Source organism: Aquitalea aquatica (assembly GCF_013911085.1).
GTDB classification, from domain to species: domain Bacteria; phylum Pseudomonadota; class Gammaproteobacteria; order Burkholderiales; family Chromobacteriaceae; genus Aquitalea; species Aquitalea aquatica.
Window position 1 is genome coordinate 1 of record NZ_JACERN010000032.1, and the last position, 50,430, is coordinate 50,430.

The window sequence follows — 50,430 nt, forward strand, 5'->3', positions numbered from 1 at the left end:
TGGACAAGCTGGGCTTTGCTGCCGGCTCGATGGGTCCGAAAGTGGAAGCCGCCTGCGAATTTGCCCGCCTGACTGGCAAGCGTGCGGTGATTGGCGCGCTGGAAGACATCGAGCGCATTGTGAAGGGCGAAGCCGGCACCATCATCTCCACCGAGAAGACCGGTATCGAGTGGTACTGAGCTGCTTCGAGCAAGACCTTGTGTAAAACTGGCGCAAGGTAAGTAGCAATGCAACAAGGGCTGCCATGGCAGCCCTTGTTTTATGTTTGTCACGAAATGGTGATCACTAATGAATATATTGTGACAATTATATTTTTCGTAAATTTTCGATATTGAAAATTCAGCGGAAACAACAGGATAAATCGCTTTGCCTGAAGATATTCTCGGCTTGCCTTTGCCTGTTTCTGCAACGATAATCGCCGCATCATGCAGGAGAGAGCGGTCAGCAAGACCGCCGCCGAAGGCGCAAGCGCACCCGCAATCGCTCAGGCAAAAGGACTGCATCATCGGATATCACGTATCTGCTTTACTCTGGAGAGCGCTGCCCATCGAGGTAGCCACCGAAGGGGCTAACGGCGGCTGAAAACGCCCGCCGGAAAATCTCAGGTGTCAGGACAGAGGGGTGTTGTACCAGTACAGGAAAACACCCCCTTTGCAAGGACGCACAGATGACGGCCCCGAAACGTACCCCCCTGTTTGACGCTCATGTCGCCGCTGGCGCCAAGATGGTTGATTTCGCCGGTTGGGAAATGCCCATCCATTACGGCTCCCAGCTGAAGGAACATGAGATCGTGCGCAGCGACGCCGGCATGTTCGATGTGTCCCACATGACCGTGATCGACATCAGCGGCAGCGACGCCAAAGCCTGGCTGCAACAGCTGATCGCCAACGATGTGGCCAAGCTGCCCTTCGAAGGCAAGGCCCTGTACTCCGGCATGCTGACCGAAGACGGCACCGTGGTGGACGACCTGATTGTCTACCTCACTTCCTATGGCTACCGCATGGTGGTGAATGCCGGTACCACCGACAAAGACCTGGCCTGGATGGATAGCCACAAGGCCGGTTTTGATGTCTCCCTCAATGTGCGTCGCGACCTGGCCATGCTGGCCGTGCAAGGCCCCACGGCCATTGCCAAGGTCTGTGCGGTAAAGCCGCAACTGGCCGACGCCATTCAATCACTCAAGGTATTCCAGGGCTTGCCTGCAGGCGACTGGTTCTTTGCCCGTACCGGCTATACCGGGGAAGACGGCCTGGAAATCATGATTCCGGCTGGCGAAGCCATCACCTTCTTCAATGAACTCGTTGCTGCCGGCGTGGCCCCCATTGGCCTGGGCGCGCGCGACACCCTGCGTCTGGAAGCCGGCATGAATCTGTACGGCCACGACATGGACGAAACCGTGTCCCCGCTACAGGCCGGCATGGGCTGGACCATTGCCTGGGAACCGGCCAGCCGTGACTTCATCGGCCGCAAGGCGCTGGAAGCCCAAAAGGCCGCCGGTGTGCCGATGAAGCAGGTGGGCCTGGTGCTGGAAGGCCGTGGCGTGCTGCGTGAGGGCCAGAAAGTGGTAGTGGAAGGCGTGGGTGAGGGCATCATCACCAGCGGCACCTTCTCGCCCACCCTCAAGCATTCTATTGCCATCGCCCGTGTCCCGGCCGCAACCGGCGACAACGCGCAGGTGGATTTGCGTGGTACGCTCACCGCTGTCCGCGTGGTGAAGATGCCGTTCGTGCGCAACGGCAAGAAAGTTTTCAACTGAACACTGGCTCGGGTGGCCAGCGGCTGCCCGCACCGACATCGCATACTTAGTGGAGATAGAGTCAAATGAGCATTCCTGCCGACCTGAAATACGTTGCCAGCCACGAATGGCTGCGTCTGGAAGCTGACGGTTCCGTAACCGTGGGCATTACCGAACACGCACAAGAGCTGCTGGGCGACATCGTGTTTGTCGAGCTGCCGAAAGTGGGCGCGCAGCTGGCTGCCGAAGAGCAAGCTGGCGTAGTGGAATCGGTAAAGGCCGCGTCCGACGTGTACGCTCCGATTGCTGGCGAAATCCTGGAAGTGAATGCCGAACTGGAAGCCGCTCCCGAGCTGGCCAACAGCGAGCCTTATGCCGCTGGCTGGTTCTTCAAGATCAAGCCGGCCAATGCCGCTGATCTGGACAGCCTGCTGGATGCAGCTGGCTACGCCAAGGAAATCGGCGCCTGATTGCACGGTAAAAAAGCCTCGTGATGCATCCCATCGCGGGGCTTTTTCACTTTCAGAACCCGCTCAATATCTGCTGGGCTAGTAGACATGGGGCGATACGACGTTAAAAAGATTTACGGAATGCGCATTTACGCTGTGTAAATTCCGCTTCCCCATTTTTTATCGATCGTTTTCGCCTTGTCTCGCTCTAGCTCGCTAGATCTTGAATGGATTCTCTGGTTCTGCTCTTCATTACCGGACACCCCCATGACACTTGCTTCCCTGTTTAATCGCAACGAATTCATTGCCCGCCATATCGGCCCCTCCGATGCCGAGCGCAGCGACATGCTGGCCGAAATCGGTGCTGCCTCGCTGGACGATCTGGTTGCCCAGACCCTGCCGGCCGACATCCGCCTGAACCGTGCGCTGGACCTGCCGTCCCCGGTGCCGGAAGCCGAAGCCCTGGCTGCTCTCAAGGCCGTGGCCAGCCGCAACATCGTCAACAAATCTTTCATCGGGCTGGGTTACTACCCGGTGCTGACCCCCACCGTCATCCTGCGCAATGTGCTGGAAAACCCGGGCTGGTACACCGCTTACACCCCGTATCAGGCTGAAATTGCCCAGGGTCGTCTGGAAGCGCTGCTGAATTACCAGCAAATGGTGATGGACCTGACCGGCCTGGAAATGGCCAATGCCTCGTTGCTGGACGAAGCCACCGCCGCCGCCGAAGCCATGGCCATGGCGCGCCGCGTGTCCAAGAGCAAGTCCGCGCAGTTCTTTGTCGACAGCCGCGTGCTGCCGCAAACGCTGGACGTGATGAAAACCCGAGCCAAGTACTTCGGTTTCGAGCTGGTTTCCGGCCATCCGGAACAAGCTGGCAATGGCGATTATTTCGGTGCGCTGTTCCAGTATCCAGGCGAAGCCGGTGACCTGTTTGATCTGACGCCCTACATTGCCGCCATCAAGGCCAAGGGTGGTGTGGCCGTGGTGGCCGCCGACATCATGGCGCTGGTGGCACTGAAGTCGCCGGCCGAAATGGGTGCTGACGTAGCCATTGGCAATACCCAGCGCTTTGGCGTGCCGATGGGCTATGGTGGCCCGCACGCGGCCTACTTTGCCTTCAAGGACGAAATGAAGCGCTCGGCTCCGGGCCGCATCATCGGTGTGTCGGTGGATGCCAAGGGCAAGACCGCGCTGCGCATGGCGCTGCAAACCCGCGAGCAGCACATCCGCCGCGAAAAGGCCAACTCCAATATCTGTACCAGCCAGGTACTGCTGGCCAATATCGCCGGCATGTACGCGGTGTACCACGGTGCCGAAGGCGTCAAGCGCATTGCCAGCCGCATCCACCGTCTGGCTGCCATCTTCGCCCATGCGGTGAAGAGCGCCGGTGGCAAGCTGGTATTCGACCGTTTCTACGACACCGTACAGGTGGAAGCGGCCAATGCCGACGCCATCTACGCCGCCGCCCTGGCTGCCGGTTACAACCTGCGTCGCGTGTCCGCCACCGTGCTGGGCGTGGCCTTCCACGAAGCGGCTACCGAAGCTGATCTGGCCGCGCTGATCACGCTGTTCACCGGCAAGGATGCCGACATCGCCGCGCTGGATGCCGCTGCTGCCGATGCCATCCCGGCCGGCCTCAAGCGCGAATCCGCCTTCTTCACGCACCCGGTGTTCAACACCCACCACAGCGAGCACGAGATGCTGCGCTACCTGAAGAAGCTGGAAAACCGCGACCTGGCGATGAATCACTCGATGATTTCGCTGGGCAGCTGCACCATGAAGCTGAATGCCACCAGCGAGATGATTCCCATCACCTGGCCGGAATTCGCCAATATGCACCCGTTTGCCCCGCGCGATCAGGCTGCCGGTTACCTGCAACTGATTGACGATCTGCAAACCCAGCTGAAAGCCATCACTGGTTTTGATGCCATCTCCATGCAGCCCAACTCCGGCGCGCAGGGTGAGTACGCCGGCCTGCTGGCCATCAGCCGTTACCACGAAGCGCGTGGCGAAGCTCAGCGCAATATCTGCCTGATTCCGCAATCCGCCCACGGTACCAATCCGGCTACCGCGCAGATGATGAATATGCAGGTGGTGGTGGTGAAGTGTGACGAGTCCGGCAACGTCGACGTGGCCGACCTCAAGGCCAAGGCCGAGCAGCATTCGGCCAATCTGGCGGCACTGATGATTACCTACCCGTCCACCCACGGCGTGTTCGAACAGCCGATTCGCGAAATCTGCGACATCATCCACAGCCATGGTGGCCAGGTGTATATGGACGGTGCCAACCTGAACGCCCAGGTAGGCCTGTGCCGTCCGGCCGATATCGGTGCCGACGTATCGCACATGAATTTGCACAAGACCTTCTGCATCCCGCACGGCGGCGGCGGCCCGGGCATGGGCCCCATCGGCCTGAAAGCCCATCTGGCCCCGTTCATGGCCAACCACGTGGTGGCCGAAGTGCCGGGTGCGGTTGCCGGTCAGACTGCGGTTTCCGCTGCGCCGTTCGGCTCGGCTTCCATTCTGCCCATCTCCTTCATGTATATCCGCATGATGGGTGCCGAGGGAATGAAAGCCGCCACCGAAAACGCATTGCTGTCGGCCAACTATATGGCCAAGAAGCTGGGCGCACACTTCCCGGTGCTGTACACCGGTGCCAATGGCCGTGTGGCGCATGAGTGCATCATCGACCTGCGTCCGCTCAAGGCCGCCAGTGGCGTGACCGAAGTGGACGTGGCCAAGCGCCTGATGGACTACGGCTTCCACGCGCCGACCATGAGCTTCCCGGTACCGGGCACGCTGATGATCGAGCCGACCGAATCCGAACCCAAGGCTGAGCTGGACCGCTTCATCGCCGCCATGACCGCCATCCGTCAGGAAATCGACCAGGTGCAGAACGGCACATGGCCGGCGGACAACAACCCGCTGCGCAATGCACCGCACAGCAAGGCTGACATCGCTGGTGAATGGGAGCGCCCGTACAGCCGGGAAACCGGCCTGTTCCCGCTGCCGTATGTGCTGGAAAACAAGTTCTGGCCGAGCGTGAACCGTATCGACGACGTGTATGGCGACCGCAACCTGGTGTGCAGCTGCCCCAGTACCGACAGCTATCTGTAAATCAGCCGTCCAGGCGGCTGCCCGCCGCTTCAGCAAAAACCCCGCGCGAGCGGGGTTTTTTTGTGGGCCTGCCGTCAGAGGTGCAAGTCTTTCCATGTTTAACGGGCTGTTTTGTCCTGGAGCAAATGCTCTATGCGGCAAGCCCGCTATTCTGCTTTAGTTGTTTGTCATGGAAAAGCTTCGATGGGAAGCAAATAGATGTTAAAGAAGCGAGATTTATTTTAAGGGCATATCTTAAAAAAAAGCAGTCGCGTGGCGGATGGTTGCTAGAATAGCCGTCCTTCCATTGCCGGGGAGGGTGAAATGAACGCGACGGCAATATTCATGTTGGGACTAGGTTGAAAGTCGCTATGCTGCACGAGCTAATACCGCTTACCGAAGAGACGATGGCACGCTTTGCCTTGCTGGCAAGGCTGCGGCATCCGGTGTGGGTATTCGATATTGACCGGCAGCGGGTGCACTGGGCCAATGCGGCGGCTCTCAAGGTATGGGATGCCGGCAGCCTGGAAGAGCTGTGCGAGCGCGATATGGGCCGCGACATGTCCGAGTCGGTAGCGCGTCGACTGCGCCAGTATCAGAGTGATTTCGAACGTTTCGAGATGGAGTTTTCCGAATCGTGGACACTCTACCCCAATGGCAAGCCGCGCAGCTTGCAAGTGGTGTTCACCGGCCTGCGCCATCAGGGCAGCATGATGATGCTGTGCGAGGCACTGGGCGAATTGCAGGCAGATCCGAACACTCTGCGCAGTGCCGAGGCATTGCTGCACTTGCCGGTGCTGATCACCCTTTATCAGGCGGATGGCCCGGCCTTGTACCGCAACCCGGCTGCGCGCGAGAAGGTGATAGATCCTGCCGAGTGCTGGCAGGAGCATCTGATCCATATTGCGGACCGTGAGCTGCTACAGCTGCAATTACAGCAGCAGGGCAAGGGGCGGCTGGTGGCACAGGTGATGACTCGTCATGGCGAGCGCTGGCACGAAGTGTCGGCACGCCATTGTCGCGATGCGGTGACCGGTGAAAATGCCGTGTTGATCAGTGAGGTGGATGTCAGCGAACTGAAAGACGCCGAAGCCCGTGCCCGTTATCTCGCCATGCACGACAGCCTGACCGGGCTGCCCAACCGCAACTTTGTCTTGCAGTGCTATCCGGCCTTGTTGCAGCAGGCCAAGGGCCAGGGTGAGCAAGCGGCCTTGTTGTGTATCGATCTGGACCGTTTCAAGAATATCAATGACAGCCTGGGCCACACTTTTGGCGACTTGCTGCTGGTGCAGATGGGCGAACGGCTGAAGTCGCTGCTGGCACCCGCGCAGCAACTGGCACGGCAGGGCGGGGATGAATTCCTGGTGCTGTTGTGCGCGCCTCAAGTGCAGGAACAGGCCGCTACGCTGGCCGCCGCCATTGTCGAGGCATTGGCACGGCCACTATGGTTGCGCGGACAGGAAGTCAGGTTGACGGCCTCGGTGGGCATCAGTCTGTGCCAGGACGGAGCCGAAGATATCCAGAGCCATATGCGTCATGCTGATCTGGCAATGTATAGCGCCAAGGATGCCGGCCGCAATGGTATCCAGTTCTACAACAAGGCGATGGACGCCCGGGCGCGGACCCGTCTCGCCCTGGAGTATGAAATCCGCCGTGGCCTGGAAAATGGCGAGTTCGAAGCCTTCTACCAGCCACGCGTGGATTGTTTAACTGGCGAGATCGTCGGTGCCGAGGCACTGGCGCGCTGGCGGCACCCCGAGCGTGGCCTGCTGTTTCCCGACAGTTTCATTCCGGTGTGCGAGGAAAGCGGCGTGATCCGCGAGCTGGACCGCCAGATACTGGCGCAGGTGGCTTCCCAATTGGCCAACTGGGAAGCACAGGGCAGGTTGCTGCAGGTATCGGTCAATCTGTCGGCCAGCCAGTTTGGCGATCCGGCCTTGCCGGATGTCTTGCAGCAGATTTTGCAAGCCAGCAACTGTCGTGCCGCGGCTATCGAACTGGAAATTACTGAATCGCTGCTGCTGGCGCATGATCAGAACACGCTGGATACGCTGGCCAGCTTGCGCACCATGGGTTTTGCCATCGCCATCGATGATTTTGGCACCGGCTATTCCAACCTCGCCTATTTGCAGAACTATCCCCTCAATACCCTGAAAATCGACCGCTCATTTATTTCCGGTCTGCCACAAAGCTCGGCGATTCCGCAGCTCATCACCAGTCTGTGTCGGATTCTCTCGCTGAATATGGTGGCCGAAGGAGTGGAAACCCACGCTCAGCTCGACTGGCTGCGCCAGCAGGGCTGCCAGCAGTATCAAGGCTATCTGTGCAGTCGGCCGGTTTCGCTGGCGCATTTCAACGAGCTGCTGCACTACAGCCCCTGAGCCACCGCGCCACAAGATGAATAAGCTTAGCGGGAATGCATCATTTGATTTTGCCGCATCTTCCCTTAAGCTGATGCCCAAGCGGGGCCCCGCACGCATGGCGGCCTTCCCCCGCATGGAGACCAACATGACTCTGCGAACCCTCGCGCTGGCCCTGACGCTGGCCAGCCCGCTGGCGCTGGCCGCCAAACCGCTTACCGTCTGTACCGATGCCAATCCGGAAGGCTTTGACGTGGTGCAGTACAACTCCCTGGTCACCACCAATGCCTCGGCTGATGTGCTGATGAACCGGCTGGTGGAATACGATGCGGTCAGCCGCAAACTGCAGCCCGGCCTGGCCCTGGCCTGGCAGGTAAGCCCGGACGGCCTCAGCTACACCTTCAAGCTGCGCCCAGGCGTGGCATTCCATAGCACCGATTATTTCAAACCTACGCGCAAGCTCAATGCCGACGACGTGGTGTTCACCTTCCAGCGCATGCTCAACCCCGAGCACCCCTGGTACAAGACCGCCGCCAATGGCTACCCGCATGCCCAGTCCATGCAGCTGCCCAAGCTGATCAAGTCGGTCAGCAAGCTGGACGACAACACGGTGCGCTTCGAGCTGAACTACCCCGAGTCCACCTTCCTGTCCACGCTCAGCATGGGGTTTGCCTCCATCTACTCGGCCGAATATGCCGGCCAGTTGCTGGCGGCAGGCAAGCAGGCCGAGCTGAACAGCAAGCCTGTTGGCACCGGGCCTTTCGTGCTGCGCAGCTTCCAGAAGGACAGCGTGGTGCGCTATCAGCCTAATCCGGCATACTGGGGCACCAAGCCCAAGGTATCGGCACTGGTATATGCCATTACCCCGGATGCCACCGTACGGGTGCAAAAGCTGAAAGCCGGCGAGTGCCAGCTGGCCCTGTCCGCGAAGCCGCAGGATGTGCTGGCGGTGAAGGACGACAGCAAGATACGTGTGCTGGAAACACCGGCCTTCATGACAGCCTTTGTCGCCATCAACAGCCAGCACAAGCCCTTTGACAATGTGCTGGTGCGTCAGGCCATCAACCTGGCTTTTGACAAGACCACCTATCTGAAAACCGTGTTCGATGGCACCGCCACTGCGGCCACTCTGCCTTACCCGCCCAATACCTGGAGCTATAACAAGGCCATCAAGCCTTATCCGCAAGACCTCACCCGCGCCAAGAAGCTACTGGCACAGGCCGGCTTGGCCAATGGTTTTGATACCACCATCTGGGTAAGGCCAAGTGGCAGCACGCTCAACCCCAACCCCAAGGCCGGGGCCGAGCTGTTGCAGGCTGATCTGGCCAAGGTGGGTATCCGGGCGCAGATCAAGGTGATCGAGTGGGGCGAGCTGATCAAGCGTGGCAAGGCTGGCGAGCATGATCTGTTGTTCATGGGCTGGGCCGGGGATAACGGCGACCCGGATAACTTCCTCACGCCGCAGTTCTCTTGCGCCGCAGTGCAGTCCGGCACCAATTTCGCCCGTTACTGCAATCCGAAGCTGGACAAGCTGATTAGCGACGGGAAGAAAACCAGCGACTTTGCCCAGCGCAGCAAGCTCTATCTGCAGGCGCAAAAGCAGATCAGCGATCAGGCGCTGTGGCTGCCACTGGCTCACCCCACCGCCTATGTGCTGGAGCGCAAGGAAGTGGCCGGCTTTGTTGCCAACCCCTTTGGCCGCGTCAATTTCGGTGCGGTAAGCGTGAAGTAGGCGCTGACGCAGACAGAAAAAGGCAGCGTAACGCTGCCTTTTTCTATTGCTAGCGCAGTTGCCTACCGCGAAGCAGGTGCTGGCAGCGGCTGGCTTGCGGTATCATACGCCGGTGTTTGTCGATCACAGACGCAGCGGGTGCCGGGAACAGTCTGTCCCGGGGTTCCGCACATCGGGAAGAACCTGCCATGAGTCGCAAAGAAAGCAAAAGTCCAACCTTTGACCGCATTGTCGAAGCCAGCCTGCAGCTGTTCAACCAGCAGGGCGAGCGTAGCGTCACCACCAATCACATCGCGCGCTATCTGAATATCAGCACCGGCAATTTGTATTACCACTTTGCCTGCAAGGAAGACATCATCAACGAGCTGTATCGCCGTTACTCCAAAGGCATGGCTGATTACCTCAATGCCGCCGGCGAGCTGAGCGTGAATGCTTCGATTGAGGGGCTGGTGTCGCTGCTGGAAAAGGTCTTGCGCCACCTGTGGACCTTCCGTTTCATCCCGCAGAGCATCTCCAGCCTGTTTTCGGTCAATCAGTCGCTGCGGGAAAGCTACAGCAAGATCGAGGCCGGGCTGATCAGCCGTGGCGTGGAAAAGCTGTTTTTCAAGCTGCGCGATCAGGGCATGCTGGAAGGCGACGACGTACAGATCGGTTTTCTGGCGCGCAATTTCCAGCTGTTGCAAACCGGCTGGATTGCCCGGCCCGACATCGCCCGCTGTCCGCAGGAGGCACAGGTAGTGGCCCGCGAGGGCTGTCTGAGCCTGCTGTATTTCCTGGCCCCCTATGTGTCCAGCCGTTTCCGCCAGCCCTTCGAGCGGGTGCTGGCCAGCATGGCACCGCTACAGGCGCTGCCTGCTGTTTAGTTTGTCCCTGTGGTGCGTGTTGCCGGATATGGCCAGTCTCAGACTGGCCATTTGTTTTTCTGGGCCAGAATTTTCATAAGCTTTGCAGGAAATCCGGCTTGGCTTCCATCCCTGCTGCCGGTATGGTTAGGCCGATATGCAACAGGCGCAAAGCCACAGGAGAGAAAAAGATGAAACTGGAAACACTGGCCGTGCACGGCGGCTACAGCCCGGACCCCACCACCAAGGCGGTGGCCGTTCCGCTGTATCAGACCACCAGCTATGCCTTTGACAGCACCCAGCACGGTGCCGACCTGTTCGACCTCAAGGTGCAGGGCAATATCTACACCCGCATCATGAACCCCACTACCGATGTGCTGGAAAAGCGCGTGGCCGCACTGGAAGGCGGTATCGGCGCGCTGGCGGTGGCCTCCGGCATGGCGGCTATCAGCTATGCCATCCAGACCATTGCCGAAGCCGGCGACAACATCATTGCCACCAGCACGCTGTACGGCGGCACTTACAATCTGTTTGCCCACACCTTCCCGCAGCTGGGCATCGAAGTGCGCTTCATCGATTACAAGGATCCGGCCTCCATCAGCAAGCTGGTGGATGACAAGACCAAGGCGGTGTTCTGCGAATCGGTGGGCAATCCGCTGGGCAATGTGGTGGACTTCGCCGCCTTTGCCGAAGAAGCCCACAAGCACGGCCTGCCGCTGATCGTCGACAATACCGTGCCGTCGCCCTATCTGTGCCGTCCCTTCGAGCATGGTGCCGACATCGTGGTACACAGCCTCACCAAATACCTGGGCGGTCATGGCACCAGCATTGGCGGCATCATTGTTGATTCCGGCAAATTCCCCTGGGGGGAGCACAAAGAGCGCTTTGTGCGCCTGAATACGCCGGATGTCAGCTACCACGGTGTGAATTATGTAGAAGTTCTGGGGCCGGCTGCCTATATCGCCCGTGCCCGCGTGGTGCCGCTGCGCAATATGGGTGCAGCGATTTCGCCGTTTAATGCCTTCCTCATCCTGCAGGGCATCGAAACCCTGGCGCTGCGGCTGGACCGCATCTGCGACAACGCGCTCAAGGTGGCCGAGCGCCTGCAAGCCCATCCGGCAGTAGAGTGGGTGGAGTATGGCGCCTTGCCGGGCAGCCCCAGCAAGCCGCTGGTGGATAAATACATGGGTGGCCGTGCGTCGGGCATTCTGTCCTTCGGCATCAAGGGTGGCATCGAGGCCGGTGGCCGCTTTATCGATGCCCTGCAACTGGTGACCCGCCTGGTGAATATCGGCGATGCCAAGAGCCTGGCCTGCCATCCGGCCTCCACCACCCACCGCCAGCTGTCGCCGGAAGAACAGCTCAAGGCCGGGGTGCGTCCCGAGCTGATTCGCCTGTCCATCGGCATCGAACATATCGACGACATCCTGGCTGATGTGGATCAGGCGCTGCAGGCTGCAGCCTTGTAAGCGTGATCTGCCAATAAAAAAGGCTGCCATCCGGCAGCCTTTTTCTTGCGCGCCGGATCAGCGCCGGTGGACCACCTGAGGGTTCTGGCCATTGGGCAGATGATGGTGCCACTTGCCATTGATGAATTCCTGCACAAAGCGTTTGGCGCGTTCGGCATGGTCCAGCTCGCCGTGCGGCGCGATATTGCTCAGGTGCACCGGGTGTCCCAGCTTGCGCGCCAGCTCCTCGGTATCCACGAAGACCAGCGGCTGATTGGGAAAGCTGGGCTGGCTCACCGTTTCGCGCGACAGCAGGGTCAGCTGCAGGTGGTGCTTGTCTTGCTGGATGAAGGCATACAGTTCATCGATGGCTTCCTCTTCGCCTTCCAGCATTTGCAGGAAGTCCTTGTTCATCAGCAGTAGCAGGCTGTTGATGCCCATGTGCTGGTTGCGCGCCCGGTAGCTGGCCAGCAGGCCGTGCAGCTCCTGCACGGCATAGGCAGGGTTGAGGGCGCTGGAATAAATCAGGCGGATCATGCTTGTCTCCCGGCGCTGTGGCGCTCTTGTTGCTGCAGGGTATGCAGGCTGGCTAATGATAGGTGGAATTGTCTTGTCATGCACTCGCCGCGGTGAACGTCTGCGCTCGCCGTGGGCATTGCATGGGCTTCACTAGGCGGACAGGCCGCGGTATAGCCAGGCGATGAAGCTGAGCAGGGCGGCCAGTGCATGCAGCCAGGCACGCAGGCGATAACTGCGCGCCACCTGCCGGGGAGACAGGGTGTTGATCAGGTAGGGCTTGCCGTCATCCGGCTTGCCGATATGCAAGGTAGGAGGCGTGCTGGCCAGTTGCTGGTAGTTTTGCCGCACCTCGCGCTCGGCTGCTGCCCGCACCAGCAGCCATTCCTGCTCGCTGATCTTGCCATCGCCGTCCAGGTCGTGGCGGCGCAGCAGGGCGGGCTGGTCTTGTTTCCATTCGGCCAGCTTGGCGCCGACATCCTGGCGGAAGCTGTGCTGATCCGGCAGGCTGCCCCCGTGGCTTTGCAGCTGGCCCAGGACGTAGAGCGGGTCGCCTTCTGCTATCCATTCTTCTACCAGCGTCTCATTACCTTCCTGCCAGCTTTCACGGTGTGGCGCCATCACCTCTGCCCCTTCGGGATTGATGATGACCTCCTGTTTGCCATCTACCAACAGGAAGGAAAGCTCGGAGTTTTCCGGCAGCGTTGCCAGGCTGCTGCGCTCAAAGGGATCCAGCGTATTGTTGCCATTCAGCCCGCGCCGGTCATTGTGATAGCGCCAGCAGCGATACCAGACGCAGCGGCGGCCGGAATAAGGACTGTAATTGGCCGCCTGTGGGTGATTGCGGGCGACGCCGCATAATTCCACATGACCCAGCGCCGCAGAAACGGCATGGGCAGTTGGCGTGTCGGCAATCAGCCGGTAGCGGCGGTAATTCAGCCACCAGCCAATCAGGCCGCAGGCCAGCATCAAGGGCAGAATGATGTGGGTAAAGCCGTGCAGCCCCAGCTTGAGGCCGATATAGGCCAGCAACAGGTACAGACCGAAGGCGGCCCAGCCGCTACGTGTCCAGTGCGAACTGAGCCACAGCATGGTTTAGTCCCGCTGAAACAGCTGGCGCAGGTCGACATCGCGCTTTTCTGCTGCGGAAAACTGCAGGGCGCGGGCGGTGGGGAAATTGAACAGGCGGGCGATCAGCACATCGGGAAATTGCTCGATGCGCACGTTGTTGAGGTTGACGGCGTCGTTGTACAGTTCGCGCCGGTCGGCAATATGGTCTTCCAGCTGGCTGATGCGCTCGGACAAATGGCTAAACTGCTGGTCGGCCTTGAGTTCGGGGTAGGCTTCCGCCACGGCCAGCACCTGGCCGATCAAGCCGCGCAGCTTGTCTTCCTCGTGGCCCAGCCCTTCCATATTGCGGCTCTGGGCATATTGCGCCACAGCCGAACGGGCTTCCATCACACGGCTGAGGGTTTGCTGCTCGAACTGGGCATACTGCTTGCACACTTCCACCAGCTTGGGCAGTTCGTCGTGGCGTTGTTTGAGCAGTACGTCGATATTGGCCCAGCTACGCGCCACGGCATGCTTGAGATTGACCAGTGCGTTGTACAGGGTGATGAAATAAAACAGGATGACGGCGATGACGCCAAGGAAAATCACCAGTTTCATGATGTGGACTCCCCCGGAAGCGGCTGTGGCGGCGGGTAAAATGCTGTTAAGTAGGATTATTCTAGCGGCATGGTCAGACATGCCGCCAATAGTGTCAAGAAAGAGGATGGGTCATGCAGGGATTGAGCATCGTCGGGACTGGCCGCGTCGGCCGCACTCTGGGCCGGCTGGCGGTGGCCAGTGGCAAGTGGCAGGTGGTGGATTGCCTGGCGGGTCGTCACGCGTCAGCGCTGGAGGCGCTGGCGTTTATTGGTCAGGGACGTGCTGTTGATGAGCTGAAGGATCTGGCTGCGGCGGACCTGTTGCTGCTGTCGGTACCGGACGACGCCATTGCCAGTGTGGCGCAGGCCTTGCTGGACAACGACGTGGTGCGGCCCGGTTGCGTGGTATTCCATGCCAGCGGTGCTGCCGAAGCCGAGGTGCTGGCGCCGCTGCGTGCGGCGGGTGCGCATGTCGCCAGTCTGCACCCGGCTTTTTCCTTTGCCGACCCGGCGCGGGCGGTCGAGCAATTTGCCGGCACCATGTGCGCGCTGGAGGGCGATGCGGCGGCATGTGTGGCGCTGCAGGATTTTGCGGCTGCCATCGGTGCGCGGCCGTTTGCGCTGGCTCCGGGTGGTAAGGCGGCATATCACGCGGCCTTGTCGGTGGCATCCAATTATCTGGTGACGCTGACTGACATGGCCCGCCAGCTGGCGCGGCAAGGCGGCGTGGACGAACAGCTGTTGCCAGCCCTGCTGGGGTCGTTGATGCAGGGTAGTCTGGCCAATGTCTTGAGCATGGGGCCGCAGGCCGCGCTGACCGGGCCGATTGTGCGGGGGGATGTGGCTACCGTGGCGCGACATCTGGCGGTACTGCCGGCAAACTGGCAGCCGGCCTACCGTGCTCTGGGCGAGCGCACCGTGGCACTGGCAGGGGAGCGTCTGAGTGCGGATGCGCAGCAGCGCCTGTTGGCACTGCTGCAAGGCTGAAGCTCAGTCCGGCTGGGCTACTTTGAACACCTGGCGCAGATAGGCGAGGAAGGTCTGGTCGCTGCACATGGTCTTGCCCGGGCTGTCCGACAGCTTGGCCACCGGCTGACCATTGCAGCTCACCAGTTTCAGCACGATCTGCAGCGGCTCCAGCCCCATATCATTAGTAAAGTGGGTGCCGATGCCAAAGCTCACCTGGATGTGCGGGCTGTAGCGGCGGTGCAGCTCCAGTGCCTTGTCCACGCTCAGGCCGTCGCTGAAAGTGAGCATCTTGGTGGCCGGGTCGATGCGCAGCTTGCGGTAGTGGGCAATGGCCTTGTCCGCCCACTCGGTCGGGTCGCCGCTGTCGTGGCGCAGGCCGTCGAACAGCTTGGCGAAGTACAGGTCGAAATCAGCCAGGAAGGCGTCCATGCACACCACATCGGTGAGTGCGATACCCAGGTCGCCGCGGTATTCCTGCACCCAGGCTTCCAGCGCGGCGTTCTGAAAATCGCGCAGCCGCACGCCCAAGGCCTGAAATGCCTGGAAGAATTCGTGTGCCATGGTGCCGATGGGGGTGATGCCCAGCTTCCATGCCAGCCACACATTGCTGGTGCCACGGAATACTTTGGGCAGGGCGGCATTGAGCTGCTCCACCACCTGTTGCTGCCATTCGCGGCTGAAGCGGCGGCGCGTGCCGAAATCCGAAATCAGCAAGGGGAAGCGCTGCTGGGCGCTTTCTTCGGCCTCGAAGCGCAGCAGGGTGGCAATCTTCTCATCCAGCCGGCGCTGGCCTTCCTCGCGCACCTGTGGGGTATCCAGCCGGCGGAAATACAGCTCGTTGACGATGGCCAGTACGAAAATCTCGAAGAACATGGCCTGTACCAGCGGTCCTTCGATATGAATGTTCAGTGCGTCGCCGTCGCATTCCACCCGGATAAAGCGGCGCTGCAGGTGGAACAGTTCCAGGTAGTCGACAAAATCACTCTTGATGAAACGCAAGCTGCGCAGATAGGCCAGTTCCGGCTGGGTAAACTGTAGCTGGCACAGCCAGTCCAGCTGGGCTTCCACTTCCTGGTACAGCTGCGACAGCGGGTAATCCGGCTGGTTGCGGCAGCGGAATGCATATTGCCCGTAAGCTGCCGGAAACTGGTGCAGAATCGCCTGCAGCATGGTGAACTTGTACAGGTCGGTATCCAGCAGCGAATGGATCAGCGGCGGCAGCTTGGGCATGGGATGGCCTTTCAGGCAGCGTGCAGGATGAAAATGGCCGGGCGCTTGTGAAAATCCGGCGCAGCTTGCGGCCAGTCCTTCACCAGGCGGCTGACGATGGTTTCCGTCGGCAGGGTCAGGTCGCAGGCCACTGCCAGCCGGGTGGTGGGGGCCAGTGTCTCGCGCAACTGTTGTAGCAGGGCATTGTTGCGGTAAGGCGTTTCGATGAATACCTGGGTTTCATTGCGCTGGCGCGAGCGTTGCTCCAGCTCCTTTACCAGCTTGGCCTTTTCTGCAGCATCCACCGGCAGATAGCCATGAAAGGCAAAGCACTGGCCATTGGCTCCCGAAGCCATCAGAGCCAGCAGAATGGACGAGGGGCCGATCAGCGGCACCACGCGGATGCCGCGTTCATGCGCCAGTGCTACCAGTTGCGCACCGGGATCGGCCACCGCCGGACAGCCCGCTTCGGAGATCAGGCCCACGTCTTCACCCGCCAGCAGGGGTGTGAGCAGGGCGGCTACATCGCCGGGTTTGGTGTGTTCATTCAGCGTACTCATCGCCAGCTCGCGAATCGGCGTGCTGACGCCCAGCGCTTTCAGGTGCTTGCGGGCAGTCTTCTCTGCCTCTACCACAAAGTGGCGGATATGCAGCACTTTGGCTGCCTCGGCTGCCGGCAGCCAGGCGATGCTTTCATCGCCCAGCGGGGCGGGAATCAGAAACAGGCTTCCACTCATTACAGTATCTCCACGCCTTCGGCATTCAGCATGCTGATCAGGTCGAACAGCGGCACGCCGATCAGGGCATTGGGGTCGTCCGATTCCACTTTTTGCAACAGTGCGCCGCCCAGGCCTTCGCTCTTGGCGCTCCCGGCGCAATGCAGGGCATCCGGTTCGCGCGTCAGATAGTTGCGTATTTGCTGTTCGGTGAGCTGGCGCAAGGTAACGCGGGTAATGCCCACCGTTTCCTGCAGCCGACCATTGGCGCTGTTGTAAAGCGCCAGTGCCGAGTGAAACACCACGGTGCGGCCGCTCATCCATTGCAGCATGGCCACGCCCTTTTCAAAGGAGCCAGGCTTGCCGATCTGCTGGCCGTCGAGCAAGGCTACCTGATCGGAGCCGATGATCAAGGCCGCAGGGTAGCGGGTGGCCAGCGACTGGGCCTTGCTGCGCGCCAGGCGTACCGCGGTGTCCAGTGCGGTTTCGCCAGGCAGGGGCGTTTCGTCACAAATGGGAGCGACTGCCTCAAAGGGGAGGCCCAGCCGGCTGATGATTTCCTGACGATAACGGGAGGTGGAAGCCAGTATGATCTGCATGATGGTATTGCTTGATTATTTTGACAAATCAGGGGGGCAGATTATATCATGCTGGGTTTATGTCTAACCCGATTTTGATCGACCCGCTCAAGTTCGCCCGTGAGGGCCGCGAAATGACCGGCAAAATGCCCGTCAGCGCACTTGACGAGCGTGTGCACAGCGACCTGTCCGATACCTCCGGTACGGTGGAATACACCGTGGAAGGTTTTCGTGATGGTTCGTCCCGTTTGTCCCTTCGCCTCCGGGTGAATGCAGACGTAATGGTAAGCTGCCAGCGTTGTCTGGAAGCCATGCCTTACCAGGTAGCCACCGATGTGGTGGTGACCCTGTTCACCCGGCAGGAAAAGCTGGATGAAGCAGTGGAATTGGACGAAACGCTGGACGCCATTCTCGCCCTGGAAGAGCTTGATGTGGTGGCAATGATCGAAGACGAAATCATCATGGGCTTGCCGCACTCGACGAAACACGACGAATGCGGTTCGGAAGCTCTGACGCGTGCCAAGGCTGACAAGCCCAATCCGTTTGCGGTGCTGGCCACGTTGAAGATCTCCAAGTCTTGAATTATCAATACACGCGATTTTCCTAGGAGTCGAACATGGCTGTTCAACAGAACAAAAAGTCCCCGTCCAAGCGCGGCATGCATCGTGCACACGATTTTCTGACCGCTCCGTCGCTGGCTAGCGAGCCGACGACCGGTGAAACCCACCTGCGTCACCACATCAGCCCGAACGGCTTCTACCGTGGTCGCAAGGTCGTTAAGACCAAAGGCGAATAATTCGTCCTTTTTCACCCAATACTTACCTTCATAAAAACAGGTAGGTTTCACTACCGTAAACGTTGATGACTATCACCGTCGCGGTTGATGCAATGGGCGGTGACGTTGGCCTCAAGGTCACCGTCCCAGCATCGATCCAATTCCTGCAAGACCATCCCAACGCCAATCTGATTCTTGTCGGAGACCAGGCAGCCATCGAGGCTGAATTGTCCCGCCATCAGGGTGTTGCGCGTTCGCGCGTCCATATCCGCCATGCCACGCAAGTGGTCGGCATGGACGAGTCGCCGCAACTGGCCCTGAAAAACAAGAAAGATTCGTCGATGCGGGTGGCGATCAATCTGGTCAAGGAAGGCGAAGCGCAAGCTGCCGTGTCTGCCGGTAATACCGGCGCGCTGATGGCGACCGCACGCTTTGTCCTCAAGACCATCCCGGGCATCGAACGACCGGCCATCGCCAAGATGATGCCGTCAGTCAAGGGCAGCACCTGCATGCTGGACCTGGGCGCCAACGTCGATTGCACCTCAGAACAACTCCTGCAGTTCGGCATCATGGGTTCGGAGCTGGTATCCAGCATTACCGGCAATGCCAACCCGCGTGTCGGGCTGCTCAATATCGGTTCGGAAGACATCAAGGGTAACGACAGCGTCAAGCGCGCCGGCGAATACCTGCGCCAGTCCGAGCTGAACTTCATCGGCAATGTCGAAGGCAACGACGTCTACAAAGGCACGGTAGATGTGGTAGTCTGCGACGGTTTTACCGGCAATGTGGCGCTCAAATCAGCCGAGGGGCTGGCGCACATGATTGCCTACTTCCTGCGGCAGGAATTCACTCGTAACTGGTGGACCCGCCTGTGTGCGCTGGCTGCCATGCCGGTGCTCAAGCATTTCCGCAACCGCGTCGATCCGCGTCGCTACAATGGTGCCAGCCTGCTGGGCCTGCGCGGCATCGTGGTGAAAAGCCATGGCGGAACCGATGCCGTAGGATTCCGTTTCGCGCTGGAACAGGCTTGCGAGGAAGCCGGCTCCGACGTGATTGGTCATATTACCGACCGGGTTGCCCACCAATTAAACAACCTCAAGCAGCCCGAGTCGGAAGCGAACTGATTAATACATGGCCCATTCCCGCATTCTAGGCACTGGCAGTTATCTGCCATCCAATGTGCTCACGAATGCGATGCTGGCCGAGCGCGTGGAAACCAGTGACGAATGGATTGTTTCGCGCACTGGCATTCACGCCCGCCACATCGTGTCCGATGAAGAAACCACCAGTGATCTGGCCCTGAAAGCCGCCGAGGCGGCAATCCAGAGCGCTGGCATCGACAAGGACGAGATCGATCTGATCATCGTCGCCACCACTACGCCTGACATGATTTTCCCCAGCACCGCCTGCTTGTTGCAGGAAAAGCTGGGTATTCACGGTTGTGCTGCCTTCGACGTGCAGGCGGTGTGTGCCGGTTTCATGTTTGCCCTCACTACCGCGCACAACTACATCAAGGGCGGCATGGCCAGCAAAGTGCTGGTGGTCGGTGCCGAAGTGATGTCGCGCGTAATGGACTGGGAAGACCGCCGTACCTGCGTGCTGTTTGGCGACGGTGCGGGCGCGGTCGTGCTGGGCGCGTCGGACGAGCCGGGCATCTTGCATGCCAAGCTGGCTTCCGATGGCCGCTACAAGGACATCCTCAATACCCCGGCGCAGATTTCCGGCGGCAAGATCCAGGGTATTCCCTTCTTGCACATGGACGGCCCGGCGGTATTCAAGTTTGCGGTCAAGGCCTTGTCCGACATCGCTGCCACCACCCTGGCCGAGGCTGGCGTGGACAAGGCGCAAGTCGACTGGCTGGTGCCGCATCAGGCCAATCTGCGCATTATCGAATCCACGGCCAAACACTTGGGCATGTCGATGGAGCGCGTGATCGTGACATTACCGCAACAGGGCAATACCTCGGCTGCCTCCATTCCGCTGGCGCTGGATCACGCTGTGCGTGATGGCCGCATCCAGCGTGGCCAGACCATTCTGCTAGAAGGGATTGGCGGTGGCTTTGCCTGGGGTGCCGTGCTGCTGAAGTACTGATTCTTCGCGACGGAAGGCCGGTCACGGCCATGTGCTACCTCGCATGCGATAACGCCCATTTACATGGGCGTTTGATCTGAGTGCTTGGCAGAATGGTCTGGTTTGTCGCATCCTTCCGTCGATTATTATTCCGTCGTATTTGCGGAGACTGTCTATGGCGTTTGCCTTTCTCTTTCCCGGTCAGGGCTCGCAAAGCCTGAAAATGATGGATGGCTTTGCCGACCTGCCGGTCGTCAAGCACACCTTCGAAGAAGCCTCCACCGCGCTGGGCGTGGACCTGTGGGCCATGTTGCAGGCGGATTCCGCCGAGGCCATCAATGCCACCATCAATACCCAGCCCATCATGCTGGCTGCCGGTGTGGCCACGTATCTGGCCTGGCAGGAAGTAGGCGGCCAGCAACCTGCTGTTGTTGCCGGCCACAGCCTGGGTGAATACACCGCGCTGGTGGCTGCCGGCGCGCTGCCGTTTGCCGAAGCCGTCAAGCTGGTGCGCCTGCGCGCCGAAGCCATGCAGAACGCCGTACCGGCCGGGCAGGGGGCCATGGCGGCCATCCTCAACCTGTCTGATGACGAAGTGCGCGCTGCGTGCGCCGAAGCGGCCAATGGCGAGGTAGTGGAAGCGGTCAATTACAATTCGCCGGGCCAGGTCGTGATTGCCGGCTCCAAGGCGGCCGTCGAGCGCGCCATGGAAGCCTGCAAGGCCCGTGGTGCCAAGCGTGCGCTGCCGCTGCCGGTGTCAGTGCCTTCGCACTGTGCGCTGATGAAGCCGGCTGGCATGCAGTTGGCCGAAGCCCTGCTGCAAGTACACATCAATCCCCCGGCCATTCCGGTGCTGCATAATGCCGACGTAGTCAGCTACAGCGATGCTGCCGACATCCGTGATGCGCTGGTACGCCAGCTGTACAGCCCGGTGCGCTGGACCGAAACCATCCAGAAGCTGGCTGGCGACGGCATCGTCACCATGGCCGAGTGTGGCCCGGGCAAGGTGCTGGCTGGTCTGGCCAAGCGCATTGACGGCAACGTCAAGTGCCTGGCGCTGACCGACGCTGCTGCGCTGGAAACGGCCAAGGCCGAACTGCAATGATATCCGTGGCGGGTCGCCAGCCGGCCCGCCACGTGCTGACGCCCATAACAAGGAGACATCCGAAATGAGTCTGCAAGGCAAAGTAGCCCTGGTAACCGGCGCTTCGCGCGGCATTGGCGCAGCCATTGCCGATGCGCTGCAAGCCGAGGGTGCCATTGTCATTGGTACTGCTACCTCGGAAGCCGGTGCTGCTGCCATCAACGAACGCCTGGCGGCTGCCGGTGGTGCCGGTCGCGTGCTGAACGTGACCGAAGACGGTGCCATCGAAGCGCTGGTGGATGCCATCGACAAGGAATTCGGCGGCGTGGCCATTCTGGTCAACAACGCTGGTATCACCCGCGATGGCCTGTTGATGCGCATGAAGGACGACGACTGGGATGCCATCATGGACACCAACCTCAAATCGGTGTTCAAGGCATCCAAGGCCGTGCTGCGCGGCATGATGAAGGCCCGCTGGGGCCGCATCATCAATATCGCCTCGGTGGTGGGTGCTACCGGCAATGCAGGTCAGACTAACTATGCGGCAGCCAAAGCCGGTATCATGGGCTTCACCAAGTCCATGGCACGCGAAGTTGGCAGCCGTAATATCACGGTCAACTGCGTGGCACCGGGCTTTATCGATACCGACATGACCCGCGCGCTGCCAGAAGCGCAGCGCGAGGCGCTGGTGGGGCAAATTGCCCTGGGCCGTCTGGGCGATGCCAAGGATATTGCCGATGCAACATCCTTCCTGGCATCCGACCGCGCAGCCTATATCACCGGTCAGACACTGCATGTAAATGGTGGCATGTTCATGCCCTGAACTAGCTTGTCGAACAAAAGACAAGATTTAGGTGGGCTGCTCTAATTTTTTTTTGTAGAATACACGGGTTTTGTTATCCCGAATCAGAAAGGTCAAGGGTTTAGACAAATGGAAAACATCGAAGCGCGCGTTAAAAAGATCGTTGCCGAACAACTGGGCGTAAACGAAGCTGAAGTCAAGATCGAATCGTCCTTCGTTGATGATCTGGGCGCTGACTCCCTCGACACCGTTGAGCTGGTAATGGCTCTGGAAGAAGAGTTCGAGTGCGAAATCCCGGACGAAGAAGCTGAAAAGATCACCACTGTTCAGCAAGCCGTGGATTACGTTACCGCCCACCTGAACAAGTAATATTTTCAGGCCTGTACAGGACCTCTGCGCGGTGCGGCCTTGGCTCGCCAGCAGAGGTTCTTTTGTTATAGAGGATTCCAAACGCTCGTTTGATTGTAATAATGATCAAACAGCAGTTGTGGGATCATCGGGAGACTGCCTCCCACCTCTCACGGAGATTCTTCGTGTCCAAACGCAGAGTTGTAGTAACCGGTCTGGGGCATATTTCCCCGGTCGGCAATGATGTCGCCACCGGCTGGGCCAATCTGTTGGCCGGCAAGAGCGGCATCGGCAAAGTAACCCGTTTTGATGCCAGCGAGCTCAACTGCCAGATCGCCGGCGAAGTCAAAGACTTCGATATCAGCGCGTATATCTCGCCCAAGGAAGCCCGTCGCTCCGACCTGTTCATCCACTACGGCATTGCAGCAGCGCTGCAAGCGGTAGCTGATGCGGGCCTGGACGATGTTGCTGATCTGGACAAGACCCGCGTTGGCGTCAACATCGGTTCTGGTATTGGCGGCTTGCCGCTGATCGAGGACACCGGTGTAGCGGTACAGCAGGGCGGTGCCCGCAAGATCGGCCCCTTCTTCATTCCGGGTTCGCTGATCAACCTGATCGCCGGCCACGTATCCATCCTGAAGGGCTATCAAGGCCCGTCGTATGGCATCGTGTCTGCCTGCACTACCGGTGCGCATTGCATCGGTGATGCAGCGCGGATGATCCAGTATGGCGACGCCGACGTGATGGTTGCCGGTGGTGCCGAAGGTGCCATCTCCAAGCTGGGCATGGGCGGCTTTGCTGCCATGAAGGCGCTGTCCACGCGCAATGACGATCCGGAAACCGCGTCCCGTCCGTGGGACAAGGGCCGTGACGGCTTTGTCATGGGCGAAGGTGCTGGCGTGCTGGTGCTGGAAGAGTACGAGCACGCGGTCAAGCGCGGCGCCCGTATTTATGCCGAGCTGATCGGCTTCGGCATGAGCTCCGATGCTCACCACATTACCGCTCCGAGTGCGGAAGGCCCGGCCCGCGGCGTGCAAAATGCACTGCGCGACGCCCGGATCAATCCGGATCAGGTGCAATATGTGAATGCGCACGGTACTTCCACCCCGCTGGGGGATGCCAATGAAACCAATGCGCTGAAGATTGCCTTTGGTGATTACGCCAAAAAGCTGGTGGTGAATTCGACCAAGTCGATGACCGGCCACTTGCTGGGCGGCGCTGGCGGAGTGGAAGCCATTTACTCCATCCTGGCTGTTTACAACCAGGTGTCGCCACCCACCATCAACCTGCACGAGCAGGATGTGGAATCCGGTTGCGATCTGGACTACGTGGCCAATACCGCGCGTGACATGAAGATTGATATCGCCATTTCCAACTCGTTTGGCTTTGGTGGTACCAACGGCACGCTGGTATTCAAACGCATGTAATGCCTGGCGCGCCGTGCCGCATACTGCGGTGCAGCGCGCAAATGGATTGACAGCCCGAACCGCTGCGATACACTCGCGGCGGTTTTCTTATTTGTGCGGCGTCTTCGTGCCGCCTTTCCGGATCTGGCATGTTCACCGAACGACTCGACTTCCTGCCCGACCTGCTGGCCCTGCATGCCGCGCGTCGCGCTGACTTCCCTTACCTCTTGATGTCCTCCGGCGAGCAGGGCTGGGACATGCTGTTTGCCGCCCAGAGCACCACGCTGTACCACGCCGGAGAGGGCGAGGCTTTTGTCGAGGCCCTGCGTCAGTTTCAGCCGCAAGTGGTGGACAATCCGCACCATCTGCCCTTTGTTGGCGGGCATTTCCTCTATCTGGGCTACGACTTGCTGTCGCAGTTTGAAAGCCGGGTAGCGGAGGCGCTGCCGGACAGTTTCCCGCTCGCTGCCATGGCCAGGGTACCGGCAGCCATTCTGATCAACCGTCGTGAACAAAGCGCGTGGATCGTGGCGGAAAGCGCCGACGACTGGCAGCGGCTGAGCGAGCTGGTTCGCAGCATCCCTGCCTTTGTACCGCAAGCGGTCAGCCTGCAGGCGCTGGAGGAAGATCCGCCGCACTGGTATACCGACGCGGTAGTGCGGCTGAAAAACTACATTTACGAAGGCGATGTGTTCCAGGTGAACATCTCGCGTGGCTGGCGCGCCGAGCTGGGGACGGAAGTGCAGGCTCCAGACCTGTTTGCCGCCCTGCGCCGTGCCAACCCGGCACCGTTTTCCGCGCTGGCCGACTTTGGCAGTGCGCAGATTGTCAGCTCCTCGCCGGAGCGGCTGCTGCGGATACGCGATGGCTGGGCCGACACCCGGCCGATCGCCGGCACCCATCCACGCTCGCCCGACCCCGCCGAAGATGCCGCGCTCAAGCAGCGGCTGATTTCCAGCGTCAAGGAACGGGCCGAGCATGTGATGCTGATCGATCTGGAGCGCAACGATCTGGGGCGTATCAGCCAGCCTGGCACGGTGGAAGTGAACGAGCTGATGGCGGTGGAAAGCTATGCCTATGTTCATCACATCGAATCCAATATCCGTGGCTGTCTGCGTGACGATGTTTCGCCACTGGACACCATCCGCGCCCTGTTTCCCGGCGGCACCATCACCGGCTGCCCCAAAGTGCGCACCATGCAGATCATCCGCGAGCTGGAAAACAGCGCACGCCGCGCCTATACCGGCAGCCTGGGCTATCTCAACCGCGATGGCAGCATGGACCTGAACATCCTGATCCGCACCTTCATGCAGGAAGGGCAGCAGCTGCGCTTCCGTGCCGGTGGCGGCATCGTGGCCGACTCCGACCCGCAACGTGAACTGCAGGAAACCCGCCACAAGGCGCGTGGCTTGCTGCGTGCGCTGGGCGTGGAGCAAGCCTGATGGCCATGCTGATCAACGGCCAGCCTGGCGAGCAGATTTCCGCGCTGGATCGTGGCCTGGCTTATGGTGACGGCATCTATCGCACCATCGAAATCCGTCAGGGCAAGCCCCGGCTGTGGGCCTGGCAATATCAGCGGCTGCTGGCCGACGCGGCCCGGCTGAAACTGCCGCTGCTGGATGAAGCCTTGCTGCTGGCGGAAATCGTCCAACTGGCTGCTGGAGTGGAGCAGGGCGTGGCCAAGATCCTGCTCACCCGGGGTGTGGGGGCGCGTGGCTATGCCATGCCGGCAGACAGCCAGCCTACCCGCCTGGTGTCGGTTACGCCGTGGGCCGGCTATCCGCAGGGGCGTGCCCGTGACGGGGTGAATGTGCGCTGGTGCGACACCCGCCTGTCCTGTCAGCCCTTGCTGGCCGGTATCAAGCACCTTAACCGGCTGGAAAACGTGCTGGCCCGTTCCGAATGGAGCGACCCGGACATCCATGAAGGGCTGATGCTGGACCAGCGCGGTTTGCTGATCGAAGCCACCATGAGCAATGTCTATCTGGTGGAAGGGCAGCGCATCGTCACACCCCGACTGGACCAGAACGGCGTACAGGGCATGCTGCGCGACTGGCTGTTTGCCCATGTGCCGCAGCTGGGCTATCAGTTGGACGAGGCGGATATCGCCCCGGCCCGGCTGTGGCAAGCCGAGCAGGTATTTCTTTCCAATAGCCTGATCGGCCTATGGCCGGTGGCCAGGATTGCAGGGCAGGCTTTGCCGGCTGGGCATCCATGCTGCCAGCAACTGCAAGCCTTGCTGGTGCTGCAGGCTTGACACCCACGAGCAGAATCTCCGCTCGGCGCTTTATCTGCTTGCCGTAAACCTTGTACGGTCTGCGAGGTATTGTTGGCAGCGTTCAGCCGGCTGGTGCTGTTTAGATCATTTTTGCATAAAGTCTTCTTATTAAATTATTTCTGGCGCTAAATGGCCGTCGCTATAGTGGCAGCCACGATGAGGGGGAGCCGTTTCCCCTCCAGCAATAATGGCAGTCCACGGACTGTCCAAGGAGAAACAGCATGGTGGCAGCCAGCCTGCTGGAACAGCAAGCCCTTGCCCAGCCTGCGCAACTGGCACCGATTGAGCGTGATCTGGCGCATATCAATCAGTTGTTGAACGCACACCAGTTCGAACAGCAGGCGCTCAGCCTGCAAGCTGGCCGGGTACGTGGCCGTCACGAAGAATGGCGTTTCCGCTCGGTGTATCAGCCGATTTATGCACTGGAAGCCAATGGCGGAACCCGTTTGTGGTCGGTAGAGGCACTGGCGCGGGTGACCGACAGCTTTGGCGGCCAGCTGATTCCTACCGTACTGTTTGCCGCGGAAACGTCGCCACGCCGTTCGGTCTTTCTCGACCGCCAGTTGCGCTGTCTGCACCTGCTCAATTTCCTGCTGCAACACCCACCGGCTGATCTGGTGCTGTCACTGAATGTGAATGCCCAGCATCTGGTCAATGTCAGCGAAACCCATGGCCAGTTTTTTGCCGAGGTGCTGCAATACTTGCAGATTCCGGCCAGCCAGATCTGTCTGGAAGTGGTGGAAGACGCGGTGAGCGATCCCATGCGCTTGTACGAGGCGGTACAGCGTTACCGCAGCCTGGGTTTCAAGATCGCACTGGATGATTTTGGCCAGGGCGCATCCAATCTGGAGCGGGTATGGCTGCTGGAGCCGGATTACGTCAAGCTGGACAAGGTACTGATGCGTCACGCGCTGATGCGCCCGGGGGTGCGCGACAAGCTGGCCCGGCTGGTGGACATCCTGCATCTGCACGGAGCGAAAGTGGTGGGTGAGGGCATCGAAAGCGCCATGCAGCTGGATATCGCCCGCGCTGCCGGCTGTGACTTCGTGCAGGGTTTTCATCTGGCCCGTCCTGCTGAACAGCTCAATTTGCCGGTCTAGCCGCGCTGCCGTCTGTGCTACCTGATCACTCCAGCGGCTGAAAGTATTCCAGGTGCCGTGGCGGCATCTGTTCCGTACCGACAAAACAGTCCAGCGCCTGCTGCATCCTCTGGCGAAACTGCGCCACATCCTCCACTCCCAGATACACCTCCATCCAGGTCTGTAGCGGCACATCAGCCGGCTCATCGGCACGGCGCAGCAAGCTGGCGCGGATGCCATCGACTGCCAGTGCGGCCTGCATCTGGCGCAGCGCCGGCAATAGCTGGCGACCGCTGGCCGGTTCAATCTTGAAATAGACATACACGGTGCAGGACATGGCCGGCTCCTTTGATGGTTTGCGGGCTTGGCGCGGGCGCAAAATCGCTTATCATAGCTCTTTCGCCCGCCGCAGATGAGGCAGGGCCAGATGGTAACAGGGCAGGAAAGGGGAGTCAGGTGCAGCAGGGTATTACCACCTTGGTGGTGGTCGGGGTCGGGCTGATCGGTGGATCATTTGCGCTGTCGCTGAAACGGGCGGGCAAGGTGCAGCATGTGATCGGCGTAGGCCGGACGCTGGACAACCTGACCCGCGCGCTGGAGCTGGGCGTGGTGGATGAAATCAGCCAGGATCTGGCCGCAGTGGCCAGCCGTGCCGACATGGTCTTGCTGGCCTGCCCGGTGGGGCAGATGGGCCGCATGATGCAGGCCATGGCTCCGCATTTGCAGCCGCATGCCATCGTCAGTGATGCCGGCAGTACCAAGGGCGATGTGGCCGAGCTGTTCCGCACCCATTTGCCGGCGCATCTGGCCGGCTGCGTGCCGGCCCATCCCATTGCCGGCTCCGAGCTTTCCGGCGCGGCTGCTGCCCAGTACGGCCTGTATGAAAAACGCAAGGTGGTGCTCACCCCCTTGCCGGAAACCAGCATCGGCGCTTGCGATACGGTGGCCGCGTTGTGGCAGGCCTGTGGTGCGGTGATCCATCGCATGAGTCCGACCGAACACGACAGCGTATTTGCCACGGTCAGCCATCTGCCGCACCTGCTGGCCTTTGCCTATGTCGGCATGGTGGCCGGCAAGCCGGATGCCGAACGCTGCTTCGATTTCGCCGCCACCGGTTTCCGTGATTTCACCCGTATTGCCGGTAGTCACCCGGAAATGTGGAAAGACATTACCCTGGCCAACCGCTCGGCCTTGCTGGACGAGCTGGAACGCTACCGCCTGGCGCTGGCGGCCCTGACCGCGCAGGTCGCCGGCAGCGACGAGGCTGGTCTCGCCAGCACATTCGACACCGCCCGCACCGCCCGCGTGGGCTGGTACCAGCGCTTTCTGCGCGAAGGACAAACCTGACATGAGCCAGACCCTGCTGATTACCGGTGCTTCCCGTGGTATTGGTGCGGCTACCGCCGTGCTAGCGGCCAGTGCCGGCTGGCAGGTGGCGGTGAATTACCGGCAGGATGAGGCGGCCGCGCAGCAAGTGGTGGCGGCCATCCGCGCCCAGGGCGGCGAAGCGCAGGCGTTTCAGGCCGATGTGTCGGACGAGGCGCAGATCATCCAGCTGTTTGCCGCCGTTGCTACCCGCTTTGGCCGCATCGATGGCCTGGTCAACAATGCCGGAGCCACCGCGCCCATGGGGCGGCTGGACAGCTTCAGTGCCGAACGCATCCAGCATATGCTGCAGCTGAACGTGGCGGGGCCGATGCTGTGCTGCCGCGAGGCGGTGCGCCGCATGTCCACCCGTCATGGCGGGCGTGGCGGCATCATTGTCAATGTTTCTTCCGCCGCCTCCCGTTTGGGGAGTGCCGGCGAATATGTCGATTACGCTGCCAGCAAGGGGGCCATCGACACGCTCACGCTGGGCCTGGCACGCGAAGTGGCCAGCGAGGGCATCCGCGTCAATGCCGTGCGCCCCGGCCTGATCGAAACCGGCATCCACGCCCTCAGCGGCGAGCCGGGCCGGGTGGAGCGGCTGGCACCGGCTGTGCCCATGCAGCGTGGTGGCCAGCCGCAGGAAGTGGCCGCGGCCATTGTCTGGCTGCTGTCCGATGCCGCCAGCTTCTGCACCGGCAGCATTCTGGATGTGTCCGGCGGACGTTGAGCCAGTAGCTAAAGCTAAGGAGGTCGCCATGCAAGTCAAACGCAGCCAACTGCAGCAGGCCGTGGAGCAGGGTTTGCTGGAGCCGCAGCAGCTAGAGCCATTGTGGCGCTTTTTATCGGCGCAGAATCAGCATGTTCCGCGCTTTCAGGCTAGCCATGTGTTGTATTACCTGGGGGGCCTGATTGCCCTGGCCGCCATGAGTCTGTTCATTACCCTGGGCTGGGAGCGCTTTGGCGGCTGGGGCCTGGCCGGTATCGCCCTGGCCTATGGCAGCGGCAGCTTGTGGCTTGGACGCCTGCTGTTAGGGCGGCAGCTGGCATTGCCTGCCGGTATTCTGCTGGCACTGGCGGTAAGCTTGACGCCGTTGGCCGTGTACGGTGTACAGCATGCGCTGGGCTGGTGGGCGGGGGATGTCCCGTATCGCGATTACCATCAGTTGATTGACTGGCGCTGGATGATGATGGAGCCAGCCACGCTGGCCTGTGGTGTGGTGTTGCTGTGGCGTTATCGGTTGCCTTTTATCATGCTGCCGGTCGCGGTGACGCTATGGTATATGAGCATGGATCTGGCCCCGTATCTGGCCGGGCTGGAGCATGCCGACTGGACCTTGTCGCGACTGGTGTCGATCTATTTTGGTTTGCTGATGCTTGGGCTGGCCTTCTGGGTAGATGTGCGCAGTGGCCGTCAACCCGATTTTGCTTTCTGGCTGTATCTGTTTGGCGGCCTTGCCTTCTGGGGTGGCCTGTCCTTGCTAGACAGTGACAGCGAGCTGGGCAAGTTTGGCTATCTTTGCGTCAACCTGCTGCTGATTGCCTGCGGCACGGCTCTGGCGCGGCGGGTGCTGGCCGTGCTGGGCGGGCTGGGTGTTGCCATGTATTTGGGGCATCTGGCCTATAGCGTGTTCCGCGACAGCCTGTTGTTTCCACTGGCGCTCAGTTTACTGGGCCTGGCCGTGGTCGCTTGCGGGGTATGGTGGCAGCGCCGCGAAGCAGCTTTGCGCCAGCGTCTGCATGCCTTGCTGCCACCACCCTTGCGTCAGTTACTGACTGATCTGGCCGACTAGCCATCATCCTTGTTCTGGGCACACCACCACACGCGGAGCCGGCATGCCGTTGAAGGCAGTCACCAGATTCTGGGTGTAGACCCCGCTGTGATAGAACCACAGCAAATCCCCTTCCTGCAGCGCATCCGGTAGCGGCATGGCTTCTGTCAGCACATCGCAGCTGTCACAGGTGGGGCCGGCCAGGATGGCCTGGGTGCCGGCGCCGGCTGTGGTGCCATTCAGCTCCAGCGGGTAGTGAAAGCCATCCATCAGCTCGTACAGTCCGCTGAACATGCCGGCATCGGCATATACCCAGCGCTTGCCATGCTTGTGCTGCACATTGATCACTTCGCAGATGAACAGGCCTGCCGGGCCACTCATGTAGCGGCCAGGTTCCACCACGACTTCACAGTCGTCAGGAAGCTGCGCCAGCCGTGGCATGAGTGCCGTGCCAATACTGGCGATGTCCGGCGCTTGCTTGTCATAAGTGATGGGAAAGCCGCCGCCCAGATTCAACAGGCGGGGACGGAAGCCTTGTTCGCCCAGCTGGGTCATCACCGGCCAGACGGTGTCGATGGCGCGCAGCCAGGCTGCCGGGGCGCGACACTGGCTGCCCACGTGAAAGTGCACGCCGCCGATGTCCACACCATGTAGCCGCGCTTGTGCCAGCAGCGCCGGCACTTCGGCAATGGCCAGGCCAAACTTGGTGCCCAGCGGGTAGTCGCTGCTGTTGTTGTCCACTTCCAGGCGCAGGTACTGGGTGGCATCCGGCGCTTCGGCGGCAATTTTCAGGGTTTCTTCCACACTGTCGCTGGCAAACCAGCGCACGCCATGCTGGTAAGCGTAGCGAATGGCACGCCTTGCCTTGATCGGATTGGAATACAGGATGCGTGCGGCATCCACGCCCAGTTGCAACAGGCTGTCCAGCTCCTGCTCCGAGGCAATCTCGAAATCGCTGCCCAGTGCCTGCAGGGTGTGCAGAATGGCCGGGTGCGGATTGGCCTTGACCGCATAGTGGATGCGGGCGCGTGGCAGGGCTTGTTGCAAGGCCAGGTATTGTTGACGTACCAGTGCCGGGTCCAGCAGCCATAGCGGGCCGGTGTACGGTGTGCTGGCCAGTGTCTGGCGGGCGGTGTGCTTCAACAACTGGTAGGCAGCTTGTGAACCGGGGTGGGCGGTCATGGGCAACTCCTGTTGACGGTGGGAAATCCGGTTTGGGTGGAGAGCAAAACTCCTGAGCCAGCGTGGAGCCTCGGTGCCTTATCGCATGTACTGTCGGTTCCGATGTGCCTTGCCCTGGCTTTGCCTGCAGGGTTTCAGTAGCTCAGGCCGGGGATGGCGTAGTCGCGCAGGCGGTAATAGAACATGCCGGCCGCCTGCAGCGGCACGCGCAGCAGCTTGCCGCCGGGAAAGTCGGGGTTGGACAGGCGCATGAACTGCTGCAGCAGGTGGCTATCCCCCAGAATGGCATTGGCCAGTACCCGGCCCGCCGCGCAGGTGGGCACCACGCCGTGGCCGGAAAAACCTTGCGCCCAGTAGACATTGTCGCGGTAGCCGAAATCCGGAGTGCGCGGTACGGTAATGTCGATATGCCCGCCCCAGGTATGGGTGATGCGATAGGGGGCCAGTTGCGGAAAAACCCGTAGCAGGTCGGCACGCATGCTGACGGTGAGATTGGCCGGGGTGCGGCCGGAATAAGTGCATTTGCCACCGAACAGCAGGCTGCGGTCGGCACTCAGGCGGAAATAGTCGAGGATGAACTGGTTGTCGGAAACCGCCATATTGCTGGGCAGCAGCTGGCTTGCCACTTCTTCGGGCAGCGGTTCGGTGGCAATCATGTAGGTGCCTACCGGCATGATCTTGCGCTCCAGTGCCGGGTCCAGCTGGTCGACATAGGCATTGGTGGCCAGTACCAGTTTGCGGCAACGTATCCGGCCCTGTGCCGTTTGCACCACGCAGCCATCGCCCTGGCTGGTGTAGGACAGGGCGCGGGTCTGTTCGAAAATGGCCACGCCTTTTTCTTCGGCGGCACGGGCCAGCCCCAGAATGTATTTGAGCGGATGAAAGTGGCCGCCTTCATGGTCGATCAGCCCGGCCACATAGCGCTCTGAGCCAACATGCTGTGGCAGGTCCTTGCGCGGGACGAACTCCAGTGCCTGGTAGTCGTAATGGCGGGCCGCATGCTCCTGCCACTCGGATAGCAGCCGGATGCGCTGCCACAGGACGGATGTCCATAGATGGCCTGTCGCCAGTTCGCAGTCGATGTGATGCTGCGCAATCTTGTGGCGGATGTCGGCGACTGCGCCGCGCAATAGTTGCCAGATTTCCTGTGCTGCCTCCAGCCCCAAGGCCGCTTCAATGGGCGGCATGTCGCAGGAAAAGCCCAGGATAAGCTGGCCGCCATTGCGTCCGCTTGCCGCCCAGCCAACCCGGCTGGCCTCGATCACCGCCACGTTGACACCGGCATCGGCCAGATTGTGTGCGGTATAGAGGCCGGTATAGCCGGCACCCACCACCAGTACGTCCACGTCCAGATCCTGCTGCAGGGGCGGGCGTTCGATTTGTTCGGCCTGGCTGGTGGCGGCATACCAGGTAGGCGGGTAATGCGCGCTGGATTCAAACATGGCATCTCCTCTGTGGCAGTGCGGTCCGGGGCTTAGTTGCTGACGGTATAAGCCCACATCACCTGGGTTTCGACGGTGCCGGGGTTGCGGTAACGGTGTGGGCGGCTGCTGTGGAAGCTGAAACTGTCGCCGGCTTGCAGCTGATGGCAGTGTTCGTCCACCCATAATTCCAGCTCACCACACAGCACCATGCCGCCCTGATCGCCACCATGAGTCAAGGTCTGCACGCCAGAGCTGGCACCGGGCGCAAACCGGCTCAGCATCAGTTGCAGCTCGCCACCAAAGCCGGGCGACAGCAGGGCATCGCTGACCCCTTCGGCGTAGTGCAGTACCGGACGATGCGCCTGGCGTACCACCAGCCCGCGCTCGTGCTGCGGTGCCTGGCTGAAAAATACGCTGTAGGGGACGGCCAGCGCGCTGGCCAGCTTGTTCAGGTCGGACACGCTGGGCTGGCTTTTGCCGCGTTCCAGCTGTGACAGAAAGCCGATGGAACGGCCGGTGGCGCTGCTTAGCTGTTGCAGCGACAGTTGGCGCAACTTGCGCAGCTGGCGGATTTGCTCGCCCAGCCAGGCGGGATCGGGCTGGCTGCTGGGCGAGAGCGGGTCGGTATGGGCGGATGTCATGCCAGCCAGCATACGGGGAGAAACGATTTTGCCGTGAAAAAATAATACTAAATTTTCACCATTGGAAAATTTGTGTTGTATTTTTTCAATTGTGCGCATGAATGCAGGCGCAGTGCCCGGCATGACACGCCAGGCAGGAATGGGGCGTAACCGTCCTGCGGGAGTGCTACATCAGGCCGCCTCAGCCGCCCGCGCGTTTTACCTGGAAGCCCAGCTTTTGCAGGGTGGCAATCACGGTAGCGACATGGTCGCCCTGGATTTCGATGATGCCATCCTTGACGGTGCCGCCGCTGCCGCAGGCGTTTTTCAGCTGCTTGCCCAGTGCTGTCAGGCCGGCACTGTCGCGCAGCACGCCCTTGACCAGGGTGACGGTCTTGCCGCCACGGCCCTTGTTCTCGCGGTTGACGCGCACGATGCCATCGCCGCTGGGCAGGGTGTCTTGCTGGCAGCGACAGGCTTCAACAGGCTGGCGGCAGTCGGGGCACATGCGGCCGTGCTCGGTGGAGTAAACCAGGCCGCCGGAGGAGGATTTCGATTTCATGATGGGTGTCGGTAAACAGGGCAGCCGGCAGTCTAGCGCCAAATGGCGGGCTAGACGATATCTGCCTGGCCCCGTGGTGGGGAGCGCGGCTGGCATGGGCATCAAGAGCTGCGAATAAAACCTCGTAGAGAACTCGGGCCAAGGCGCGCCACCGCAGACAGTACAAATAGTAGGGCAAGGCGGCGCAACGCAGCAGCGGGGGTTTTGCTAGCGGGTCTAATCAGGCTGGCGGGGTGGCAAGGCCAAAAAAAATGCCAACCCGGAGAGGGGTTGGCCCGAGAGTAAAGCCGAGAAGAAACAACGGAACAAGAGACAATCCAGCGCAAGCCGCTGGCTCGGGACAGATTGTCGCCTTGTTATGTGACAGCGGCTTGACATCTCGATGAAAAAATAGCGATGCCTAGCGGGCGTTCTCCGGCCGCATGCCATTGAAGCGCTGCAGGATCTGCTGCAGCTCGTCGCGGCTGATCTCCAGCTCCAGCATGGCGGTGAGGGTGATGAACAGGCCACCGAACATGTCGGGGGCCATGCTCACCAGTTTGGCGCGGGCTTCGGCCACGCTGAGCGGGCATTTGCTTGCTACCAGTTCGGCCACCGCCTGCAGCATGGGAGGGTGGCGGGTCAGCTGCACCAGCGAGGAGTCGGCCTTGAGCCTGGGGTAGGGAGGCTGCGCCGAAACCGCTAGCGTGGTGTGCAAGCGGATGTCGCGGCTGGATGCACCGATGCGGATTTCATACTGGCCGCTGTCCACCACCCAGGTGGCGTGGGCCGGGTCGTAATAGGCAAAATCCTCACGCTGCAGGGTGAACCGGACGTGGCGGCTTTCACCCGCAGGAATATCCACCTTGGCAAACGCCCGCAAAGCCTGCAGTGGGCGGCCCAGTGCCGAGGGCGGCGGGGCGATGTACAGCTGCACGATTTCCTTGCCGGCACGCTTGCCAACGTTATGGATATCCACGCCAAGACTCAGCGTGTCGTGTTCGTCGATTTGCTGGCTGGAGAGCTGCAGGTCGCGGTAGTCGAAGCGGCTGTAGCTCAGGCCATGGCCAAAGGGAAAGAGCGGTGTTATCTGGCGCTGGTCGTAATAGCGATAACCGACATACAGGCCCTCACCGTAATGGTGACGGCCGTTTTCACCAGGGTAATGCAGATAGGCCGGGGTTTCTTCCAGGCTGTTGGGCAGGGTGGTGGTGAGCTTGCCGCTGGGGTTGTTGTGACCGAACAGTGTGGCGGCGACGGCATGGCCCATGCCTTGGCCGGCAAAGAAGCATTCCAGTACCGCCGGTACCTGTTGCAGCCAGGGCATCAGTACCGCATCGCCATTGCACAGCACCACCACCAGTTTGGGCTGCACGGCGGCCAGCCGGCTGATCAGGCGTTCGTGACTGGGCAGCAAGCCCAGTTGCTGGCGGTCGCCATTTTCACCATCTACCCCGATAGCCGTGCTGACAAACACCACTGCTAGCTCGGCGGCTGCGGCGATGGTACAGGCCTCCTGCAGTGCGGCTTCGTTGTCGTGTTCATCATCGGGCGCACCGACGGCGTAATCGACGCGTACTGACTGGCCTGCCTGTTCCCGGATTTCATCAAGCGGGCAGTCCAGCTGCCAGGGCTGGGTGGTGGCGCAGCCCGAGCCCTGTATCACCGGCTGCAGGGCCGGTTTGCCGATGACAGCCAGCCGCTGCAACTGTTGGCCATCCAGCGGCAACAGCTCGTGTTCGTTCTTCAGCAATACCAGTGATTCGGCGGCAACCTGCCGTGCCAGGCGGTGATGGGCAGCAAAATCAGCCTCGGTGCCAGGGCGGCGGCCAGCATGCACCTTGGCTATCAGCTGCAGCATGTGCAGGCAGGCGCTGTCCAGCACCTCATCCGGAATGCGACCCTCTTCGATGGCGGCCAGCAGTTCGGCATTGTCCAGCGGGTTTTCCGGCATGGCCAGTTCATTGCCGGCCAGCAAGGAGGCCGAGCGGTCCTTGATGCCGTACCAGTCGGACATCACCAGCCCCTGATAGCCCCACTCTTCACGTAATACCTGGGTCAGCAGCCAGTGGTGTTGCGAGGTCTGCTCGCCGTTCAGCCGGTTGTAAGAGGACATCACCGTCCACGGCTTGGCCTTGGCAATGGCGCGCTGGAAACCGTACAGATAGATTTCGCGCAGCGCCCGTTCCTCGACGATGGAATCCATCTCGGTGCGCATGTATTCCGAGTTGTTGCAGGCAAAGTGCTTGAGGCTGGCTCCCACGCCTTCTTGTTGCAGGCCGTTGATCAGTGCGGCAGCCAGATCGCCGCTAAGCAGCGGATCTTCCGAGTAATATTCATAGCCACGCCCGGCCAGCGGCGTGCGGCGGATATTGATGCCCGGCCCCAAGAGCAGGCCCACGCCCATGGACTGGCATTCGATGGCCAGCGCACGGCCCATTTGTTCCACCAGCGCCACATCCCAGCTGCAGGCCAGGCTGGAGCCGTTGGGGAAGCAGGTGGCCGGGCGCGAGTGGCCAAACAGCGCTTCCGAGCCGCCCTTGCCATCGTCTGCCTGTTGGCCTGCGTCCTGCTGAATCACCGACAGGAAGTCGCTGATGTTCCAGCTTTCCTGCTGGTCGATCTGGGCAGTGCTGTAGCGCACGCCATAGGTGCCGTCGGTCATGACAAAGTCGCTGATGCCCAGCTGCGGCAGGCTGGCACTACGCCACAGGCCATGCCCGCTCAGCAGGGTTACCTTGTCTTGCGGGCTCATGCGGGCGATCAGTTCTACATGGGAGATGGTCATTTCAGGACTCCTGTGGCTGAGCAGCGGCGAGCTGCTTGCGTGCTTCGATCTGGCCCACCATGCGCAGATAGCTGTCTTCATCCAGCTGGTAGCGCAGCACGAATAGCAGTGCGAGTACGAACATAGCGGCGGGAATCAGCGTCATCATCAGGGCGATCCAGTCTTGTGCCCGCGGCGTGATATGGGCCGCGTCGTAGCCGGCATACTGCAGGATCAGTCCGGCCAGCCCGCCGGCAATGGCCATGGCTACCTTGGTGATGAAGTTGAAATAGCCGTAGATGGCACCTTCGGTGCGTACATGGTGCTTCCATTCGGCGTATTCCACGGTGTCGGCCACCATGGCGTACATGCAGACAAAGATACTGCCCATGGCGGCGCTGTATATGCAGACGCAGGCCATGATGGCCAGCCGGCTGTCACCCGCCAGCCAGTACTGGTAGGCCAGTGCCAAGGCACCGGCACCGAGGGTGAGCAGGGTCAGTTTTTTCTTGCCGAAACGGGAAATCAGCTGTTCCGAGGCAATGGTGCCAGCCACATTGGCCACGGTCTGGATGGCGAAAAAGCTGGCGGTATAGGCTTCATCGCGCAGGACATAGTTGATGTAGTAAATGGCGGCGGCCATCCACACGCTGTAGGCGATATAGGTAAACACGGTGAACATGGACAGGTGGAACAAGGGCAGGTTGCCGGTGATGGCCTGCACCATCTGGCGCAGGCTGGGCGCTTCGTCCTTGTGCTGGTGGATGCGCTCCTTGGTCATGGCAAAGCAGGCATAGAACAGTAGGGTGGCCAGCACGGCGAACAGGGCGATGGTGAGCTGGTAGCCGGTGCGCGGATCGGCAAAGCGGCGAATCAGCTGGTCGGCATACACCGACACCACAAAGTAGCCCAGGGTGGCAAACACCATGCGATAGACCGACAGCGAGGAGCGCGACATGGCGTGCTGGGTCAGCATATTGTTCATGGCCGAATAGGGGGTATTCACCGTGGTGTAGGCCAGGCAGTACACGGTGTAGCTCACCAGGGCGTAGGTAAACTTGTAGCTGGTGTCCGGGGTGCTGAAGCACAGTACGGTCAGTACACCCAGCGGCAGTGCGCCATACAAGAGATAGGGCCGCAGCTTGCCGTGGCGGCTGTGGGTCTTGTCGATGGCGTAGCCCAGCAGGATGTTGAACAGCGCGTCGATGATGCGGGCGATCAGGAAGATCAGGCTGGCTTCACCTGCGCTCAGGCCAAAGATATTGGTATAGAAAAACAGCAGGAATAGCGACACGGCACCAAACGACAGATTGGACGCCATGTCGCCCAGTCCATAAGCTACTTTTTCACGCAGGCCCAGTTTGACATCGGCGGCGGACAGGGCAGGGGCAGACATGTGATGGTTCTCCAGAGTAAGCCGGGCTTGGCGCAAGCTTGCCTGCCACGGCGGGAATGGGCTCTACCATAGCAGCGCTGCCATGCTGTGCTCTGGCCATTCCGTTCTGGAAATTTCCGTTTTTTTAAGATGCCATTTCCATGTACGGGGCAAAAAAAATGCCAACCCACAAAGGAGTTGGCCCGAGAGAGGGAAATTGGTAACCGGCCACCATCTGCTGTGGTCTGCCGGTGTGACGGCTTTACTGGGTCACGGGTTTTTTCAGCACGCGCAGCATCACGGCGGTCAGCACCGTGCCCACCACCAGGGCGACCAGATAGGAACCCAGATTGGTGACGGCATTGGGGATGGGCAGCACGAACACGCCACCGTGCGGTACTTTCAGTTCCACGCCCATGGCCATGGAGATGGCACCGGTCACGGCCGAACCCACCATCAGCGATGGAATCACCCGCAGCGGATCGCGGGCGGCAAAGGGAATCGCCCCTTCGCTGATGAAGGAAATGCCCAGCACGCCAGCGGCCTTGCCGGCTTCGCGCTCGTCGGCGGTAAAGCGGTCGGCAAACAGCTTGGTGGCCAGGGCAATACCCAGCGGCGGGGTCATGCCGGCTGCCATCACGGCGGCCATCGGGGTGTAGACCTGGCTGGCGATCAGGCCGGTGGCAAAGGCGTAGGCTGCCTTGTTCACCGGGCCGCCCATGTCAAAGGCCATCATCGCGCCCAGAATGGCACCCAGCAGCAGGGCGCTGCTGCCCTGCATGCTCTTGAGTGCTTCGGTCAGCATCGCCAGCAGGGCGGCTACCGGCGTACCGATGACGTAGATCATCAGCAGGCCCACCAGCAGGGAGCCCAGCACCGGCAGGATCAGTACCGGCTTCAGGCCGTCCAGATTACGTCCCAGCTGGATTTTCTTGTTCAGCCAGTCAGTGCCGTAACCGGCGATGAAACCGGCGGCAATACCACCGAGAAAGCCGGAGCCCAGGCTGGCGGCCAACATGCCGCCCACCATGCCGGGGGCAATGCCCGGACGGTTGGCGATGGAGTAGGAGATATAACCAGCCAGAATCGGCACCATCAGCGCAAACGCCGACTTGGCACCAATCTGGAACAAGGCCCAGGCCAGCGTGCCCTTGTGCGCGTCGTCAAAGGCGTAAATGCCGCCCAGCGCAAAAGCCAGCGCAATCATGATGCCGCCAGCAGTGACGAAGGGCAGCATGAAGGACACGCCAGTCATCAGATGCTTGTAGGGGCCGCTGCGCTGTTCGCTTTGGCTGGCTGTTGCTGCCGTGGCCGCCGCGGTGCTGCCGGCGGCCTGGCTGGCCGCGTGCGGCTGGGCTTCGGCAATGGCGCGACGCACCAGGTTTTCGCCATCGTTGATGGCCGGCTTGGTGCCGCTGGAGTACAAGCGTTTGCCAACAAAGCGCGCCAGATCGACCTGGGTATCTGCCGCGATGATCACCACATCGGCCAGACGGATTTCATCGGCAGTCAGGGTGTCCTGTGCGCCGACCGAACCCTGGGTTTCCACGCGGATGCTGTGGCCCAGCTTTTGTGCTGCCTGGCTCAGGCCTTCAGCGGCCATGAAGGTGTGGGCAATGCCGGTGGGGCAGGAGGTAATGCCGACAATGCGCAGCGCGCTGCTGGCGGTCTGGGCGTTCAGGCTGGCCTTGAGCTGGCCTTCGGCATCGGCTAGTACGGCTTCCAGTGAGCTGAGCAGGGTGTGGCTGTTGGCAAAACGCACGTCTTGCGCGGCGGCTTCACCCAGCAGCAGCACCGCATCGGCACTGGCGATGGCGCTGGCGCTCAGCGGCTGTTGCACGCCCTGTGCGGTATGAATTTCCACATCGATCTTGTGTTTCAGCTTGCTTGCCGCCTGACGCAAGGCTTCACCAGCCAACATGGCCTGGGTGCTGCGGTCTGGGGCTGCAATTACTGCCAGCAGGTTTGCCATTGTCTTTCTCCTAGTTTTGTCTGCCTGTTGTTGTTGCTTTGCTGATGATCTGCCGCGTGGCGGGGGTGGTGAGTCTTGCCTGCCCGCAGCATGATGGTTTAGAGCAGCTAACAAAAAACCTGATGCGGCGTTGCGCCTCCTGGTCGTACTGCTTGTACTGTCTGCGTCGGCGCGCCTTGCCTCAGGAATGCTGCGCTATTTTGTTAACCGCTCTTACTGCAAGTGCTGCACTTCCACTTGCCGTGCCAGTTGTTCCACCTGGTCGCGTGCCGGCAGGTGTGGGCCGATGCGCGCCAGCTTGGCAGTGGCAAAGGCCACGGCCAGCCGGGCACGGTCTTCACCTGCCAGTCGCTGGTGGCGCGCAGCGCTGAGGCCGGCTACCAGTGCGTCACCTGCACCCACGGTGCTGAGCGGGTTTTGTACCGGCAGTCGCGCCAGCAGCGCCGGGCTGCTGTCCAGCACAAACAGCGCGCCTTCCTCGCCCAGCGACACCACCACCTCGGCCACGCCGGCCTGTTGCAGTTGGCGGGCGCAGGCGAGGACATCGTCCAGGGTGGGCAGGGGGCGTCCCGCCCATTGCTCCAGTTCGTGGCGATTCGGCTTGATGCAGTCCGGCAGGCTGGCGCGTGGCGCGGCCAGTGCGCTGGCCAGTGCCGGGCCGCTGCTGTCCAGCAGCACATGCGCGCCCCATTGGCGCAGCTTGCCGATCAGCACCGGTAGCCGCTCCGGCTCCAGCCCTTGCGGCAGGCTGCCGGCCAGCACGATCTGGCTGCCGGGGTTGATGTCTGCCGCCAGCAGGGTGAGCAGGCGTTCCCACTGGGCTTCGCCCACCGTCAGGCCGGGCAGGTTGATGTCGGTGGTGCTGGCATTGGCCAGATCAGACAGCTTGATGTTGACGCGGGTATCGCCCGCCACACGGATAAAGCGGTCGGCAATGCCCTTGTCCTTGAACAGGGCTTCGAAAGCCTCGCTGTTATTGCGGCCGAGCAGGCCGGTGGCCAGCACCGGCAAGCCCCAGTCGGCCAGGCAGCTGGCAACGTTGACGCCCTTGCCGCCGGCATTGCTGCTGCTGGACAGCGCCAGGTTGACTGCGCCGGGCTGAAAATTCTGCACGCAGACGGTCTGGTCGATGGCCGGATTCAGGGTAATGGTGATCAGCGGGCTATTCATGACAGCAGGCTCTGCAAGGCGCGGACTTCTTCGGCGCTATCGCAATCCAGTGCCTGCTGCGCCAGTGCGGCCAGCTTGGCAAAGTCGCTGCCGCGCAGGCGGGCCTTGACGCTGGCGACGTCACGCGGACTCATCGACAGTTCGTTGACACCCAGGCCGGTGAGCAGGGCGGCACCGAAGGGGTCGCCGGCAATGCCGCCGCACACACCTACCCAGCGGCCATGCAGGGCTGCACCCTGTACGGTCTGGTGGATCAGGCGCAGCACGGCGGGGTGCAGGCTGTCGGCTTCTGCCGCCAGTTCCGGATGCTGGCGGTCGATGGCCAGAGCGTACTGGGTGAGGTCGTTGGTGCCGATGGAGAAAAAGTCCACATGCTCGGCCAGCTTGTCGGCCAGGGTGGCGGCGGCAGGGACTTCCACCATGATGCCGATCGGAACCACCGGGGCATCCAGCTCGCGGCGGATGCCTTCACACAGGCCCTTCAGGCGGGTGATTTCCTTGAGCGAGGTAATCATCGGGAACATGATGGACAGCGGCTGACCACCACGGGCGGCGCGGTATAGTGCGCGCAGTTGTGGTTCCAGCAGGTCGCGGCGGCGCAGCAGCAGGCGGGCACCACGCATGCCGAGGAAGGGGTTTTCCTCATGCGGCAGGTTCAGATAGGGCACTTGCTTGTCGCCGCCGATATCCAGCGTGCGCACGATCAGCGGGCGGCCTTCCAGTGCCTGCAGCATGCCCTGATAGGTAGCCAGTTGTTCTGCTTCGTCTGGGCTGTCGTCACGTTCCAGGAACAGGAACTCGGTACGCATTAGGCCCACGCCTTCGGCGCCAGAGGCAATGGCCGCAGCCACCTGGTCCGGGCGGTTGACGTTGGCGGCCACTTCCACGCGGTGGCCGTCGCGGGTTTCTGCCGGCAGGCTGCGTTCGGCTTCTTCGCGCTCTTTGCGCAGTTGCTGTTGCGCCATCCACTCGCGGGCGGATTTGAGGTCGAGTTCGCTCGGGCTCAGGTAGAGCCGGCCGCTCTGGCCATCCAGAATGGCGGCGGTGCCATTGGCGACGCCAAGCAGGCCGGGGCCACCAGCTACCAGTGCCGGCAGGCCCAGCGTGCGCGCCAGAATGGCGGTGTGCGAAGTGGGGCCGCCCTGGGCGGTGGCCAGACCAATCACCTTGTTGGTATCCAGCCCGGCGGTATCGGACGGCGATAAATCGCTAGCCAGCAGAATGCAGTTGTCCGGCAGCTCGGCCAGGGTGGTGGCCTGCAGGCTGGGGTCGATCTTGCCCAGCACGCGGCGGCCCACGTCGCGCAGGTCGGCCGCACGGGCGGCCAACAGCTGGTTGCCCAGCGCGGCCAGGCGGTCGGCCAGCCGTTCCACCGCCTGATGCCAGGACCAGGCCACGCCGTGGCCTTCCACCATCAGCTGGCAGGACAGGGTGATGAGGTCGGTATCGCTCAGCAGTTCGGCCTGCGCTTTGAAAATGGCGGCTTCGGCATTACCCAGGCGCTGGGCGGTGTCTTCGGCCAGCTTGGCCAGTTCGGCGCGGGTTTCTGCCAGTGCGACATGCAGCTTGTCACCGGCTTCGGCCAGGGCCAGCGGGTGATCGGGAATGGCCGGCAGGCCGTGGGTCAGCACATGTACCTGCCCAATCGCCAGACCGGGGCTGGCGCTGATGCCGGCCACTTCCAGCGGGTGGCCGGGCGGCTGCCAGTTGTGTTCGCTGCGCTGGGCCTGGGCTTTTTGCGCGGCCAGGGCTGCGTCGGTCTGTTCCTGTGCGGTCAGGCGGCTCATCACCCCTTGCAGGGCTTGCAGCAGGCCAGCGGCATCGTTGCCTTCGGCCGATACCACCAGCCGGTCGCCACGTTGCAAGCCCAGTTGCAGCAGGGAAATCATGTTTTTGGCATCGGCCACATGGTGGCCATGGCGTACTTGCACTTGTGCGGCGTACTGACGGGCGGTTTCCACCCAGGCGGTGGCCGGACGGGCGTGCAGGCCGTTGGGGTAGTCCACCACCCATTCGAACTGTTCGGCCAGGTCGCCGGCTGCGGTAGCTGCCTGGGCCGGCGCGGCCGCGCTATCGGACAGGGCGGCGATCAGCTCTTGCGTATCGCTGGTGGCAAACAGCTGCTGCAGGCGGGTTTCGTCCTGCAGCAGGCGGGTAAGACGACGCAGCAGCTGGATGTGTTCGTCCGACTGGGCGGCAATAGCAAACAGCAGGTGGGTGACCTGCCCCGGATTCCACTCCAGCCCCTGCGGAATCTGCAGGATGGCGATACCGGTGCGCTTGATCAGGTGGCGGTCTTCCACCATGCCGTGCGGAATGGATACGCCATGCCCCAGGAAGGTGTTGGCCACGGCTTCACGCGCCAGCAGGCTGTCGATATAGGCGGCATCGATACAGCCGGCGCGGGCCAGCAGCTGGCCGGCCTGGCGGATGGCGTCTTCCTTGCTGGCAGGTGCCGTGGCAAGGCAAATCAGTTCCGGATGGATCAGGTCGTGCGACATCGGGAGTGGTCTCCTGGTACTGTTATTTTGCTGCATTGCACCCAAAAAGGGGCGGTGCTGGCTATTGTCTGGCGTTGCGTTGATGGCATTGAAATCGATTACACAACACCTGTCAATATTGATCGTAGATCATCTTGATCAAACAACATCTTACTTGCTAATGATCCTTGTAATTAAAGGCTTGCAAAGCTTTTTGACTTGATGCAGGATCACGACAATCTGACTGAAAACGATTGCAAAATGACCGTACGCATCAAGGATGTTGCCCTGGCTGCAGGTGTTTCGGTAGCCACGGTGTCACGTGCGCTGGGCGATGGCCCGGTCAGCGATGAACTGCGCAAGAAGGTGGAAGCCGCCGTGGCCGCCACCGGCTATCTGCCCAATCTGTCGGCGCGGCGCTTGCGCTCACAGCACAGCCACACCATCGGGCTGATTGTGTCGGACATCCGCAACCCCTTCTTTACTGCGGTCAGCCGTGCCGTGGAAGACGCGGCCTACGCGGTGGGCATGCGCGTCATCCTGTGCAATACCGACGAGAACCCGCAAAAAGAAGCCATGTATCTGCGGCTGATGCAGGAGGAGCGGGTGACTGGCGTGATCTTTGCCCCCACCCGTGCCACGGCACAGAAGCTGGACCCGCAGCAGCTGGGCTTTCCGGTAGTGCTGATCGATCGTGCCGCCCCGCCCGGCCACGCCGATGCCGTGGTGCTGGACAATGCCGAGGCGGCCAGCCTGCTGGTGGAGCATCTGCTGGCGCAGGGCTATCAGCGCATTGGTGGTTTGTTTGGCAATACCAGTACCACCGGGGCCGAGCGCTATGCCGGGGTGCTGGCGGCCATGCAGCGGCACGGTTTGCAGGCCGAAGCGCGCTTTATTGCCCCCACGCCGGAGGCCGCCGAACAGGCCATGCGCGCCTGGCTGGCCGAGCCTGCCGTGCCGCAGGCCCTGATCGCCAGCAATGGTCTGGTGCTGCTGGGTATGCTGCGCGGTGCCCGTGCCGCTGGCATTGCCATTCCACAGCAGCTGGCGCTGGCCGGTTTTGACAATGACAACTGGACCGAGCTGGCTGGCCCCGGCCTGACGGTGATCGAGCAGCCGGTGTACGACATTGGCCGCACCGCCATGAAAATGCTGCTGGAACGGCTGGAAGACCCGGCGCGCAGCGCGCGCAAGGTGGTGCTGTCCGGGCGGCTGGTGGTGCGGGGATCGACATCGGCTTAGCGAACTGCTGAATGGGTGGTGGCAAGCCCTCATCACGTGACAATGACAATGGCCTTGATCATGATGTATGCATGATGAGGCCATTTTTTTATCCAGCGTGCTTTTGCCCCTGCCCGGGCTGGCTTGGCTGGAGTCCATTTTTCGTGAGTGATGACATGTCAAAGATGAAATATCAGCAGCTGATTGTGGGTGCCGTGCTAAGCCTGCCGCTGCTTATGGCACAGCCTGCCTGCGCTGACACGGCTGACGATGCCGACAGCCATTGGGCCAGTAGTGAGCCAGCGGGGTGCAAGGTGTGGATTGACGTGCAGCAGGAAGCATCAGCCAGTCGCCAGATCAAATGGACCGGGGCCTGCCAGAATGACAAGGCGGTGGGTAAGGGAAGCCTGACGGTGACCGATGACGGCAAGGAACGGCTGCATTTCGATGGGGAAATGCAAGAGGGCAACTTCCATAGCGACGGCGTGCTGAAGACGGCTGATCACGATGATGTCTGTACTGTGCGTGGCAGTTTTGTGCGTGGCGAAATGGAAGGGCAATTCGAGGAAAGCTGCCAGTCCGGTACGCGTTTTGCTGGCCGTGCCCATCGTGGACAGCTTGCAGGATTCGGCCGCGTGTCGCTGCCGCGTGCTGCATACGAGAGCCTGATTGCCGATGCCCAGAAGCGCCGGCTGGGGGCATGGCAAGGCCAGTTCTTCCTGATCTCCGGCTGGTGGGAAGGTGGTTCCCCGCAATTATCCTGTGCCAGTGAGGCCGATTGCCTCCCCTTGGTGGCAAAGCGCAAGGCCGCTTTTGCCCAGCAAGCCCAGCGCGAGGCCAAGGCAGGAGTCCGTCCTTATCTGCTCATGATGCAAAGTACCGAGGGAAATGCGCCGATGAGCGGGATGCCCTATGCCTGGAGTGATGCCGGCGGCAAGCTGTTGTCTCGCGGAGTGGTCGATAACAAGGGGCGTGCCTTTATCGTCCCCGACCCCGCAGGCGGGACAAGCTATCGCATGAGTTTGCCCAGTGGATATTTTTGGGAATGGGAGGCGCAGGCGGACTGCTGGCAGCGCCCGGTAAAAGCATTGCAGGCCTGCATGCGCCAGATCCGTTCCGGCAGCAGTGCAGATGATGAATTCCGCGCCCAGCAGAAAGCCGCAGCCAGCGAGCAGGCGCTGTTCAGGGAGAAGGTGGGAGCGTGGACGAAAGCAGCCCAGAACGACCCGGCAAGCAGTATCGACGCTATCTTGGCGGAGCATCGCAAATGGTCGGCCTTGCCACAGGCAAGGATCACCAGCCGGCCGTTTACCTGCCAGGCTTATCAGCCTGCCCTGAGCCTGCAAGCTGAGCTGGCTTTTGCCGAGGCTGCCACCCTGCCGGCAGGCAACCATCAGAAACTGGCCTATGTCGAGGCGGCGCAGCTGGGGAATTGGCGTGCAGCCGCCAGGCTGGCATCGCTGATGCTGGACGACGAAATGTGGGAGGACGCCATGCCGATGATTCAATGGCTGGCCAGTCATCAGGTTCCGGCGGCTTACAACAAACTGGCTGATGTGCTGCAGATGCAGAGTACTTACGATGGCGAGACGGCAAGCCCGGACGCGCTGTCCTTAATCGACAGCCTGCGTTGGCGTGCGGCCCTGCAGGGCGACCCTGTGGCACAAATCAAGATGGCCAGGTGGGCCCGTGCTAATCAGCAGGATGGTTTGGCAGACAGCCTGCGGGATTGTGCCGTACGCCAGAATCCCGAGCTGGCTGAATAATGTGGGTGCTCGGGGCGCACAGGCCCTGGTTCAGTCCGGCAGGGTGATTCTACGGCGTCTCCTGCCGGGCAAAGCGCTGCTCCAGCCCATCCAGCAGCAGCCGTGTCTTGGTGGGCAGCAAGCTGCGATTGGGCACCAGCGCATAGGTTTTCAGTGCTGGCAGCTTCCAGTCGGGTAATACCGTTTGTAGCTGGCCGCTGGCGCTAGCCTGGGCGGCGAAATTACGCGAGACCAGACAGGCGCCACGCCCGGCAATGGCTGCCTGCAGGCGCAAGCCGGCATTGGCCGTTTGCAGATGCAGCGCCTGCTGCAAGGTGTAGTGGCTGCCGTCGGCATGCTGGAATACCCAGGGCAGGGCGCTGGCGGCCCCCAACAGGGGCCAGTCCTGTAGCTGTGACGGATGTTGTGGCCTGCCGCGTGCAGCCAGTAGTGATGGTGCGGCAAACAGGCCTTGTTGCAGGGTGTACAGGCGCTTGCCCAGTTGACTTGAGTCGGGCAAGGGCTGGCTGGTCATCACGAAACTCAGGTCATGTCCGCTGCTCAGCGGGTCGGTCTGATTGCTGATGACATCCACTTCGATATGCAGGCCCGGATGTGCCTGCATGATGTCGCACAGCACCGGGCTCAGGTGCAAGCTGGCGAATTCGTATGGCGCAGCAATGCGCAAGGTGCCGCTGAGCGGTGCCTCGGCCAGACCTTGCAGGTGGTCGGCCACATCTTCCAGCCTGGCAAATAGCGGGCTGATCTCCTCCAGTAAATGAAAGCCTGCCTCGGTCAGCCGCAGGTGGCGAGTACTGCGCTCCAGCAAGCGTGTACCCAGCTTTCCTTCCAGCCGCGTCAAGGCGGTGCTGACAGTTGATTTGGGCAGTTGCAGCCGTTCGGCGGCCCGGCTGAAACTGCCGAGCTGCGCCACACAGCTAAACAGATACCAGTCATTCCAATCGTTTGTACGTGACATTGAATAATTATTTCAATATTGACGGTTTATTCAACATAGCATGGTGTTTATAGTCGGCGCGATCCCTCCTCCTGCCCAAGGTTTGTTGTTTGATGACTGCTTACCCCGTGTTATTGCAAGCTCACCCGGAATGCCGTCCCTGGCAGGTGAGACTGTTTGGTCTGACGCTGGGCCTGGTGACCGGGGCCGACTTTGTCGCGGTCAGCATGATGGGCGTGGCCGGTGGGGCGATTCAGGGCGGGGTGTCGGCAGCGCCGCAGGAGTATCTGTGGGCGCTCACCAGCTTTGCCGTGGGGGCGGTGCTGGTCAATTTGCTGCTGGGGCGGTTTGCCACGCTGATCAGCTATCGCCGCTACACCCAGTGGGCCTTGCTGCTGTTCATGGCGGGCAGTGTGGGCTGCGCCCTGGCCGAGGGCATCACCAGCCTGGCGCTGGCGCGGCTGTTGCAAGGCTTGGGCGGCGGCGGGCTGTTTACCGCCTCGCGCATTCTGTTGCAGCTGGTAGCGCAGCCCAGAGAGCGCAAGCCCTTGATGTACGGCTTCCTGCTGGGCTTGTTCAGCTTGTCCGGCATCTCGCCGTGGTTGTCAGCCCTCTTGGTGGAGGACTGGGGCTGGCAGGCCATTTTCTGCTTGCAGGCTGCTTTTGTGCCGGTATTGCTGTTGTTGGTACGCCTGAGCTATCCGCGTCATGCCGGAGCGCCCAGCCGCACACAGGCGGGAGAGCTGGACTGGATCGCTGTGGTGGCATTGGGCGCAGGTGCCTTGCTGGTCTTGCACACGCTGGAGGATTTGCGCTTCTTGCGCTTTGCGGCCCGGCCCGGCATGTGGCTGGCCTTGCTGGGCGGTGCACTGTTGTTGGGCCTGGCCTGGCGGCGCAGCCATACTCACCCGGACCCCTGGTTGCAGCTGCATGCCGTATTGCGACGGCGTTATCTGATGGGGCTGGCTTTTTATGCGCTTTATTACCTGTGCAACGGAATCTGGTCTTACCTCTTGTCGGCCTTGTTGCAACGCGGGCTGGGCTTTGATTTTGTCACTGCCGGTTGGGCCATGAGCATGGGCAGCATGGTGACGGTGTTGATGGCCGTGGCTTATTTGTATGCCAGCCGCTGGCTGACCCGTCGTCACCATGTACTGGCCATCGGCTTTGCCTTGCTGGCGCTGTGTTGTCTGTGGCTGGCGCAGGCGGCCATGCCGGGGGCTGCGCTGGCCAATCTGTTGCCAGCCATTCTGCTGCATGGGCTGGTACCGGTATTGTCGGTATTGCAGATCGCCGCCATGACCTATGCCGAGGTGCAGGTGGAAGATTTTGCCCATGCTTACCAACTGAAAAACATCATGCGTGAACTGGCCGGTGCGCTGGGAACCGGCCTGGCCACGTTGCAGCTGCAAGCTGGCGAGGCGGAGGCGCGGCTGGCGCTGTTGGGCCGACTGGATGGGGTGACGCTACGTCAGGAAGGCGTCGGGCTTGATCTGCCCAGTTTGGCAGAACTGTCGGCCCAGGTTTCACGCCAGGCCGTGCTGCTGGCCTGTGATCATGCTTTTCTGGCATTGGGCCTGTTGTCTGCTTTGGCCATGCTGTTTGCCCTGTTGCAACGCGATCTGCGCTAAGCACGCAGACAATAAAAAACCCGGCATGGCCGGGTTTGGTAGGGTGGAATCGTTCAGGGACGCAGCGGCCCGGTCAGGCGGGTGAGGGTGTCATCCTTGACGAAGCGGTGGTGCCATACTGCGGCTGCTGCATGGAAGATGGCCAGCCACAGCATGAGGTTGCCCAGCGCTTCGTGAATTTCCTTCAGATTGTGCGCGGTTTCCTTGCCCAGCGAGAAGAATACCGGCAGCGTGCTACCCAGGAAAACCACGTCCTTGCCATTGCCCTGCACGATGGCAATCCCCAGGATGGGTAGCGCCAGCATCAGGCCATACAGCAGCCAGTGTGCGGCATGAGCGAACAGCATGGCAGCAGGCTGCGGCGCCGGGGTGATGTCCGGCACCCGGTTGGCCAGTCGCCACAGCAGGCGCGGCAGCACCAGCAACAGGACGATGACGCCAGCCTGGAAGTGGCCGGATTTCAGAAAGTCACGCAGCGGGCTGCCTTTCGGGGCGATGTCCTTGAATTCGATAAAGGCCAGGGCCGCGATGACTGCCAGTGCACCCAGCCAGTGAAAGGCGCGGGCCAGACGGCCATAACTGTGTTGTGAATTTTTTAGCATGCTAGTCCCTTCCGCGTGGGGAATGTCTGGTGTGATCTGCTCATATCATAGCCAGACAGTATTAAACCAGACTTAATCTTGCGCCTTGCCTTTGGCATGTTGCAAGGCAGCGTGAATGACGCCGCATTTGTCGGCCGGCTGCCAGCCCTCTGGTTTCAGGATCTTGCCATCGGCACGCCGCACCACCTTGCCATTTATCTGCTTGCGCAGATTGGCCTGGTGGATGGCCTCGGTCATGGCTTCCAGCGGCATGCCTTGCGACAGTAGCAGGCCGGTGAGCACGTTCAGGACATCCACGCCTTCTGCGGTCAGCTCGGCCATGCGGCGCTGTTGTTCATCCCTACTGCAGCCATCAAGTTGCCTGAAATCCTGCAAGGCCTGCAGAAACTCGGCCATTTCTTCGTGCAGCATGTTTTCCCACATCGGCAGGGTATCGGGGTAGAGCCCGGGGCTGTCTCTTA

The 50,430-nt window shown here is 61.2% G+C and carries 44 protein-coding genes and 2 riboswitches; of the genes, 25 read left to right on the forward strand and 19 right to left on the reverse strand.

The features are described from left to right. The first annotated feature begins 418 nt into the window (after positions 1-418). A riboswitch (glycine riboswitch) is annotated at positions 419-510 on the forward strand. Between the two features lie 10 nt (positions 511-520). After that, a riboswitch (glycine riboswitch) is annotated at positions 521-627 on the forward strand. Positions 628-667: 40 nt separating this feature from the next. The 7 genes from gcvT (at position 668) to H2Z84_RS12255 (ending at position 11,686) form a co-directional block, all read left to right on the forward strand. Then, a complete protein-coding gene (gene gcvT, locus H2Z84_RS12225) occupies positions 668-1,756 on the forward strand; it encodes a glycine cleavage system aminomethyltransferase GcvT (RefSeq protein WP_181836224.1) in 1,089 nt (362 codons plus the stop codon). Positions 1,757-1,821: 65 nt separating this feature from the next. Beyond that, positions 1,822-2,205, forward strand: a complete 384-nt coding sequence (gene gcvH / locus H2Z84_RS12230) for a glycine cleavage system protein GcvH (RefSeq protein ID WP_124641931.1) — start codon at positions 1,822-1,824, stop codon at positions 2,203-2,205. A gap of 246 nt (positions 2,206-2,451) precedes the next feature. Continuing rightward, a complete protein-coding gene (gene gcvP, locus H2Z84_RS12235) occupies positions 2,452-5,304 on the forward strand; it encodes an aminomethyl-transferring glycine dehydrogenase (protein ID WP_181836225.1) in 2,853 nt (950 codons plus the stop codon). A gap of 350 nt (positions 5,305-5,654) precedes the next feature. Next, positions 5,655-7,664 carry a putative bifunctional diguanylate cyclase/phosphodiesterase gene (locus H2Z84_RS12240; RefSeq protein WP_258869395.1) on the forward strand — a complete coding sequence of 670 codons (2,010 nt, stop codon included), beginning with the start codon at positions 5,655-5,657 and terminating at the stop codon, positions 7,662-7,664. A 127-nt stretch (positions 7,665-7,791) separates the two neighbouring features. Next, positions 7,792-9,375: an ABC transporter substrate-binding protein gene (locus H2Z84_RS12245; RefSeq protein ID WP_181836226.1), complete on the forward strand. Its 1,584-nt coding sequence runs from the start codon at positions 7,792-7,794 to the stop codon at positions 9,373-9,375. Between the two features lie 188 nt (positions 9,376-9,563). Next, the gene (locus H2Z84_RS12250) at positions 9,564-10,238 is read left to right on the forward strand and encodes a TetR/AcrR family transcriptional regulator (protein ID WP_181836227.1); all 675 of its coding nucleotides are present in this window, start codon (positions 9,564-9,566) and stop codon (positions 10,236-10,238) included. 170 nt (positions 10,239-10,408) lie between these two features. Then, a complete protein-coding gene (locus H2Z84_RS12255) occupies positions 10,409-11,686 on the forward strand; it encodes an O-acetylhomoserine aminocarboxypropyltransferase/cysteine synthase family protein (protein ID WP_181836228.1) in 1,278 nt (425 codons plus the stop codon). A 57-nt stretch (positions 11,687-11,743) separates the two neighbouring features. On the opposite strand, the gene H2Z84_RS12260 is transcribed toward H2Z84_RS12255, so the two are convergent. The 3 genes from H2Z84_RS12260 to H2Z84_RS12270 all read right to left on the reverse strand — a co-directional run bounded on the left by H2Z84_RS12260 (position 11,744) and on the right by H2Z84_RS12270 (position 13,849). After that, complete coding sequence (locus H2Z84_RS12260; RefSeq protein ID WP_181836229.1) at positions 11,744-12,202, reverse strand: BLUF domain-containing protein; 459 nt, start codon at positions 12,200-12,202, stop codon at positions 11,744-11,746. Positions 12,203-12,334: 132 nt separating this feature from the next. Next, complete coding sequence (locus tag H2Z84_RS12265) at positions 12,335-13,273, reverse strand: hypothetical protein (RefSeq protein ID WP_181836230.1); 939 nt, start codon at positions 13,271-13,273, stop codon at positions 12,335-12,337. A gap of 3 nt (positions 13,274-13,276) precedes the next feature. Continuing rightward, positions 13,277-13,849, reverse strand: a complete 573-nt coding sequence (locus H2Z84_RS12270; RefSeq protein ID WP_181836231.1) for a LemA family protein — start codon at positions 13,847-13,849, stop codon at positions 13,277-13,279. A 113-nt stretch (positions 13,850-13,962) separates the two neighbouring features. Here H2Z84_RS12270 and H2Z84_RS12275 point away from each other — a divergent pair, with 113 nt between their 5' ends. Then, positions 13,963-14,817, forward strand: coding sequence for a Rossmann-like and DUF2520 domain-containing protein (locus H2Z84_RS12275; protein ID WP_181836232.1), 855 nt, complete (start codon positions 13,963-13,965; stop codon positions 14,815-14,817). Positions 14,818-14,820: 3 nt separating this feature from the next. Here the strand turns inward: H2Z84_RS12275 and pncB are convergent, their stop codons facing one another. Genes pncB through H2Z84_RS12290 form a run of 3 tightly spaced genes read right to left on the reverse strand, consistent with a single transcriptional unit; the run spans position 14,821 to position 17,323 of the window. Continuing rightward, on the reverse strand, positions 14,821-16,020 hold the full coding sequence (gene pncB, locus H2Z84_RS12280) for a nicotinate phosphoribosyltransferase (RefSeq protein WP_220272821.1): 1,200 nt from the start codon (positions 16,018-16,020) through the stop codon (positions 14,821-14,823). Positions 16,021-16,040: 20 nt separating this feature from the next. Next, positions 16,041-16,745 carry an SAM-dependent methyltransferase gene (locus H2Z84_RS12285; protein WP_181836234.1) on the reverse strand — a complete coding sequence of 235 codons (705 nt, stop codon included), beginning with the start codon at positions 16,743-16,745 and terminating at the stop codon, positions 16,041-16,043. Next, positions 16,745-17,323 (reverse strand): Maf family protein, encoded by a 579-nt coding sequence (locus H2Z84_RS12290; protein ID WP_181836235.1) that lies wholly within the window; start codon positions 17,321-17,323, stop codon positions 16,745-16,747. The genes H2Z84_RS12285 and H2Z84_RS12290 overlap by 1 nt, the downstream gene beginning before the upstream one ends. A gap of 59 nt (positions 17,324-17,382) precedes the next feature. On the opposite strand from H2Z84_RS12290, the gene H2Z84_RS12295 reads away from it, so the two are divergent. The 11 genes from H2Z84_RS12295 to H2Z84_RS12345 all read left to right on the forward strand — a co-directional run bounded on the left by H2Z84_RS12295 (position 17,383) and on the right by H2Z84_RS12345 (position 27,165). Next, positions 17,383-17,883: a YceD family protein gene (locus H2Z84_RS12295; protein ID WP_124641959.1), complete on the forward strand. Its 501-nt coding sequence runs from the start codon at positions 17,383-17,385 to the stop codon at positions 17,881-17,883. 35 nt (positions 17,884-17,918) lie between these two features. Then, complete coding sequence (gene rpmF, locus H2Z84_RS12300; RefSeq protein ID WP_103525193.1) at positions 17,919-18,098, forward strand: 50S ribosomal protein L32; 180 nt, start codon at positions 17,919-17,921, stop codon at positions 18,096-18,098. A 65-nt stretch (positions 18,099-18,163) separates the two neighbouring features. Next, positions 18,164-19,201 (forward strand): phosphate acyltransferase PlsX, encoded by a 1,038-nt coding sequence (gene plsX / locus H2Z84_RS12305; RefSeq protein WP_181836236.1) that lies wholly within the window; start codon positions 18,164-18,166, stop codon positions 19,199-19,201. Positions 19,202-19,208: 7 nt separating this feature from the next. Further along, positions 19,209-20,168, forward strand: coding sequence for a beta-ketoacyl-ACP synthase III (locus H2Z84_RS12310; protein WP_181836237.1), 960 nt, complete (start codon positions 19,209-19,211; stop codon positions 20,166-20,168). A 154-nt stretch (positions 20,169-20,322) separates the two neighbouring features. Then, on the forward strand, positions 20,323-21,252 hold the full coding sequence (fabD, locus tag H2Z84_RS12315; RefSeq protein WP_181836238.1) for an ACP S-malonyltransferase: 930 nt from the start codon (positions 20,323-20,325) through the stop codon (positions 21,250-21,252). Between the two features lie 64 nt (positions 21,253-21,316). Next, positions 21,317-22,054 carry a 3-oxoacyl-ACP reductase FabG gene (gene fabG, locus H2Z84_RS12320; RefSeq protein ID WP_103525189.1) on the forward strand — a complete coding sequence of 246 codons (738 nt, stop codon included), beginning with the start codon at positions 21,317-21,319 and terminating at the stop codon, positions 22,052-22,054. A gap of 108 nt (positions 22,055-22,162) precedes the next feature. Next, positions 22,163-22,402 carry an acyl carrier protein gene (acpP, locus tag H2Z84_RS12325; protein ID WP_019103041.1) on the forward strand — a complete coding sequence of 80 codons (240 nt, stop codon included), beginning with the start codon at positions 22,163-22,165 and terminating at the stop codon, positions 22,400-22,402. 164 nt (positions 22,403-22,566) lie between these two features. Beyond that, on the forward strand, positions 22,567-23,808 hold the full coding sequence (gene fabF / locus H2Z84_RS12330; RefSeq protein WP_181836239.1) for a beta-ketoacyl-ACP synthase II: 1,242 nt from the start codon (positions 22,567-22,569) through the stop codon (positions 23,806-23,808). Positions 23,809-23,936: 128 nt separating this feature from the next. Further along, positions 23,937-25,229 carry an aminodeoxychorismate synthase component I gene (locus tag H2Z84_RS12335; RefSeq protein ID WP_181836240.1) on the forward strand — a complete coding sequence of 431 codons (1,293 nt, stop codon included), beginning with the start codon at positions 23,937-23,939 and terminating at the stop codon, positions 25,227-25,229. Beyond that, the gene (gene pabC, locus H2Z84_RS12340) at positions 25,229-26,044 is read left to right on the forward strand and encodes an aminodeoxychorismate lyase (RefSeq protein WP_181836241.1); all 816 of its coding nucleotides are present in this window, start codon (positions 25,229-25,231) and stop codon (positions 26,042-26,044) included. The genes H2Z84_RS12335 and pabC overlap by 1 nt, the downstream gene beginning before the upstream one ends. A gap of 242 nt (positions 26,045-26,286) precedes the next feature. Further along, positions 26,287-27,165: an EAL domain-containing protein gene (locus H2Z84_RS12345; RefSeq protein ID WP_181836242.1), complete on the forward strand. Its 879-nt coding sequence runs from the start codon at positions 26,287-26,289 to the stop codon at positions 27,163-27,165. A 25-nt stretch (positions 27,166-27,190) separates the two neighbouring features. Here the strand turns inward: H2Z84_RS12345 and H2Z84_RS12350 are convergent, their stop codons facing one another. Then, the gene (locus H2Z84_RS12350; protein ID WP_181836243.1) at positions 27,191-27,481 is read right to left on the reverse strand and encodes a DUF4936 family protein; all 291 of its coding nucleotides are present in this window, start codon (positions 27,479-27,481) and stop codon (positions 27,191-27,193) included. Positions 27,482-27,600: 119 nt separating this feature from the next. Between H2Z84_RS12350 and H2Z84_RS12355 the strand changes: the two genes are divergently transcribed. Genes H2Z84_RS12355 through H2Z84_RS12365 form a run of 3 tightly spaced genes read left to right on the forward strand, consistent with a single transcriptional unit; the run spans position 27,601 to position 30,302 of the window. Further along, positions 27,601-28,491, forward strand: a complete 891-nt coding sequence (locus H2Z84_RS12355; RefSeq protein ID WP_309545476.1) for a prephenate dehydrogenase — start codon at positions 27,601-27,603, stop codon at positions 28,489-28,491. 1 nt (position 28,492) lies between these two features. Continuing rightward, the gene (locus H2Z84_RS12360) at positions 28,493-29,239 is read left to right on the forward strand and encodes an SDR family oxidoreductase (protein ID WP_181836245.1); all 747 of its coding nucleotides are present in this window, start codon (positions 28,493-28,495) and stop codon (positions 29,237-29,239) included. A gap of 28 nt (positions 29,240-29,267) precedes the next feature. Then, a complete protein-coding gene (locus H2Z84_RS12365; RefSeq protein WP_181836246.1) occupies positions 29,268-30,302 on the forward strand; it encodes a DUF2157 domain-containing protein in 1,035 nt (344 codons plus the stop codon). Positions 30,303-30,305: 3 nt separating this feature from the next. Here the strand turns inward: H2Z84_RS12365 and H2Z84_RS12370 are convergent, their stop codons facing one another. From H2Z84_RS12370 to ptsP, 9 genes are all read right to left on the reverse strand, one after another. Further along, positions 30,306-31,463: a type III PLP-dependent enzyme gene (locus H2Z84_RS12370; RefSeq protein ID WP_181836247.1), complete on the reverse strand. Its 1,158-nt coding sequence runs from the start codon at positions 31,461-31,463 to the stop codon at positions 30,306-30,308. Between the two features lie 134 nt (positions 31,464-31,597). Beyond that, positions 31,598-32,905: an NAD(P)/FAD-dependent oxidoreductase gene (locus H2Z84_RS12375; RefSeq protein WP_181836248.1), complete on the reverse strand. Its 1,308-nt coding sequence runs from the start codon at positions 32,903-32,905 to the stop codon at positions 31,598-31,600. Between the two features lie 32 nt (positions 32,906-32,937). After that, positions 32,938-33,528 carry a helix-turn-helix domain-containing protein gene (locus tag H2Z84_RS12380; RefSeq protein WP_181836249.1) on the reverse strand — a complete coding sequence of 197 codons (591 nt, stop codon included), beginning with the start codon at positions 33,526-33,528 and terminating at the stop codon, positions 32,938-32,940. A gap of 181 nt (positions 33,529-33,709) precedes the next feature. Further along, positions 33,710-34,069 carry a translation initiation factor Sui1 gene (locus tag H2Z84_RS12385; RefSeq protein ID WP_181836250.1) on the reverse strand — a complete coding sequence of 120 codons (360 nt, stop codon included), beginning with the start codon at positions 34,067-34,069 and terminating at the stop codon, positions 33,710-33,712. Between the two features lie 400 nt (positions 34,070-34,469). Further along, positions 34,470-36,836 (reverse strand): beta-glucosidase family protein, encoded by a 2,367-nt coding sequence (locus tag H2Z84_RS12390; RefSeq protein WP_181836251.1) that lies wholly within the window; start codon positions 36,834-36,836, stop codon positions 34,470-34,472. 1 nt (position 36,837) lies between these two features. After that, positions 36,838-38,211, reverse strand: a complete 1,374-nt coding sequence (locus tag H2Z84_RS12395; protein WP_181836252.1) for an MFS transporter — start codon at positions 38,209-38,211, stop codon at positions 36,838-36,840. Positions 38,212-38,452: 241 nt separating this feature from the next. Continuing rightward, positions 38,453-40,162: a PTS fructose transporter subunit IIC gene (locus tag H2Z84_RS12400; RefSeq protein ID WP_181836253.1), complete on the reverse strand. Its 1,710-nt coding sequence runs from the start codon at positions 40,160-40,162 to the stop codon at positions 38,453-38,455. A 213-nt stretch (positions 40,163-40,375) separates the two neighbouring features. Next, positions 40,376-41,332, reverse strand: a complete 957-nt coding sequence (gene pfkB, locus H2Z84_RS12405; protein ID WP_181836254.1) for a 1-phosphofructokinase — start codon at positions 41,330-41,332, stop codon at positions 40,376-40,378. Beyond that, positions 41,329-43,833 carry a phosphoenolpyruvate--protein phosphotransferase gene (gene ptsP, locus H2Z84_RS12410; RefSeq protein WP_181836255.1) on the reverse strand — a complete coding sequence of 835 codons (2,505 nt, stop codon included), beginning with the start codon at positions 43,831-43,833 and terminating at the stop codon, positions 41,329-41,331. The genes pfkB and ptsP overlap by 4 nt, the downstream gene beginning before the upstream one ends. Before the next feature lie 240 nt (positions 43,834-44,073). On the opposite strand from ptsP, the gene H2Z84_RS12415 reads away from it, so the two are divergent. Together H2Z84_RS12415 and H2Z84_RS12420 are read left to right on the forward strand one after the other, a co-directional pair. Further along, entirely contained in the window at positions 44,074-45,054 is a 981-nt protein-coding gene (locus tag H2Z84_RS12415) for a LacI family DNA-binding transcriptional regulator (RefSeq protein WP_181836256.1), read from the forward strand. A gap of 155 nt (positions 45,055-45,209) precedes the next feature. Further along, positions 45,210-46,799 carry an MORN repeat-containing protein gene (locus H2Z84_RS12420; RefSeq protein WP_181836257.1) on the forward strand — a complete coding sequence of 530 codons (1,590 nt, stop codon included), beginning with the start codon at positions 45,210-45,212 and terminating at the stop codon, positions 46,797-46,799. 49 nt (positions 46,800-46,848) lie between these two features. Here H2Z84_RS12420 and H2Z84_RS12425 read toward each other — a convergent pair whose 3' ends face one another. Then, positions 46,849-47,757 (reverse strand): LysR family transcriptional regulator, encoded by a 909-nt coding sequence (locus H2Z84_RS12425; protein ID WP_181836258.1) that lies wholly within the window; start codon positions 47,755-47,757, stop codon positions 46,849-46,851. A gap of 92 nt (positions 47,758-47,849) precedes the next feature. Here H2Z84_RS12425 and H2Z84_RS12430 point away from each other — a divergent pair, with 92 nt between their 5' ends. Continuing rightward, complete coding sequence (locus tag H2Z84_RS12430; protein ID WP_181836259.1) at positions 47,850-49,367, forward strand: MFS transporter; 1,518 nt, start codon at positions 47,850-47,852, stop codon at positions 49,365-49,367. Positions 49,368-49,420: 53 nt separating this feature from the next. Here the strand turns inward: H2Z84_RS12430 and H2Z84_RS12435 are convergent, their stop codons facing one another. Next, entirely contained in the window at positions 49,421-49,969 is a 549-nt protein-coding gene (locus H2Z84_RS12435; RefSeq protein ID WP_181836260.1) for a cytochrome b, read from the reverse strand. Positions 49,970-50,041: 72 nt separating this feature from the next. After that, positions 50,042-50,430 (reverse strand): nucleoside triphosphate pyrophosphohydrolase family protein (locus H2Z84_RS12440; protein WP_181836261.1); only part of this gene is annotated, 389 nt, incomplete at its 5' end.

Excerpts from the sequence above, each read along its gene's own strand:
- H2Z84_RS12275 (WP_181836232.1), top strand. The coding sequence starts at position 13,963 with ATGCAGGGATTGAGCATCGTCGGGACTGGCCGCGTCGGCCGCACTCTG.
- H2Z84_RS12345 (WP_181836242.1), top strand. The coding sequence starts at position 26,287 with ATGGTGGCAGCCAGCCTGCTGGAACAGCAAGCCCTTGCCCAGCCTGCG.
- H2Z84_RS12360 (WP_181836245.1), top strand. The coding sequence starts at position 28,493 with ATGAGCCAGACCCTGCTGATTACCGGTGCTTCCCGTGGTATTGGTGCG.
- H2Z84_RS12375 (WP_181836248.1), bottom strand. The coding sequence starts at position 32,905 with ATGTTTGAATCCAGCGCGCATTACCCGCCTACCTGGTATGCCGCCACC.
- H2Z84_RS12420 (WP_181836257.1), top strand. The coding sequence starts at position 45,210 with ATGTCAAAGATGAAATATCAGCAGCTGATTGTGGGTGCCGTGCTAAGC.
- H2Z84_RS12385 (WP_181836250.1), bottom strand. The coding sequence starts at position 34,069 with ATGAAATCGAAATCCTCCTCCGGCGGCCTGGTTTACTCCACCGAGCAC.
- H2Z84_RS12335 (WP_181836240.1), top strand. The coding sequence starts at position 23,937 with ATGTTCACCGAACGACTCGACTTCCTGCCCGACCTGCTGGCCCTGCAT.
- H2Z84_RS12295 (WP_124641959.1), top strand. The coding sequence starts at position 17,383 with ATGTCTAACCCGATTTTGATCGACCCGCTCAAGTTCGCCCGTGAGGGC.
- H2Z84_RS12265 (WP_181836230.1), bottom strand. The coding sequence starts at position 13,273 with ATGCTGTGGCTCAGTTCGCACTGGACACGTAGCGGCTGGGCCGCCTTC.
- H2Z84_RS12380 (WP_181836249.1), bottom strand. The coding sequence starts at position 33,528 with ATGACATCCGCCCATACCGACCCGCTCTCGCCCAGCAGCCAGCCCGAT.
- H2Z84_RS12350 (WP_181836243.1), bottom strand. The coding sequence starts at position 27,481 with ATGTCCTGCACCGTGTATGTCTATTTCAAGATTGAACCGGCCAGCGGT.
- H2Z84_RS12240 (WP_258869395.1), top strand. The coding sequence starts at position 5,655 with ATGCTGCACGAGCTAATACCGCTTACCGAAGAGACGATGGCACGCTTT.
- gcvP (WP_181836225.1), top strand. The coding sequence starts at position 2,452 with ATGACACTTGCTTCCCTGTTTAATCGCAACGAATTCATTGCCCGCCAT.
- H2Z84_RS12430 (WP_181836259.1), top strand. The coding sequence starts at position 47,850 with ATGACTGCTTACCCCGTGTTATTGCAAGCTCACCCGGAATGCCGTCCC.
- fabD (WP_181836238.1), top strand. The coding sequence starts at position 20,323 with ATGGCGTTTGCCTTTCTCTTTCCCGGTCAGGGCTCGCAAAGCCTGAAA.
- H2Z84_RS12435 (WP_181836260.1), bottom strand. The coding sequence starts at position 49,969 with ATGCTAAAAAATTCACAACACAGTTATGGCCGTCTGGCCCGCGCCTTT.
- gcvH (WP_124641931.1), top strand. The coding sequence starts at position 1,822 with ATGAGCATTCCTGCCGACCTGAAATACGTTGCCAGCCACGAATGGCTG.
- H2Z84_RS12290 (WP_181836235.1), bottom strand. The coding sequence starts at position 17,323 with ATGCAGATCATACTGGCTTCCACCTCCCGTTATCGTCAGGAAATCATC.
- gcvT (WP_181836224.1), top strand. The coding sequence starts at position 668 with ATGACGGCCCCGAAACGTACCCCCCTGTTTGACGCTCATGTCGCCGCT.
- H2Z84_RS12245 (WP_181836226.1), top strand. The coding sequence starts at position 7,792 with ATGACTCTGCGAACCCTCGCGCTGGCCCTGACGCTGGCCAGCCCGCTG.
- pabC (WP_181836241.1), top strand. The coding sequence starts at position 25,229 with ATGGCCATGCTGATCAACGGCCAGCCTGGCGAGCAGATTTCCGCGCTG.
- H2Z84_RS12400 (WP_181836253.1), bottom strand. The coding sequence starts at position 40,162 with ATGGCAAACCTGCTGGCAGTAATTGCAGCCCCAGACCGCAGCACCCAG.
- plsX (WP_181836236.1), top strand. The coding sequence starts at position 18,164 with ATGACTATCACCGTCGCGGTTGATGCAATGGGCGGTGACGTTGGCCTC.
- H2Z84_RS12425 (WP_181836258.1), bottom strand. The coding sequence starts at position 47,757 with ATGTCACGTACAAACGATTGGAATGACTGGTATCTGTTTAGCTGTGTG.
- H2Z84_RS12310 (WP_181836237.1), top strand. The coding sequence starts at position 19,209 with ATGGCCCATTCCCGCATTCTAGGCACTGGCAGTTATCTGCCATCCAAT.
- H2Z84_RS12270 (WP_181836231.1), bottom strand. The coding sequence starts at position 13,849 with ATGAAACTGGTGATTTTCCTTGGCGTCATCGCCGTCATCCTGTTTTAT.
- ptsP (WP_181836255.1), bottom strand. The coding sequence starts at position 43,833 with ATGTCGCACGACCTGATCCATCCGGAACTGATTTGCCTTGCCACGGCA.
- H2Z84_RS12250 (WP_181836227.1), top strand. The coding sequence starts at position 9,564 with ATGAGTCGCAAAGAAAGCAAAAGTCCAACCTTTGACCGCATTGTCGAA.
- pfkB (WP_181836254.1), bottom strand. The coding sequence starts at position 41,332 with ATGAATAGCCCGCTGATCACCATTACCCTGAATCCGGCCATCGACCAG.
- H2Z84_RS12395 (WP_181836252.1), bottom strand. The coding sequence starts at position 38,211 with ATGTCTGCCCCTGCCCTGTCCGCCGCCGATGTCAAACTGGGCCTGCGT.
- H2Z84_RS12285 (WP_181836234.1), bottom strand. The coding sequence starts at position 16,745 with ATGAGTGGAAGCCTGTTTCTGATTCCCGCCCCGCTGGGCGATGAAAGC.
- acpP (WP_019103041.1), top strand. The coding sequence starts at position 22,163 with ATGGAAAACATCGAAGCGCGCGTTAAAAAGATCGTTGCCGAACAACTG.
- H2Z84_RS12415 (WP_181836256.1), top strand. The coding sequence starts at position 44,074 with ATGACCGTACGCATCAAGGATGTTGCCCTGGCTGCAGGTGTTTCGGTA.
- H2Z84_RS12365 (WP_181836246.1), top strand. The coding sequence starts at position 29,268 with ATGCAAGTCAAACGCAGCCAACTGCAGCAGGCCGTGGAGCAGGGTTTG.
- rpmF (WP_103525193.1), top strand. The coding sequence starts at position 17,919 with ATGGCTGTTCAACAGAACAAAAAGTCCCCGTCCAAGCGCGGCATGCAT.
- H2Z84_RS12370 (WP_181836247.1), bottom strand. The coding sequence starts at position 31,463 with ATGACCGCCCACCCCGGTTCACAAGCTGCCTACCAGTTGTTGAAGCAC.
- fabG (WP_103525189.1), top strand. The coding sequence starts at position 21,317 with ATGAGTCTGCAAGGCAAAGTAGCCCTGGTAACCGGCGCTTCGCGCGGC.
- H2Z84_RS12260 (WP_181836229.1), bottom strand. The coding sequence starts at position 12,202 with ATGATCCGCCTGATTTATTCCAGCGCCCTCAACCCTGCCTATGCCGTG.
- H2Z84_RS12390 (WP_181836251.1), bottom strand. The coding sequence starts at position 36,836 with ATGACCATCTCCCATGTAGAACTGATCGCCCGCATGAGCCCGCAAGAC.
- H2Z84_RS12255 (WP_181836228.1), top strand. The coding sequence starts at position 10,409 with ATGAAACTGGAAACACTGGCCGTGCACGGCGGCTACAGCCCGGACCCC.